This window comes from Streptomyces sp. NPDC045695 (assembly GCF_056432025.1).
In genome coordinates this window covers 110133-164961 of sequence record NZ_JBWKJU010000013.1, presented here as the reverse complement: position 1 = coordinate 164961, position 54829 = coordinate 110133, and the positions used below count along the sequence as shown (strand labels likewise).

53 protein-coding genes, 1 tRNA gene and 1 pseudogene (1 of these 55 running past the window's edge) are annotated in these 54829 nt (G+C 73.1%); 20 read left to right on the top strand and 35 right to left on the bottom strand.

Annotated elements, in window-relative coordinates:
* Positions 1-82 precede the first annotated feature (82 nt).
* Complete coding sequence (locus tag AC07DU_RS22785) at positions 83-2545, top strand: SpoIIE family protein phosphatase (RefSeq protein WP_479113194.1); 2463 nt, start codon at positions 83-85, stop codon at positions 2543-2545.
* A 168-nt stretch (positions 2546-2713) separates the two neighbouring features.
* Positions 2714-2968 (top strand): response regulator transcription factor, encoded by a 255-nt coding sequence (locus AC07DU_RS22780; RefSeq protein WP_479033998.1) that lies wholly within the window; start codon positions 2714-2716, stop codon positions 2966-2968.
* Positions 2969-3273: 305 nt separating this feature from the next.
* Here the strand turns inward: AC07DU_RS22780 and AC07DU_RS22775 are convergent, their stop codons facing one another.
* The 7 genes from AC07DU_RS22775 to AC07DU_RS22745 all read right to left on the bottom strand — a co-directional run bounded on the left by AC07DU_RS22775 (position 3274) and on the right by AC07DU_RS22745 (position 8630).
* Entirely contained in the window at positions 3274-3855 is a 582-nt protein-coding gene (locus AC07DU_RS22775) for a hypothetical protein (protein WP_479113192.1), read from the bottom strand.
* A 181-nt stretch (positions 3856-4036) separates the two neighbouring features.
* Positions 4037-4513: a hypothetical protein gene (locus AC07DU_RS22770; RefSeq protein WP_453375117.1), complete on the bottom strand. Its 477-nt coding sequence runs from the start codon at positions 4511-4513 to the stop codon at positions 4037-4039.
* Positions 4514-4663: 150 nt separating this feature from the next.
* On the bottom strand, positions 4664-5260 hold the full coding sequence (locus AC07DU_RS22765; protein WP_360903289.1) for a hypothetical protein: 597 nt from the start codon (positions 5258-5260) through the stop codon (positions 4664-4666).
* Between the two features lie 298 nt (positions 5261-5558).
* The gene (locus AC07DU_RS22760) at positions 5559-6413 is read right to left on the bottom strand and encodes an SDR family oxidoreductase (protein WP_479113190.1); all 855 of its coding nucleotides are present in this window, start codon (positions 6411-6413) and stop codon (positions 5559-5561) included.
* Positions 6414-6421: 8 nt separating this feature from the next.
* Complete coding sequence (locus AC07DU_RS22755) at positions 6422-6919, bottom strand: hypothetical protein (protein WP_479033991.1); 498 nt, start codon at positions 6917-6919, stop codon at positions 6422-6424.
* A 90-nt stretch (positions 6920-7009) separates the two neighbouring features.
* On the bottom strand, positions 7010-7528 hold the full coding sequence (locus AC07DU_RS22750; protein ID WP_479113188.1) for a MarR family winged helix-turn-helix transcriptional regulator: 519 nt from the start codon (positions 7526-7528) through the stop codon (positions 7010-7012).
* Between the two features lie 109 nt (positions 7529-7637).
* Positions 7638-8630, bottom strand: a complete 993-nt coding sequence (locus tag AC07DU_RS22745; protein ID WP_479113186.1) for a 3-oxoacyl-ACP synthase III family protein — start codon at positions 8628-8630, stop codon at positions 7638-7640.
* 265 nt (positions 8631-8895) lie between these two features.
* On the opposite strand from AC07DU_RS22745, the gene AC07DU_RS22740 reads away from it, so the two are divergent.
* Positions 8896-9363: a HEAT repeat domain-containing protein gene (locus AC07DU_RS22740; RefSeq protein ID WP_479113184.1), complete on the top strand. Its 468-nt coding sequence runs from the start codon at positions 8896-8898 to the stop codon at positions 9361-9363.
* 69 nt (positions 9364-9432) lie between these two features.
* On the opposite strand, the gene AC07DU_RS22735 is transcribed toward AC07DU_RS22740, so the two are convergent.
* Both AC07DU_RS22735 and AC07DU_RS22730 read right to left on the bottom strand, forming a co-directional pair.
* Positions 9433-10368, bottom strand: coding sequence for an ATP-grasp domain-containing protein (locus tag AC07DU_RS22735; protein ID WP_479113182.1), 936 nt, complete (start codon positions 10366-10368; stop codon positions 9433-9435).
* On the bottom strand, positions 10368-10712 hold the full coding sequence (locus AC07DU_RS22730; RefSeq protein WP_453375123.1) for a hypothetical protein: 345 nt from the start codon (positions 10710-10712) through the stop codon (positions 10368-10370). The genes AC07DU_RS22735 and AC07DU_RS22730 overlap by 1 nt, the downstream gene beginning before the upstream one ends.
* A gap of 136 nt (positions 10713-10848) precedes the next feature.
* On the opposite strand from AC07DU_RS22730, the gene AC07DU_RS22725 reads away from it, so the two are divergent.
* The 3 genes from AC07DU_RS22725 (at position 10849) to AC07DU_RS22715 (ending at position 13128) form a co-directional block, all read left to right on the top strand.
* A complete protein-coding gene (locus AC07DU_RS22725) occupies positions 10849-11349 on the top strand; it encodes a GNAT family N-acetyltransferase (protein ID WP_479113180.1) in 501 nt (166 codons plus the stop codon).
* A 180-nt stretch (positions 11350-11529) separates the two neighbouring features.
* The gene (locus AC07DU_RS22720; protein WP_360905290.1) at positions 11530-11913 is read left to right on the top strand and encodes a VOC family protein; all 384 of its coding nucleotides are present in this window, start codon (positions 11530-11532) and stop codon (positions 11911-11913) included.
* A gap of 135 nt (positions 11914-12048) precedes the next feature.
* Positions 12049-13128 carry a phytase gene (locus AC07DU_RS22715; RefSeq protein ID WP_479113178.1) on the top strand — a complete coding sequence of 360 codons (1080 nt, stop codon included), beginning with the start codon at positions 12049-12051 and terminating at the stop codon, positions 13126-13128.
* Between the two features lie 53 nt (positions 13129-13181).
* On the opposite strand, the gene AC07DU_RS22710 is transcribed toward AC07DU_RS22715, so the two are convergent.
* Together AC07DU_RS22710 and AC07DU_RS22705 are read right to left on the bottom strand one after the other, a co-directional pair.
* A complete protein-coding gene (locus tag AC07DU_RS22710) occupies positions 13182-14966 on the bottom strand; it encodes a VanW family protein (RefSeq protein WP_479113176.1) in 1785 nt (594 codons plus the stop codon).
* A gap of 202 nt (positions 14967-15168) precedes the next feature.
* Positions 15169-16508: pseudogene (locus AC07DU_RS22705) on the bottom strand (phytase).
* A 292-nt stretch (positions 16509-16800) separates the two neighbouring features.
* On the opposite strand from AC07DU_RS22705, the gene AC07DU_RS22700 reads away from it, so the two are divergent.
* Genes AC07DU_RS22700 through AC07DU_RS22690 form a run of 3 tightly spaced genes read left to right on the top strand, consistent with a single transcriptional unit; the run spans position 16801 to position 20424 of the window.
* Positions 16801-18201 (top strand): MFS transporter, encoded by a 1401-nt coding sequence (locus AC07DU_RS22700; RefSeq protein ID WP_479113174.1) that lies wholly within the window; start codon positions 16801-16803, stop codon positions 18199-18201.
* A gap of 40 nt (positions 18202-18241) precedes the next feature.
* Entirely contained in the window at positions 18242-19060 is an 819-nt protein-coding gene (locus tag AC07DU_RS22695; protein ID WP_479113172.1) for a response regulator transcription factor, read from the top strand.
* Positions 19057-20424, top strand: coding sequence for a sensor histidine kinase (locus AC07DU_RS22690; protein WP_479113170.1), 1368 nt, complete (start codon positions 19057-19059; stop codon positions 20422-20424). The genes AC07DU_RS22695 and AC07DU_RS22690 overlap by 4 nt, the downstream gene beginning before the upstream one ends.
* A gap of 51 nt (positions 20425-20475) precedes the next feature.
* Here AC07DU_RS22690 and AC07DU_RS22685 read toward each other — a convergent pair whose 3' ends face one another.
* Positions 20476-21444: a TAXI family TRAP transporter solute-binding subunit gene (locus AC07DU_RS22685; protein ID WP_479113168.1), complete on the bottom strand. Its 969-nt coding sequence runs from the start codon at positions 21442-21444 to the stop codon at positions 20476-20478.
* A 228-nt stretch (positions 21445-21672) separates the two neighbouring features.
* Between AC07DU_RS22685 and AC07DU_RS22680 the strand changes: the two genes are divergently transcribed.
* Entirely contained in the window at positions 21673-22413 is a 741-nt protein-coding gene (locus AC07DU_RS22680) for a cyclodityrosine synthase (protein WP_453375101.1), read from the top strand.
* Positions 22403-23587, top strand: a complete 1185-nt coding sequence (locus AC07DU_RS22675; RefSeq protein WP_479113166.1) for a cytochrome P450 — start codon at positions 22403-22405, stop codon at positions 23585-23587. The genes AC07DU_RS22680 and AC07DU_RS22675 overlap by 11 nt, the downstream gene beginning before the upstream one ends.
* An 80-nt stretch (positions 23588-23667) precedes the next feature.
* On the opposite strand, the gene AC07DU_RS22670 is transcribed toward AC07DU_RS22675, so the two are convergent.
* A complete protein-coding gene (locus tag AC07DU_RS22670; protein ID WP_479113164.1) occupies positions 23668-24495 on the bottom strand; it encodes an alpha/beta fold hydrolase in 828 nt (275 codons plus the stop codon).
* 77 nt (positions 24496-24572) lie between these two features.
* Between AC07DU_RS22670 and AC07DU_RS22665 the strand changes: the two genes are divergently transcribed.
* Positions 24573-25178: a sigma-70 family RNA polymerase sigma factor gene (locus AC07DU_RS22665; RefSeq protein WP_479113162.1), complete on the top strand. Its 606-nt coding sequence runs from the start codon at positions 24573-24575 to the stop codon at positions 25176-25178.
* A 129-nt stretch (positions 25179-25307) separates the two neighbouring features.
* A complete protein-coding gene (locus AC07DU_RS22660) occupies positions 25308-25838 on the top strand; it encodes a hypothetical protein (RefSeq protein ID WP_479113160.1) in 531 nt (176 codons plus the stop codon).
* 60 nt (positions 25839-25898) lie between these two features.
* Here AC07DU_RS22660 and AC07DU_RS22655 read toward each other — a convergent pair whose 3' ends face one another.
* The 3 genes from AC07DU_RS22655 to AC07DU_RS22645 all read right to left on the bottom strand — a co-directional run bounded on the left by AC07DU_RS22655 (position 25899) and on the right by AC07DU_RS22645 (position 28543).
* Positions 25899-26798 carry an aminoglycoside phosphotransferase family protein gene (locus tag AC07DU_RS22655; RefSeq protein WP_479113218.1) on the bottom strand — a complete coding sequence of 300 codons (900 nt, stop codon included), beginning with the start codon at positions 26796-26798 and terminating at the stop codon, positions 25899-25901.
* A gap of 79 nt (positions 26799-26877) precedes the next feature.
* Positions 26878-27276 carry a nuclear transport factor 2 family protein gene (locus AC07DU_RS22650; RefSeq protein WP_360904318.1) on the bottom strand — a complete coding sequence of 133 codons (399 nt, stop codon included), beginning with the start codon at positions 27274-27276 and terminating at the stop codon, positions 26878-26880.
* Between the two features lie 76 nt (positions 27277-27352).
* On the bottom strand, positions 27353-28543 hold the full coding sequence (locus tag AC07DU_RS22645) for a low temperature requirement protein A (RefSeq protein ID WP_479113158.1): 1191 nt from the start codon (positions 28541-28543) through the stop codon (positions 27353-27355).
* A 330-nt stretch (positions 28544-28873) separates the two neighbouring features.
* Between AC07DU_RS22645 and AC07DU_RS22640 the strand changes: the two genes are divergently transcribed.
* Positions 28874-29212, top strand: a complete 339-nt coding sequence (locus AC07DU_RS22640) for a putative quinol monooxygenase (RefSeq protein WP_453373586.1) — start codon at positions 28874-28876, stop codon at positions 29210-29212.
* Between the two features lie 22 nt (positions 29213-29234).
* Here AC07DU_RS22640 and AC07DU_RS22635 read toward each other — a convergent pair whose 3' ends face one another.
* On the bottom strand, positions 29235-29759 hold the full coding sequence (locus AC07DU_RS22635) for a GNAT family N-acetyltransferase (RefSeq protein WP_453373587.1): 525 nt from the start codon (positions 29757-29759) through the stop codon (positions 29235-29237).
* 70 nt (positions 29760-29829) lie between these two features.
* Positions 29830-31974 carry a SpoIIE family protein phosphatase gene (locus AC07DU_RS22630; protein WP_479033940.1) on the bottom strand — a complete coding sequence of 715 codons (2145 nt, stop codon included), beginning with the start codon at positions 31972-31974 and terminating at the stop codon, positions 29830-29832.
* A gap of 211 nt (positions 31975-32185) precedes the next feature.
* Between AC07DU_RS22630 and AC07DU_RS22625 the strand changes: the two genes are divergently transcribed.
* Positions 32186-32806 (top strand): L-threonylcarbamoyladenylate synthase, encoded by a 621-nt coding sequence (locus AC07DU_RS22625; protein ID WP_360904305.1) that lies wholly within the window; start codon positions 32186-32188, stop codon positions 32804-32806.
* A 48-nt stretch (positions 32807-32854) separates the two neighbouring features.
* Here AC07DU_RS22625 and AC07DU_RS22620 read toward each other — a convergent pair whose 3' ends face one another.
* The 3 genes from AC07DU_RS22620 to AC07DU_RS22610 are packed head-to-tail and all read right to left on the bottom strand — an operon-like array spanning position 32855 to position 37998.
* On the bottom strand, positions 32855-34990 hold the full coding sequence (locus tag AC07DU_RS22620) for a bifunctional serine/threonine-protein kinase/ABC transporter substrate-binding protein (protein ID WP_479113156.1): 2136 nt from the start codon (positions 34988-34990) through the stop codon (positions 32855-32857).
* Positions 34991-34996: 6 nt separating this feature from the next.
* A complete protein-coding gene (locus AC07DU_RS22615; protein ID WP_479113154.1) occupies positions 34997-37153 on the bottom strand; it encodes a bifunctional serine/threonine-protein kinase/ABC transporter substrate-binding protein in 2157 nt (718 codons plus the stop codon).
* A complete protein-coding gene (locus tag AC07DU_RS22610; RefSeq protein ID WP_479113152.1) occupies positions 37153-37998 on the bottom strand; it encodes a hypothetical protein in 846 nt (281 codons plus the stop codon). The genes AC07DU_RS22615 and AC07DU_RS22610 overlap by 1 nt, the downstream gene beginning before the upstream one ends.
* Before the next feature lie 276 nt (positions 37999-38274).
* Between AC07DU_RS22610 and AC07DU_RS22605 the strand changes: the two genes are divergently transcribed.
* Positions 38275-38937, top strand: a complete 663-nt coding sequence (locus tag AC07DU_RS22605) for a LamG domain-containing protein (RefSeq protein ID WP_479034243.1) — start codon at positions 38275-38277, stop codon at positions 38935-38937.
* A 489-nt stretch (positions 38938-39426) separates the two neighbouring features.
* Positions 39427-40509 (top strand): mechanosensitive ion channel family protein, encoded by a 1083-nt coding sequence (locus AC07DU_RS22600; protein WP_453287428.1) that lies wholly within the window; start codon positions 39427-39429, stop codon positions 40507-40509.
* Positions 40510-40586: 77 nt separating this feature from the next.
* On the opposite strand, the gene AC07DU_RS22595 is transcribed toward AC07DU_RS22600, so the two are convergent.
* The 3 genes from AC07DU_RS22595 to AC07DU_RS22585 all read right to left on the bottom strand — a co-directional run bounded on the left by AC07DU_RS22595 (position 40587) and on the right by AC07DU_RS22585 (position 42617).
* Positions 40587-41294: a ribonuclease H family protein gene (locus tag AC07DU_RS22595; protein WP_360905404.1), complete on the bottom strand. Its 708-nt coding sequence runs from the start codon at positions 41292-41294 to the stop codon at positions 40587-40589.
* Between the two features lie 63 nt (positions 41295-41357).
* Positions 41358-42164 (bottom strand): aquaporin, encoded by an 807-nt coding sequence (locus AC07DU_RS22590; protein WP_479113150.1) that lies wholly within the window; start codon positions 42162-42164, stop codon positions 41358-41360.
* A 138-nt stretch (positions 42165-42302) separates the two neighbouring features.
* The gene (locus tag AC07DU_RS22585) at positions 42303-42617 is read right to left on the bottom strand and encodes an ArsR/SmtB family transcription factor (RefSeq protein WP_468806491.1); all 315 of its coding nucleotides are present in this window, start codon (positions 42615-42617) and stop codon (positions 42303-42305) included.
* Positions 42618-42690: 73 nt separating this feature from the next.
* Here AC07DU_RS22585 and AC07DU_RS22580 point away from each other — a divergent pair, with 73 nt between their 5' ends.
* Complete coding sequence (locus AC07DU_RS22580) at positions 42691-43110, top strand: arsenate reductase ArsC (RefSeq protein WP_479033920.1); 420 nt, start codon at positions 42691-42693, stop codon at positions 43108-43110.
* A gap of 127 nt (positions 43111-43237) precedes the next feature.
* On the opposite strand, the gene AC07DU_RS22575 is transcribed toward AC07DU_RS22580, so the two are convergent.
* Positions 43238-43441, bottom strand: a complete 204-nt coding sequence (locus AC07DU_RS22575) for a cold-shock protein (protein ID WP_030384970.1) — start codon at positions 43439-43441, stop codon at positions 43238-43240.
* Positions 43442-43728: 287 nt separating this feature from the next.
* On the opposite strand from AC07DU_RS22575, the gene AC07DU_RS22570 reads away from it, so the two are divergent.
* A tRNA-Met gene (locus AC07DU_RS22570) sits at positions 43729-43802 on the top strand.
* Between the two features lie 112 nt (positions 43803-43914).
* Positions 43915-44148 (top strand): antitoxin MazE7, encoded by a 234-nt coding sequence (locus AC07DU_RS22565; protein WP_360905189.1) that lies wholly within the window; start codon positions 43915-43917, stop codon positions 44146-44148.
* 25 nt (positions 44149-44173) lie between these two features.
* On the opposite strand, the gene AC07DU_RS22560 is transcribed toward AC07DU_RS22565, so the two are convergent.
* The 10 genes in view from AC07DU_RS22560 to AC07DU_RS22515 are tightly spaced (each overlapping or abutting the next) and all read right to left on the bottom strand, a layout consistent with a single transcriptional unit that may run on beyond the window.
* The gene (locus tag AC07DU_RS22560) at positions 44174-45589 is read right to left on the bottom strand and encodes an ABC transporter ATP-binding protein (protein ID WP_479113148.1); all 1416 of its coding nucleotides are present in this window, start codon (positions 45587-45589) and stop codon (positions 44174-44176) included.
* Positions 45586-46395 (bottom strand): ABC transporter permease subunit, encoded by an 810-nt coding sequence (locus tag AC07DU_RS22555; protein ID WP_479033914.1) that lies wholly within the window; start codon positions 46393-46395, stop codon positions 45586-45588. Before AC07DU_RS22555 ends, AC07DU_RS22560 begins: the two co-directional genes overlap by 4 nt.
* The gene (locus AC07DU_RS22550; RefSeq protein WP_479113146.1) at positions 46392-47339 is read right to left on the bottom strand and encodes an ABC transporter permease; all 948 of its coding nucleotides are present in this window, start codon (positions 47337-47339) and stop codon (positions 46392-46394) included. Before AC07DU_RS22550 ends, AC07DU_RS22555 begins: the two co-directional genes overlap by 4 nt.
* Positions 47336-48901, bottom strand: a complete 1566-nt coding sequence (locus AC07DU_RS22545) for an ABC transporter substrate-binding protein (RefSeq protein WP_479113144.1) — start codon at positions 48899-48901, stop codon at positions 47336-47338. Before AC07DU_RS22545 ends, AC07DU_RS22550 begins: the two co-directional genes overlap by 4 nt.
* Positions 48898-49755 (bottom strand): class I SAM-dependent methyltransferase, encoded by an 858-nt coding sequence (locus AC07DU_RS22540; RefSeq protein WP_479113142.1) that lies wholly within the window; start codon positions 49753-49755, stop codon positions 48898-48900. Before AC07DU_RS22540 ends, AC07DU_RS22545 begins: the two co-directional genes overlap by 4 nt.
* Entirely contained in the window at positions 49739-51022 is a 1284-nt protein-coding gene (locus AC07DU_RS22535; protein ID WP_479113140.1) for an MFS transporter, read from the bottom strand. Before AC07DU_RS22535 ends, AC07DU_RS22540 begins: the two co-directional genes overlap by 17 nt.
* Positions 51019-52137, bottom strand: a complete 1119-nt coding sequence (locus tag AC07DU_RS22530) for an enolase C-terminal domain-like protein (RefSeq protein WP_479113138.1) — start codon at positions 52135-52137, stop codon at positions 51019-51021. Before AC07DU_RS22530 ends, AC07DU_RS22535 begins: the two co-directional genes overlap by 4 nt.
* Positions 52134-53222 carry a PLP-dependent cysteine synthase family protein gene (locus AC07DU_RS22525; RefSeq protein ID WP_479113136.1) on the bottom strand — a complete coding sequence of 363 codons (1089 nt, stop codon included), beginning with the start codon at positions 53220-53222 and terminating at the stop codon, positions 52134-52136. Before AC07DU_RS22525 ends, AC07DU_RS22530 begins: the two co-directional genes overlap by 4 nt.
* Entirely contained in the window at positions 53219-54058 is an 840-nt protein-coding gene (locus tag AC07DU_RS22520) for a Rossmann-like domain-containing protein (RefSeq protein ID WP_479033893.1), read from the bottom strand. The genes AC07DU_RS22525 and AC07DU_RS22520 overlap by 4 nt, the downstream gene beginning before the upstream one ends.
* Positions 54055-54829: the 3' portion of an ATP-grasp domain-containing protein gene (locus tag AC07DU_RS22515; protein ID WP_479113134.1), read on the bottom strand. Its footprint extends 506 nt past the window's final position; only the last 775 of its 1281 coding nucleotides appear in the window; the start codon falls outside the window, past its right edge; it ends in the stop codon at positions 54055-54057. Before AC07DU_RS22515 ends, AC07DU_RS22520 begins: the two co-directional genes overlap by 4 nt.

Genomic DNA, 54829 nt, shown 5'->3' with positions numbered 1-54829 from the left:
ATGCTTGTCAGTGGAGCCCCCGGCCGTGCAGGTTGCCGCAGGAGCGGCGGCAGAGGAACTAGCGAGGGTGAGATGAGCGGCGATGGAGCAACTTCCCACCTCTCCTGGTGAGCGGCCGGAGGAGACGAACCCCGTGCACGGGGCGGCGCACGACCAGCGGGCGTCCACGGCCACGGCGACGGCCACGGCCACCGTCAGCGATCAGGGGATCGTGACCGAATGGAGTGAGGACGCACGTCGACTCCTCGGCTACGCGGCCTCCGAGGTCGTGGGAGTTCCCGCTTCCCGCCTGCTCGCGGACGGCGGGAGCGAGACGGTGCGGCGGATCCCGGCGCCCGGGCAGGAGCGGTGGAACGGCACGGTGGCGCTGCGCCACCGCGACGGCCGACGGCTGGAGGTGCCGCTGCTCGCGCACCGCTGGACGTCCACCAGCGGTACCGACCAGTGGTTGGTGGTGTCCGCCGTGGCGGGCGAGCCCGGCACGCCCTGGGCCGAACCGTTGCCGGAGTGGACCTTCGCCCAGTCCCCCTGCCTGCTGGCGGTTTTCGACGCCGACCTGCGGCTCGTACGGGCGAACGCCGGTATGGAGAAGATGCTCGCCCTCACGGAGGCCGAGATGCGGGGGCTGCGTCTGCCGGACATCGCGCCGGATCCCGTGAGCGACGCGACCGAGCGGAGCATGCGCCGGGTGCTGGAGACCGGCGAACCGCAGCACGTGGATGCCTTCGTCCCCTCCCGGGGCGCGGGCGCGGAGCAGGGCTGGTCGACCTCGCTGGCCCCGTTGCGGGACCCCGAGGGCCGGGTGCGCGCCGTGTACCTGGCCGCGCACGGCAGGACGGCGCCACAGGTGGCCCCGCAGGAGATGCTGCTGCCGAACCTCGCCGGCGCCCCCGTGGGCACGACCTCGGACACCACCCGCACCGCGGAACAACTGGCCGCCGCCGCCGTCCCCGGGCTCGCCGACTTCGCGGTCATCGACCTGCTGGAGCCGCTCCCGCGCGAAGACGAGGCGTCCTTCGGTCCGGCCGCCGGGCCGGTCTCCGTGTGCCGCACCGCCGTACGGTCGGCCATGGAGGAAACACCGCAGTCACCCGTCGGGGTCGGGGAGACGACCCTCTATCCGCCACAGTCCCCTCCCGTCGCGTGTATGGCGACGGGCCGCGGCGCGGTGTTCGCGACCACGGACCCGGCCATCGCCCTGTGGACGGGCCAGGACCCCGGGGCCGCCTGGATCAACGAGTACGCGACCCACTCGCTGATGCTGGTGCCGCTGCGGGCCGGCGGTACCACGCTCGGCCTGGCCGTGTTCAGCCGCCAGCAGCACCGGGAGCCCTTCCGGCCGGAGGACCTGCGGCTGGCCGAGGAACTGGCGAGCAGGGCGGCCCTCAGCGTCCACAAGGCGAGCCGGCCCTCCCGGGAGCACACCAGCACCATGACGCTGCAGCGCAGCCTGCTGCCGCACACGCTCCCGAACCAGTCGGCGCTGGACATCGCCACCCGCTACCTGCCCGCCGCTACCGAGGCCGGGGTGGGCGGCGACTGGTTCGACGTGATCCCGCTGTCCGGCGCCCGCGTGGCCCTGGTCGTTGGCGATGTCGTCGGCCACGGCATCCGTGCCTCCGCCGCCATGGGCCGGCTGCGCACCGCCGTACGGACGCTGGCCGACGTCGACCTGCCGCCGGACGAGCTGCTCACCCATCTCGACGACCTCATCATCCACCTGTCCGCCGACGAGGCCGACCGGGAGGCCGCAGGGGAATCCGCCGGGGGGATCGGCACCACCTGTCTGTACGTGGTCTACGACCCGGTCACCAGCCGCTGCACCGTCGCCCGGGCCGGGCACCCCCCGCCCGCCGTGGTCTCCCCCGAGGGCTCCGTGTACCTCCTCGACGTCCCGGCGGGGCCGCCGCTGGGCCTGGGGGGCCTGCCCTTCGAGACGATCGAGGTCGAGCTTCCCGAGGGCAGCATCCTCGCCCTGTACACGAAAGGTCTGCTGCAAGCCCGCGACCACGACATCGACGAGGCCCTGGACACCATGTTCGCGGCCCTCGCCCGTCCGGCCGCCACGCTGGAGACGGTCTGCGACCGCGTACTGACCACCATGCTGAGCCACCGTCCCGATGACGACGTCGCCCTGCTGGTCGCCCGGACCAGGGCCCTGCACGCCGACAAGGTCGTCATGTGGGACCTGTCGTCCGATCCCTCCGTCGTCGGCGACGCCCGTCGCCAGGCCACCGACCAGCTGGCGGCCTGGGGGCTCGACGAGGCCGCCTTCGTCACCGAGCTCGTGGTCAGCGAGCTGGTCACCAATGCCATCCGCTACGGCCAGCCGCCCATCCAGCTGCGGCTCATCCACGAGGACACCACGCTGATCTGCGAGGTCTCGGACGCGAGCAACACCGCCCCGCACATGCGGCGTGCCCGCACCTTCGACGAGGGCGGGCGGGGCCTGATGCTGGTCGCCCAGCTCGCCCAGCGCTGGGGCACGCGGCACGCCCCCATCGGAAAGACCATCTGGGCGGAGCAGTCCCTCGTCGGATTTTGAGGGCGGGCGGACGGTCCCTGTGACACGCCTGTGACAGTCGGCGGACACGGTCATGAAGTCGGAGCGACAGGCTCTTTAACAAGGACATACAGCGACATTCGGCGATATGTCCCCTGCTTCCGAGGGCGTGAGCACTGATGACCGAACCGATTCGTCGGAGGAAATCCCATGAGCCTCACACTCATCGCGCCGCACACCGAAGTCCCCGCACCCGCGACCGCATCCGCGACCGCACCTGCGCTGGCCCCGCGTGAGCAGGAGGCACTGGGACACATCGCCGCCGGGTGCACCTACCTGCAGGCGGCCCGCAACATGGGGCTCTCCAAGCACACGGTCGACGCCTACCTGCGCCGCATCCGGGCCAAGCTGGGCATCCACAGCACGGCGGAACTGACCCGGCTGGCCATCTCCCTGGGACTCTGACCGAACGACCGGCGCCAAAACGACGCGGCGCCCGCCCCCGGCGGGCTACTGAGCGCGGGGATCCACCGTGAGGGTGGATCCCCGCGCTTCGTCGTGTCCACGCGACCAGCCCACTCCCGCAGACGCTACGGAAGCACACGCGCCCCGGCCGCCTCCCCCTCGACGGGGAGGCGGCCGGTCGTACGTACGAGGCGGCCGGGCTGCGGTACGGGTGGGCCGGCAACGGTACGGGTGGGCCGGGCAGCGGAGAGGCCGGCGGCGAGATCGCCGCCGGCCTTGGGCCGGGAGGTGGAGCCGGTGGCGGGTCAGTCGTTGCCGCCATTGCCGCCGCGGCCGCCCTGGCCGCTGGTCTGGCAGCCGACGCCGATGCAGATCCCGCCGTCGCCGCCCGCGCCGCCGTTGCCACCGTCGCCGCCGGGCAGCGCGTTGCCGCCGTTGCCGCCGTTGCCGCCGTTCGCGCTGCCGTTGCACACGCCCGCGCAGATACCGCCCTTGCCACCGTTCGTGCCGTTGCCTCCCGGCTGGCCGGTGGTGCCGTTGCCGCCGTTGGCGCTGCCGTTGCACAGCCCGGCACAGATCCCGCCCTTGCCGCTGTTCGTCCCGTTGACCGACCCGTTGCAGTTGCCCGCACAGACCCCGTCTCCGACGCGGACACTGCCGTTGCCCACCTTGACCCCGCCGAGCGCCGTGCCGCCGCCGAAGCGGCTTCCGCCGGGCCGGATGTCACCGCTGCCGAACCCGGAGCCGAGCTGCTGACCGGTGGGGGCCGCGGTCACGTGGCTCGGCTGCGCCGGCACGGCCGTCGCGGCGGGCACCATCGCACCGGCACCGATCAGAGTCGTCGAGAGGACGAGACCTGCACGGAACTTCCAAGAGCGCATACGCATGAGAATTCTCCCTTGCCGAGAATGTCTTTCGGGGTGTCGGTCAAAGCGGTGCAGAATGCGGGAACCGGTACGGAGGGGCGAGACGGGGCGGGATTATGGTGAGCGGAAAACCGCGGGCCCCGGCCCTCCGAGGGCCGGGGCACCACCTTTCCTTGCCCCTTTCCGTCCCACCCTGTCGACCTCAGGTGGAGGCGAGACTGCTTCCCATCAGGGCGAACCAGTCACCCTGCAGGTACTGCCGCTTCCAGGTGTCGAGCTCCTGGTTCGAGATCTTGTACTTCTTGGCGATCTTCTCCTTCGTCGCGTCCGAGTCGTCGGCCAGCAGGGTGATCACGATGCGCACCTTGTCCACCATCGAAAGTTCCGACCGGGGCTTGTCGGGCAGGTCCTCGAACCGGAGGCAACCCGCGCGGCCGGGCTGGCCGGGCTCGCCCGGCTGACCGGGCCGGCCGCCCTTGCCGCCTTCTCCGCCCTTGCCGCCTTCTCCACCCGCGCCTCCGCTGGGGATGCAGTGCGAGGGCTGCTCGGCGACGGCCGAGGAGCTGACGCCGACCGGAGCGTGTGACTGCGACGCTTGCGCGGCGCACGCCGTGCCCGTGACGAGAGCCAGTGAGGCGGCCGCCAGGACGATCGGACGCTGCCAGGTAGTCGTGAACATGGGGGGTTCTCCGTATCCGTATGCCAAGGACTGTGGGGGGGATGGTTCGGGAGGGTGGTTCGGGAATGTGGTGGGGCTGGGGGTGAGGGTGGGGTGGGGGTGGGGGGGTGGAGGCCAGGGAGGCCTCCACCCCGTCGGTCGGTCCGGGGATTAGAAGATGCTGCCGCCTCCGGCACCACCGCCGCCGCCGGTGCCTCCGAAGAGCCCGCCGAAGCCGCCCAGGCCGCCCTTGCCGCCGTTGCCGCCCTGGAAGACGCCGAAGCCGCCGTTGCCGCCCTTGCCTCCGTTGCCGCCCTTCAGGAGGCCGTCACCGCCGCCGCCGCCGTTGCCGGCGTTGCCGCCGAACAGGCCGGAGCCGCCGTTGCCGCCCTTGCCGCCGTCGCCGCCGATCACGCCTTCACCGCCGCCGCCGCCACCGCCGCCGCCGCCTCCGACGAGGACGCCGTTCCCGCCGGCCCCACCGTTACCGCCCTTGCCACCGGTGCCCAGGACGCTGCCGCCACCGGAGCCGCCGGAGCCACCACCGCCGCCGATGATCCCGCCACCGCCGGCGCCACCGTCGCCTCCGGCGCCGCCGGCGGCCGGGAGAGCGGTAGCCACGTGGGCGGGCATCGGAGCCGCGCTGGCCATGGAGGCCGGGAGGACGACCCCTCCTGCGATCACTGCGGCCGAAGCGGCCAGCGTCGCGAATCGGAAGCCCCGACGGTGCGGACGGACAACATTGTTGGTGCGAATCTTGCGGTTCATGATTTTCTCCTGCTGATTGAGATGAATTATTGAGTGCCCGGGAATTCGGGACGGTGCGGTGATGCCGGTGAGAGGAAGAACCCCTTGGGAGGATGTTCTGTCTCTCTCCTGCTGCCTCGTTTCGTTTCCGGTGAGGCCCGCATCACCAGTAAGCCGGACCGGCACACCAGGGTCACGTTCCGGAAAGTCGGGACTTGACAGCCCTGTCAACGCCGGATAAAAGGCCCGGGCTCCTCATGGGGCCGGGCCCCACCGCTGCGGCGGTGGGGCCCGGCGCACGGGCTGGGGGCACCCTGCTTCACCTATGGAAGGCGGCACGGTGTTCGTAGAGGAAGGCGTCCAGGGTGCGGGGCGGGCGGCCCAGGATGTCGGCGACGGTGCTGGTGGGGGTGTCGGGCCGGGTGAGGGCGAGGCGCTGGATCTCCGTCACGTGGTCGGCGAGCCAGGGGGGCATCTGGGCCTTGTCGATGAGGTGGGCCCGCAGTTCGTCCGGGGTGAGGTCGACGTACCGGATCTGATGGCCGGTCAGAGTGCTGAGCCGTCTGGCGAGTTCGGGGTAGGAGAGGCCGTCGGGGCCGGTCAGGGTGTAGGTGCCGCCGGCGAGGCCGGGCCTGGTGAGGGCGGCGGCTGCGACGTCGCCGATGTCGCGGCAGTCGATGTAGGTGCAGGCCGCGTCGCCCATGGTGCCGAGGATGACACCCTGCGCGACGGTGGGGGCCAGGCGCAGGAGGTTCTGCATGAAGGCGTAGGGGCGCAGGATCGTGTGGGTGAGTCCGCTGGCGCGCAGATGTTCCTCGACGGCGTGGTGTCCGCGGGAGACCGCGACCGGGGAGTCGGGTTCGGCGGCGGGTGCGGAGATCTTGACGAGGTGCCCGATGCCAGCCTGGGCGGCGATGTCGATGACACGGGTTTCGAGCTCGACCTGGGCCGGACTGTTGGCCATGGCGAGGAAGAGCTGGTCGGCGCCCTTGAGGGCCGAGCGCAGGGAGTGGGGGTCGGTGGCGTCCGCGTACTGGACCTCGACGGCCTGTGGCTGCGCTCCGGTGACGCCGGGGATCGGCCTGTGCGGGGTGCGCGTCAGGGCGCGGACGGGTGTGCCGCGTGTGAGGAGGCTGCGGAGCAGGGCGTTCCCGGTCGCTCCGGACGCTCCCATGACGACGATCATCGTGCGCTCATTTCGTGGTGACCGGCTGACGGCGGCGTGAGGGTGCCGCGCCAGCGCAGGGTGACGATGGTGGTGGCGAGGGCTGCGGAGACGGGCAGGTCGATACGCAGGCGCTCCAGCCACGGGGTGGCGGGGACGGGGGTGTGGGCGGGGAGCCACCCGGCGGTGAACCACCCCAGCAAGGCTGCCGCGCCGGCGGTGGTGATGACGAGCGTGAGGGCCAGGGCCAGGAGCGGCGCGGCGGTGGTCCACCGCCGGGGCCGGCCGCCGTGCCGGAGCCAGACTCCGACCAGGAGGGCCACCACGGCGGAGGTGCCGGCGATGGAGGTGCAGGCCGCCACGGCGAGGTCCTGCCGCCCGGTGACGACTCCCGCGGTACCGGCCGTGAGCGCGGGGGCGGCGTAGGCGGTCAGCACCTCGCGCCACAGCGTGAACGGCCGGGCCGGCCGGGAGACCGCATGGTTTCGTCTGGGTCTGTCCTCGGTGACAGGCATGCTGACCTCTTCCATTTGATTAGGGGGCTAACTATCGCCCCGAAAAAAGGGCCCTGCCCAAAGGGCGGGGCCAAGCCGAACGAGAACGGATCAGTCGGCGGGCAGGGCTTCACTGCCCCGCACGACGCGGGCGAGCAGATCCAGGAACACCGCACGTTCCTCAGCGGAGAGCCCGCCCACCATCGACTCGAGCCGCCCGAAATGTTCGGGCGCCATGTCGCGCAGGCGCTGCGCGCCGCGCGCGGTCAGGACGGCCACCGTGGCCCGGCCGTCCTCCGCAGAAGGGCGGCGGGCGATCAGGCCCTCGCGCTCCAGGCCATCCAGCAGGCCGGTCACGGTGGCCCTGGAGACACCGAGGTCGACGGCGAGGTGCGAGGGGGATTTCTCCCCGCCGTGGTCTTCGAGGTCGGCGAGCAGCCGGTAGCGGCCCGTCGACAGCCCGAACCGCGCGAAGTGCGCCTCGGCCGCCCGGCCGACCCTCGCACCCGCCGAGATCAGCCGCACCGCGACCAGCACCGCCTGCGGATCGACCTCCAGGCCGTAGCGCTCGACCTGCCGTGCGGCCTGGTCCAGCGTGGGCGTCTCGCCGTCGATACCGTCCCTCGTCATGCACATAATATGGCGGCTAACTACTTTGGCTGTCAAGGCATCGGTGCGGCTGCTCGGGCCCCAGCCGGCCGGCACTGCCGGCCCCCGCCGACACTCACCGGAACCCTGACTACCAGTCGATCAGCATGACTCCGCTGCTGGCACCGCTGGCCAGGCCGAAGACCGCCGTCCTCGTGCCCGGTTGCAGGCGGCCCTGCTCCCTGGCGAGGGCGAGCTGGAGCGGGAGGGAGCCCGCGCCCATGTTGCCGGTGGTGTGGAAGGCGGGCACGACGGCCTCCTCCCGGACTCCCAGGCGTTCGCAGATCAGGCGGACGAAGGGGACCGACGGCTGGTGGACGCAGACCAGGGGGAAGTCGCCGGGATCGGTCCGCTGCTCCTTCAGCCACTGCCTGGCGTGGGTGTCCAGCCCGAGGAAGGAGGCGCGCAGCCGCTCGGAGTCGATGTGGAGTCCGGCCGGTCGGCCGGGGGCCTGGTGCGGGTTGAACAGGGCCGCGGCGGGCCAGCCCGCGGAGTTCGCCGTGAAGGTGCTGGCGAGGATCCCCGGGGCCTCGCTGCCTTCGACGAGCAGGGCGGCGCCCATGTCTCCGCCGGTCAGGGAGGCGAGTCCGGTGACCAGCTCCTGGGGACCCAGCGACCAGCGGCTGAGCCGGCTCAAGACCTCCCCGCACGCGATGAGCACCCTGCGGTACCGGCCGCAGCGAATGAAGGCGTCGGCGACCTCCAGCGCGTTCAGGACGCCGTTGCAGGCGTTGGACACGTCGAACACCGGGCAGGTGAGGCCGGTTTTCGCCGCGACGACGTGCGCGTTGGCCGGTTCTTGGAGGTCGGCGCTGATGGCGGCGAACAGCAGCAGGTCGATGTCCCCCGCCTCCACCTCCGCTTGCCGCAGCACCTGTTCGACGGCGCGTGCGGCCAGGTCCGACGGCAGGTCCCCGTCCTGAGCGACGACCCGCTCCTCAAGGCCGTACAGCCGCCGCAGGAGCCGGGGCGGGATCCGGGAGCCCGCACTGTGCTCGCGCAGCCGGTCCTCGATGGCCGCGGAGGTCTGCCGTCCGGAGGGCAGGTGGACGGCGACCTCCGTGATACGGCTGAAGGCACTCATGCCGCCACCCGGCCCTTCACCCGACCGCGCTCCGGCCGGTGCTCCGCCAAGGTGCCCAGTGACCCCATCGGTAACGCCATCAGTTCCCCTCGTGCTCCCCGGACGGCCGGGGCACCCTGCGCGCCACCGGCATCCAGTGATCAACGACCGAGGCCGCGTGCAGGTGCGGCACCATGCGCACCGACGCGGACACCGACGCGGAGCGGGAGGGTGACGGGGTGCGGCGCGGGCCGGCGGGCGCCGGACCGTCTCCTATGCTCTGGGCGTGGAGGGATATCAGGCGCTGACGGCATTGATCGAATCGGCCTGGAGGGAGCTGAACAGCTCCGATGTGGGCCACCGGGCCCTCTGCCTCGATGCGGTAAGCGACCTCCTGGAGACGGGCCGTCTGACGCAGGACGACGCCGACCGGATTGTGGAGCGTCTTGTGACCGTCGCACTCTCTGATGAGGGCTACCAGGTGCGGGAGTCCGCACTGCACGCGGTCTGCACAGCCTCCACGCACTACACGCTTCCCTATCGGGTGGTGGAGCCGCTCGCAGTCGGCGCTGATGGCTTTGAACCGATACTCCTGGAGTACGTCCTGGGCGTCCTGGGCTCGACTCACGACCTGGCGGTGCTCCCCATCGTTGAGAGGTTCCTCCAGCACCCCCAGTCCGGTGTCCGCAGAGAGGCGGCGGATGCAATGCGGGAGCTGCAATGGAGCCGGGCATCCCAGGGAGATGCGGGCTAGTGCTGTGGCCGGAAGTCAGCGGCTCGGTCGCTAGGGCAACTGCATGGGGCGGGGCGGACCGCCGACCGGTCAGGGGGCGGCCTCTGCGATGAGGAAGTCCAGGAAGCGGTCGGCCAGCGGTTCGCCCAGGAGCGGCTCAAGGAAGAGGAACTGTCCTTGCGGGTTGACTTCCAGCCATACCGGTTCGCCGTCGGGCGTCAGCTTGATGTCGATGATCCCCATGCGCAGCCCGAGCCGCCGCAGGACGGCCGTGACCCGCCGGGCCAGTGGTTCCGCGACCTCCCACCTGGAGATGGGGACGTTCAGGTCGGGGCGCCAGTCGAGGCTGTCCGTCTCGATCAGCGCCGCGCACATGTCCTCGCCGAAGCAGTTGAGTCTGACGTGACGCCGGCCGGGAATGTACTCCTGGTAGACGGCCGGGCACGCCTGGAAGGACGCTTCGGGGATCGACGAGGGGTCGTCGAGGTACTGGGTGAACATCAGCGGCCCGCTGGCCCCCAGCACCGGCTTGACGATGACCCGCCCGGTGCGGCGGACGAACTCGATCACCTCTTGGCGCGACTGCGACACCAGGGTGCGGGGCACCCGGAAGCCTTCCTCGCGCGCCACGGCGAGCTGGTACAGCTTGTCCGCCGCGCGGTCGGTGGCCTCCGGGGACGACACCCACCGGCCGGTGAAGGCGGCCGCCAGCATGCCCCCGAGTGCTCCACGGCAGTCGTTGTTGACCAGCCGTCGCTCGTGGTCGCTCGCCGCACCGGCGGAGGCTTGCTGGTTCGCCCTCATCCTCCGCCACCACAGCACCGAGACGTCCTCCAGCGCGACCGTGGTCCCGTCGGAGGTCAGCACCGTGGCGAGCGAGTCCCCGTGAGAGCTCCAGCTGAGGCTGCGCTGCCCGCCGATCCGGTCGCATTCGACGACGTGGAACGGTCGGTAGCCGCGGCGGGCAGCGGCCTCGCGGATGGCGAGTGTGTGCAGATCGTCCTTGATCGATACCGTGAGGATCATTACTCGGGACAGTCCACGCAGCAGTCGTCGCTGCACCCGCACGAGCAGGATTCGGATGCCGAGCCCGCCATCTCGCTGGCATCGATCTTCAGACCCGTCGTGGCCCGGACCCCTTCCTCCCACGCCCGCAGGTCTTCAGGGGTCTGCAGGCTGATGTAGGACTCGGGCTGGACGCGCAGGACGACGGGGGGCGCCGCCGCGGCGGACGCGGAAGAGAACTTCGTCAGTCCCTTCCGTTCTTTTTCAACGGGTTCTCCGAGCTTGAAGGAAGCCATCGCGACCATCTCCGCCAGTGCCTGGGTGCCTTGGTGCCTTGCCTTGTTGGTCCATCGCTTTCCCTTCATCACAGCACCGTGAGCCCGTGGCCGCATCCTGAACTAAGCCCGGATTCAACTTCTTTGGCAGGAAGCCGCGGGGTCGGACCGGCCCCTCCCCCGCGCTGCCGTCTGGTACCGCCGGTCGTGATGCGATGCTGGCGGCATGACTGATCAGTGTCAGGTTGTCATCAGCCGCTGGCCACGCCAAAGCCCTTCCGCCGGAACGGGGTTGGCCGAGCTGTTGGCGGCCTACCACCTGCGGACGGAGGCCGAGAAGGGCGCGGCCGTGGCCGACGTGGACGGTTTGCCCGACCGCTACCGGGCGGAGATCTCGGATCCGCGGTCCGCTTTCGCCGACGACGTCGTGATGGTGGCCGCGAGCGGGGGCGCCCTGGTGGGGTGCCTGGTGTTGACCGCCCCCGTGGACGGGCGGTCAGAGGTCAAGAGGATCTGGACCGACCCGGCCTTCCGGGGCCGCGGGATCGCCTCCCGTCTCATCGACGCCGCGCTCGCGCGGTCCGTGGCGAACGGTGTCCGTACGGTGCGGCTGTCGGTGTGGAAGTGGCGGGTGGGGGCCATCGCCCTCTACGAGCGGCTCGGTTTCACCGTCACCGCGTCATGGGACGCGCGCGATCAGCTGGTCTGCATGGAACGCGCCGTGTGAGGCCTACGGCCGCTGCGCCCGCCGCCGGCCCGCGACCGCAGCCCCTCCACTCCCGGGCTGCGCGGCGGCCGTGCGGGTGGCCGGGATCGGGGGGACGATGGAGCGTGTGGGACAGCCCGCGGCCGGATCCGGGCGGGTGGTGGAGGCGGGGTGGAAGGCCGGGGGCGGAAGGGAGCGATCATGCTGGGCGACAGCAAGGCTTTCAGTGGTTTTTCGGTCGACTCGATCGACCACGTGAAGGGTTTCTACGGCTCGACCCTCGGCCTCCGGGTCTCCGAGGAACACGGGATGCTGTTCCTGCACCTCGGCGGTGGCCATGACGTCCTGCTGTACCCCAAGGACAACCACGTCCCCGCGACGTTCACCGTGCTGAACTTCCCGGTGCCCGACATCGAGCAGGCCGTCGACGACCTGGTCGCGCGCGGTGTGGCCTTCGAGCGCTACGAGGATTTCGGCCAGGATGCGAAAGGCATCGCCCGCAACCAGGAAGAGGGCCCGTCGATCGCCTGGTTCAAGGACCCCGCCGGCAATATTCTGTCCGTGCTCCAGGAGGCCGGGACGTAGGCGAACCGTCTGCTGGCCGGCGGCCGGGCCGGCCGGGTCGCAGCAGTTCAACTGCCGTTCACGCCACGCTCGCCGGGCCTGCCGGGTAACCGCCTAGCCTCCCTCTGTCCGTCACCGACCGAGGGGAAGCACCCGGTGTCCTTCACCGACTCCGCCCGCACAGCCGCCCTGCCGTCCGCCGTCACGGCCGCCGCTCTCCTGGCGGCCCTGACCCTCCCGGCCGCACCCGCGCACGCCACCTCACCCTCGCCCTCGGCCTCGGCCTCGGCCTCGGCCACCGTCACCGCGACCGTGGAGACCGCGCCGGTCTCGCACAGCGGGGACGCGGCCGACGACCCGGCGATCTGGGTGCACCCGACCGACCCCGCCCGGAGCGTCGTCATCGGCACCGACAAGAAGGGCGCACTGGAGGTCTACGACCTGGCCGGGGCCCGGATACAGCGGATCAGCGGCGACTTCGGCAACAACGTCGACCTGCGCGGCGACATCGTCGTCTCGGCGGACGACGAGGCCGCCGACGGCAACGGCGCCCTGCACGTCTACCGCATCGACCCCGCGACCCGGAAGCTCACCTGGCTGAAGGACGTTCCCACCGAGGTCACCGCACACGGCATCTGTCTCTACACCTCGCCGGTCTCGGGCAAGCTGTACGCCTTCCCCAACTCCACCTCCGGCCGCGTCGAGCAGTGGGAACTCGCGGTCAGCGGCAACTCGGTGAGCGCGACCTCCGTCCGGCTGTGGGACGCGGGCTCCACCGTCGAGGGCTGCTACGCGGACGACAGCACGGGCAAGCTCTACCTCGGCGAGGAGGACGTCGGCGTGTGGATCTACGGCGCCGAGCCCGCGGCCGGCACCAGCCGCACCCGGCTCGACTCCACCAGCTCCCCCGGCTCCGGCGGACACATCAACGCCGACACCGAGGGCATCACCGCGGCCGGCAACCGGATCTACGTCTCCTCGCAGGGCAGCGACGACTTCACGGTCTACGACCGCACCACCCGCGCCTACCTCGGCCGGTTCTCCGTCGCGGACGGCACCTCGGCCGACGACTGCGAGGACACCGACGGCATCGACGCCACCGCCGCCGACCTCGGCCCGGCCTTCCCGCAGGGCGTCTTCATCTGTCAGGACGGCTCGAACGGAACTCCCGGCGCCAGCGGCAACCAGAACTTCAAGCTCGTTCCGCTCCAGCGCATCACCGCCCAGTTCGGCTGACCCTCCCCCGTGGCAGGGACCTGGGCAGGGGCCTGGACGGCCGGGGCAGGAGCCTAGGCCGCCGGGGCAGGGCCCTGGGCCGTCGCCGTGCCGGTCGGGGCCGGCGTCGGCTCCGGCGTGCAGGTGACCTCGTCGCGCGGCGTGTAGTGGGTCTTGAACTCCTCTCTCTTCACCTCCAGGCCACCCTGCACGAAGACGCGGCCGACGGTCACGTCGAAGCCTTCGAGCGGGGTCTGGACCTCGCAGAGCGGTCCGCTGCCGGTGCGCTGGGCGGGCGGCGTGATGTTCGTGCGCGGCCCCTTGGTCGCGCGTATCTCGTCGTACTTCTTCGTGCCGAGGAGCGTGATGGTCAACGACGTGTCGTTGGATTCGGCCTGGATGTAGAGCGGGTGGCCGGAGTCGTTGATCCAGCGCAGGTCGAGGGTGCCCCAGGCGACCGTCGCCTCGCGGCCTTCGGGGTAGCGCTCGATGTAGAAGGAGTGCGCGCCGTGCTCGACTGGCTTCAGGCCCGCGAAGAACACGGCGTTGTACATGGTGGTGGCCACCGCCGAGACGCCGCCGCCCGGTGATTTCACGTACTGGCCGTTGTTGATCATGAGGCCGTCGACGAAGCCGTTCTCCACGGTGCGTTCACCGACCGTGCGGTTGAAGCTCCACTCCTCCCCGGGCTGGACCACGGAGCCGTTGATGAGCTCGACGGCGCGGCCGATGTTGGTGCTGCGGTACGGGGCGGCCGGGAAGGCGACCGTGAAGGAGGAGACCTTCTCCTTGATGCCCAGGCGCCGCGCTTCGTCGCTCGTGAGGTCCAGCCGGGCCGCCACGGTGGCCACCTCGCCACTGCGGGCCGCGCCGGTGCGGGTCAGCAGGGGCATCACGGCCCGGCCGAGCGCGTTCTCGGTGACCTGGCGTCCCGTGCCGGGGCGGGCGCCACGGGGCCGGGTGGCCGCCGCGATCGGGCGGGCCACGGCCGGGTCGGCGAGCAGGCCCTTGGAATCCAGGGCGGGGGCGAGACGGCCCTCGTCGTCGGACGTCATCGTGAGGTGCTCGCCGAGGACGGCGGGGCTGATGGATATGCGTTCCCCCGCCACGGTGAGCGCGACGGGCCCCGACATCGCCGGCTCCGCGAACTGGCGCATGGCCCGTCCGGTCTCGTCGGCGCCTATCCGCGGCTGGGTGCGCTCGACCGGCATCTCGACCGGGGCGGCGGCCTGCGCCCGCAGGTAGGCGTCACGCAGAGCGGCGATCGCCCCGTCCTCGGCCAAGGCGACGCCCGGGCGGGGGGCGACGGCCTTCGCCGTGCCCTTCTCGAACTCGATCAGTCCGTCGCGGGCGTGCTGCCGGGTGGCCGCCGCGATCCGGTCGACCGCGGCCCGGCCGGTCCGCTCGTCCATGCTGATCGCGGGCTCGACGTCCCGCTCGCCCGAGGTGAAGAGCCTTCCGATGACGGCGACCGGACCGGATCCCGTGTGCACGGCGCGGTCGACGGTCCCGGCGATGTCCAGGGACAGCCCCAGCGCGGCGGGATCGGCCTTCTCGACGTGGTCGCCGATCTTCAGGGCGACCGGCGTCGCGGCGGCGGGTCCCAGCTCCCGGGCCAGCGTCTGCCGGGCCTCGGCCCGGCTCATCCCACCGATGTCCACGCCGCGCACCCGCGTCCCCCGGTCGATGTCGCCACCGGTCACGAGGCCGGTGACGTAGAGACCGCCCAGCCCCAGGACGAGGGCTCCGCCCGCCAACGGCAGAGCCATCCGCCAGCTGGCCGCCTTGCGTGCCCTGCCCGCCTTGTCCGCCGTGCCTGCCCTGCCTGCCTTGCCCGTCAAGCTGCCCACGCGTTCCATGCCTCTCACCGTGGCGCCGACCCCGGTCCAGCAGGTGGCGCTGGCCGCCACAGCAGCCTGAATACGACGATTACGGGAAATAATCATTGCCCGTAATCGGGCGATTCAGGGGCAACTGAGACGGTTCTCACGGTGGGAGCCGATGCGCCCCGCCCCGGTCCGATCCGTTACGGAATGTGACGACGGGGCGCATCGGCCCGGGTCACAGGCGCGCGGCGCGCTGGAGCCGGCCCAGGTCCACGAACTTGAAGTCCGTGTCGGTACGGGCCTCCCCGTCGGGCGCGGTGGTGCCCGGCGTGTTGGAGCCGTCCTGGACGACCAGCAGACCGTTCGGGAACTTGGTACCCAGCGGGGCGCTCATGACGGCGGCCCCGTCGCACACCTCCGAGCCGTCGGGCGCGCCGGGCCGGGTGCCCGCGGCGATGCGGAAGCTGCGCACGTAGGCGTCGCCCCGCTCGCGGTCGAAGACGGCGAAGGTGTCGTCGCCCTGGCTGGAGGCGAGCAGGTAGCCCCCGTGCCCGGGGTGCTGGGGGTCGCGCCAGAGGGTGAGGCCTTCCACGTCGGCGGAGACGTGCCGTCCTCCGAAGCCGGGGTCGGCGCCCGCTTCGCATTCCTCGGTCTGCGGGTTCCAGGTGCCGGGCACCCCGAAGGAGCGGACCTTCTCGATCAGGCGGGCGGGGGAACGCAGGTCGGCGTCGAGCTTCCAGATGCCGACGTCCTCCTGCCCGGCGTAGAGGTCGCCGGTGTCGGGGTCGACGACCATGCCCTCGACCTGGGGCAGCTCGCCCGGTTCGGCGCACGGCGCCCAGGTCGAGCCGTCGGGCAGCGTGAAGGACGAGGGCAGCGAGGTGGTGCGCACCGTGCGGTAGCCGACCTTCCCTCCCGCGGTCGGCAGCAGTTCGGCCAGCGCGAGGGAGGTCGCGTGGCGCCGGCTGGTGAGCGCGAACGAGCGGCCGCTGCGGCGGTCGGTGTAGGCGGCCAGGCCGTAGGCGGTCCGCTGGTCGTTGACCTCGTCCTGACCGGCGGAGAAGACCGGCGGGGCGGCCGCCTCGTCGGTGACGTCGACGAGGGGCGCCGCTCGCCGCTCGGGGTCGATCCGGTAGACGCGCAGCTGGTCGCGGCCTCGGTCGGAGACCACGGCCACGTCGTGGCGACCGTCGGGGAAGCGCAGGCCGGTGATCAGGTCGACGTTGTTGAAGCGTCCGGGCCTGTCTCCGTCCCTCGGCGGGGGCGGGGCAGGCAGGGACTGCACCTGGCGCCCGTCCAGGTCGTACACGCGCAGGCCCCCTCCTTGGCCGTCGCGATCACCAGGCTGCGGTCGGGGTCCTTCGGGTTGCGCCAGATCGCCGGGTCGTCGGCGTTCGCGTGGCCGCCGGCCTCGTCGTCGAAGAGGGAGGGCGTCTCGACGGAGGCCGACACCCGGGGCAGCCACGGCGCCGCGGCGCCGTCCCCGCCGGCGTGCGCCGGTACGGCGATCACGCCCAGGACCACGACCGTCGCAGCGGCCACGACCGGCGTTCGCCTTCTTGCGATCACGCTCATCTTGTCTCCTGCTCCTGCTCCTGAGGTTCCGGGGTGTCCCCCACCGTGGTCCACCGCCGGGTGGCCCCCGTGGAGCAGGCATGACGTGATCATGACCGCGCGGTGAAATCCCGTCCTCCTCCGGGTCACTCCCCCCACCGGCCCCCCGAGCGAGCCGGTGTGTCCCTTGCGGGTCGTGCTCCCGGCGCGGGCTTTCTTAGCGGAACGTTAGATCTGCGTGGCGGACCTTGTCCGGGTGCCACGGCGGACGCATGCTCTGGGCACTCATCAGGGACTTCCGTCTGGAGCCGCCATGTCCTCGTCCGCCGTCATGCCCGAATCACCCGGATCCCCCGGATCGCCGCCGCCCGGGGACGAGCGCAAGAAGCGCCGTCTCGCCCTCGTCGGCGGGTCGCTGGGCAATCTCGTCGAGTGGTACGACTGGTTCGTCTACGCCAGCTTCGCCATCTACTTCGCCGACTCCTTCTTCCCCGGCGACAACCCGACTACGCAGCTGATGAACACGGCCGGCATCTTCGCGGTCGGCTTCCTGATGCGTCCGGTCGGCGGGTGGATCCTCGGCCGCGCCGCCGACCGGCACGGACGCAAGAGCGCGCTCACGCTCACCGTCAGCATGATGTCGGTGGCCGCCCTGCTGATCGCGGTCGCCCCGACCTACGGACAGGCCGGCTACTTCGGCGCGCTGGTGCTGCTGCTGGCCCGCCTGCTCCAGGGGATGAGCATTGGCGGCGAGTACGCGGCCAGCGCCACCTACCTCACCGAGGCGTCGGCCCGCAACCGGCGCGGCCTGGGCTCCTCCTTCCAGTACGTGTCGATGACCTGCGGCCAGCTGCTCGGCCTCGGCATCCTGATCACGCTGCAGCACACGCTCACCACGGCCGAGCTGGAGAGCTGGGGCTGGCGGATCCCGTTCGTCCTCGGGGCGCTGTTCGCGGTGGTCGTCTTCTGGCTGCGGCGCCGGCTCCAGGAGACCGACGCGTTCAAGGAGGAGTCGGCGGGCGAGGACGCGCACGACGACGGCGCGCGCGGCACGCTGAAGGCGCTGTGGCAGTACCGGCGCCAGGCGGGGCTGGTCATGGCGCTCACGCTCGGCGGCACCGTGGCGTACTACACGTACACCACCTACCTCACCAAGTACCTCGTCGGCAGCGCGGGCATGGAGAAGACGACCGCCACGTTGGTCAGCTTCACCGCGCTGACCCTCTTCGCCGTGCTCCAGCCCTTCGCCGGGATGCTGTCCGACCGGATCGGCCGCCGTCCCCTGCTGATCACCTTCGCCGTGGGCTGCACCGTCGGCACCTACCCGATCATGACCGCCCTGGGTTCGGCGTCCTCGTACTGGTCCGCGCTGGGGCTGTCCCTGCTGGCGCTGGTGATCGTCACCGGCTACACCTCGATCAACGCGGCGGTCAAGGCCGAGCTGTTCCCCACCCGGGTGCGCGCCCTGGGCGTGGCGCTGCCGTACGCGATCGCCAACGCGCTCTTCGGCGGTACGGCGGAGTACGTGGCGCTGTGGTTCAAGAGCAGCGGCCACGAGAAGATGTTCTTCTGGTACGTCTCCGGGTGCGCGCTGATCTCCCTCGTGACGTACGTCCTGATGCCGGACACCCGCAACGCGGCGCTCAGCCGCGCCGAGGCGGACGCCGGGCAGGGCAGTGACCAGGACCGGCCGGCCGTGGCTCGCGTAAACTGACCGGCCAGGTCACGGGTCGCGAGTCGCGAGGAAACTGCCCATGCACGCGCTTCTCGTCGAGGACGACGACCGCATGGCCCAGGCCCTCGGCACCGCCCTCGCCCAACGCGGGCACACCGTGCGCCGGGTCGGCCGCGCCCTGGACGCCCTGCGGCACGTGCACGAGGCCGAGTTCGTGCTGCTCGACCTGGGTCTGCCGGACCTGGACGGGCTGGAGTTGCTGCGGCGGCTGCGTACGGTCTGCGACGCGCCCCTGATCGTGGTGACGGCGCGCTGCGAGGAGCGCGACATCGTGCAGGGGCTGCGGGCGGGGGCCGACGACTACGTCGTCAAGCCGTTCCGGATGGCCGAGCTGATGGCCCGCATCGACACCGTACGCCGCCGGACCGGCGTGAACGCGGGCCGTACGGGCGCGGGCCGTACCGGCACGGGTTCCCCGGCCACGGCCCCGGCCACGGGTGGCGGCCCCCGCGTGCGTACCGGGGACGTCGAGGTCGACCTGGCGGGGCGCACGGTGACGGTGGCGGGGGCGCAGGTCAGGCTGACCCGGCGCGAGTTCGACGTCCTGGCGTTCCTCGCCGCCCGCCCGGACCAGGTGCATTCCCGTGAGGAGATCCTGGACCGGATCTGGGGTGACGCCTTCCTCGGCACCTCCCGTTCCCTGGACGTCCATGTGGCGGGCATCCGCGCGAAGACCGGCCGCTCCGGCCTGGTGCGCACCGTCCGCGGCTTCGGCTACCAGCTCGGCTCGCCGGCCGCGGGCGAGCGGTGGGACGGCGAGCGGGACGCTGAGCGGGACGGCGAGCGCGGGCACGGGCGGGGCGGCGAGCGCGAGCGCGGGCGGGGCGGCGAGCGATGAGACGCAGGCTGCTCGCCGTGCTGATGGTGCTCATGGGGGTGGCGGCGCTGCTCCTGTGCCTCCCGCTGGCCGATGCCTACGCGCGGGGGCGCACGGAGCACCTGCTCCTCCAACGGCGGTCGGAGGCCGTGCGGTTCGCCGATCTGGCCGACCGGATGCGCACCGAGGCGGACCGGGCGGAACTGTCCGCCGAGATCGGACGGTACGCCCAGCTGTACGGAGCCGGGGTGGTCGTGGTGGACACCGCCGGAGCGACGCTCGCGCGGGCCGGAGCCTGCGCGGAGCCCTCCGGGGACGCCCTCGGCCGCGCCCTCACCGGCCGTTCGACCGACCGGCTGCCCGCCCTGCACCCCTGGGGCCCGAGGACCGTCGTGCTCGCGGAGCCGGTGGGCCGGGACGAACGGGTCAGCGGGGCGGTCCTGTTGACCGTACCCACCGGTGCCGCCCGCCGGGACGTGACGGTCCGCTGGTCGCTCATCGCCGCGGGGGCACTCGCCGCCTTCGCGGCGGCCGCCCTGGTCGCGGCGGGGATCACGCGCTGGCTGATGCGCCCGGTCCTGGACCTGGACCGGGCGGTGGAAGGGCTCACCGCGGGCAGCCTCCAGGCACGGGCCGTCTCCGACACCGGGCCGCCCGAACTGCGCCGTCTGCGGCAGCACTTCAACACCATGGCGGAGGCCGTGGCCGACTCCCTCGTCCGCCAGCGGGACTTCGTCGCCGACGCCTCGCACCAGCTCCGCAATCCCCTGGCCACCCTGGTCCTCCAGCTGGAGAACGTCGAACCGCACCTCGCTCCCGGGCCGGGCCGCACCGAGCACACCCGTGCGCTGGACGAGGCGGAGCGCCTGGAGGAGCTGCTCGACGGCCTGTTGGCCCTCGCGCGGGTCGAGTCCGGTACGGACGGGCTGAGCGAACTGGACGTGTCCCGGACGGTACGGGAGCGGGTGAGTGCCTGGAGTCCCGTCTTCCGCGGCGCGGGACTGGAGCTGACGGCCGTCGTCGCAGAGGACGTGCGCGCGTGCGGCCTGCCCGACGCGGCGGGCCGGATCCTGGACGCGCTCCTCGACAACGCCGTGAAGTTCGTACCGCCCTCGGGCCACGTCGAGGTGCGCGCCACGCGCGCGGCGGACGGCAGCGCCGCCGTACGGGTCGCCGACGACGGCCCGGGCGTGCCGCCGGAGCAGTGGGCGCTGCTGCTCCGGCGTTTCGCACGGTCGCCCGAGCACCAGAACGTCCGTGGCAGCGGCCTGGGACTGGCCATCGCCGACGAGATCGCCCGCGTCAGCGGCGGTCGGCTCGGCGTCAGCGGCAACGCCCCGCACGGGCTGGTCTTCGAGCTCCGGCTCCCTTCTCCCCCGCCGTGACTGGCCGGCGATTGCGAGAACCTGCCGTTCAGCCGGTACGGAGCCTTCCGTTCAGCCGTACACCGACCGGTAGTGGGCGACCGCGCCCGGGTGGAGCGGTACCGTGCCGGTCGAGATGGCGAACCGAGGCTCCAGCCGCGCCCCGGCGGTCACTTCCCCCAGCAGGTCCCGCCACCGCGCGAACACCACCCGCAGCAGTTCGCGTACGGCGCTCCCCGGTACGTCCTCCCGTGCCAGGAGGTAGTTGCCGACCCCGAGGGTTCCCACCGGCTCCGCCAGCCCGTACACCCCCGCCGGAAGTGTGACCGCCGTGTACACCGGGGCGTAGCGCTCGCGCAGCGGTCCCACGTAGTCGTCCAACGGCAGGAACCGCAGGGGCAGTTCGCGTGCCAGCTCCGACAGTGCCGGCGTGGGCACGCCCCCGGACCAGAACAGCGCGTCGACCGTGCCCTCGCGCAGGGCCCTCACCGAGGGGGCCAGACCCAACCACCGCTCGTGCGCCGGCGCGGCTCCGCCCCTGAGCCCGGCCGCCTCCAGGACACGCTGCGCCACCACCTGCACGCCTGACCCGGCCGCGCCCGCCGCGACCGGACGTCCGGCGAGGTCCCGCACCGACCGCACGGGCCCGCCCGCCGGGACGACGAGGTGCGTGTAGTTCACGTAGACCCGGGCCAGCGCCGTCACGGCGGCCGGACGGGAGAACGACTCGCGCCCCAGCACCGCGTCCTCGGCCGCGTCCGCCATGGCCAGCGCCAGCTCCACCGACCCCTCGTCCAGCTTGCGCAGGTTGTTCACGCTGGCCGCGGTGCTCACCGGCACGATCTCCAGCCCGCGGCCGCTCGCGGAGGCCGCCTGCGCCAGTGCTTTCCCGAACGCGTAGTACGGACCGCCCTGCGGCCCCGTGGCGAGCCGCAGCCGCCGCACCGGGCCGGGGCTCCCGGCGCATCCGGCCAGGGCCGCCGCGCAGGCTCCGAGCCCGGCGCCCATCACATCCCGGCGGCTCACCCCTGCGCTGGTCACGACGCAAGACTAGCCGGGCCCGCGCGGGCCGTGACCTGGAAGACGCCTTTCGTTCACCTGGGCGCCATCTCCTCGTCACCGGGACGGCCGCTCCCCTGACGGTCCGAAAGATGCCCCCGGCAACTGTCCTGTCCGAGGGGTGAGTTACTGCCGGGAACTAATGGAACGTCGCGCACCGGTCATGTAGCTTTCCGTCACGTCGCCGCCACACCCGGGGCACAGGGCCCCATGGGACTTGCGGCGCAAAGGACCCGACACCTGTTGACGACAGCAACCGAAGTCTTCACAGTCCGGCCGTACACCCCGCATTGCGAAGTGATTCACACCGAGGGTGACCATGCGGTCATCGGCATCTCGCCGGGGAACAGCTACTTCTCCGCCCAGCGCGTCATCGACCTCGCCCAATGGGGCATGCGCAACTTCGCGCAGGTCGACCTGATCTACACCGACCTGCACGTGGCAGAGATGTACGAGGCCCTCGGATACGGCGAGGACGAGGCGCGACGCAAAGCGGTGAAGAACCTGCGCGGCGTCCGCGCCAAGGTCAACAACGCCGCCGCCGAGGCCGACCCCACCGGCGTCCGCCTCCGCGCCCGCCCGATGTCGGCCCTCACCGACATCCCCGCCTACCGGGCGCTGCACAGCCACCTGCTCAACCTGATCGACACCGACCCGGAGTTCCGCACCACCTGCAACTCCCTGGTCGACGCGTTCCTCTCCTCAAAGGTCCTGGACGGGAAGACCGCCACCACACGACAGCGCGACGTCTGCCTCCAGTACGTCTGCGCCGAAGCACCGCTCTTCCTCGACACGCCGGCCATCCTCGGCGTGCCCTCGTCCCTCAACTGCTACCACCAGCTCCTGCCGATGGCGGAACTGCTCTACTCGCGCGGATCGGGTCTGCGCGCCTCGCGCAACCAGGGCCACGCGATCATCACCCCCGCCGAAGGAGACTTTGATGCCCACTGACACCCTGCTCGACTTCCCCTTCTCCGCACGCGGCGACCGGCTTCCCCCCGAGGTCGAAGAGCTCCGCACCGAGCCGGTCAAGCGGGTCCGCACGATCGCGGGCGACGAAGCCTGGCTCGTCTCCTCCTATGACCTGTGCAAGCAGGTCCTGGAAGACCCCAGGTTCAGCCTGAAGGACACATCGGCCCCCGGGGTGCCCCGCCAGTACGCGCTGACGATCCCGCCCGAGGTCGTCAACAACATGGGCAACATCACCGGCGCCGGACTGCGCAAGGCCGTCCTGAAGGCGATCAACCCCAAGACCGACGGCCTCACCGGCTGGATGCGCGACCACGCCGCCGCCCTCGTCGACGGCCTCCTGGCCCAGGGTGCGCCCGTCGACCTGCGCGGTCAGTTCACCAACCCCTACGCCGAGAACCTCCACTGCCGGATCCTCGGCGTACCGCAGGCCGACGCCCCGCGCCTTGCCGCGAGCCTCGACATCGCGTTCATGAACTCCGCCTGCCCCGTCACCGGCGCGAAGCTCAACTGGGACCGGGACATCGCGTACATGATCGAGCGCCTCGACGACCCGACCACGACCGGGCTCATCGCCGAACTCGCCGCCCTGCGCGAGGACCCCGACTACGCCCACCTGACGGACGAGATGCTCGCCACGGTCGGCGTCACACTGTTCGGCGCCGGCGTCATCTCCACCATGGGCTTCCTCACCATGGCGATCTTCTCGCTCCTGCAGAACCCCGACGTGTGGGAGCAGCTGCGCAAGGCGCCGGAGAAGATCCCCGCAGCCGTGGACGAGCTCCTGCGGGTCAACCTGTCCATCGCCGACGGGCTGCCCCGCCTCGCCCTTGAGGACCTCACCCTGGGCGATGTCGAGGTGAAGAAGGGCGAGCTCCTCCTGGTCCTGGTCGAGGGCGCCAACACCGACGCGGCCGTGTACCCGGACCCGCACGTCGTCGACATCGACCGGGAGAACGCCGGGACGCACCTGTCCTTCGGCGGCGGACAGCACTACTGCCCCGCCACCGCCCTCGGCAAGAGGCACGCGGAGATCGCCATCGAGGTGCTGCTGGAGAAGATGCCCCAGCTGCGGCTCGCCGTGCCGGTCGACCAGCTGGTCTGGCGCACCCGCTTCATGAAGCGCCTGCCCGAGCGCCTGCCCGTGCTCTGGTAGTCGCGCCGGCGCGGACCGCGACGGCCCCGGCCGGATGCCCCGGCCGGAGCCGTCGCCCCTCCCGCTCGGCCGGGGGCCCGTCACTCCAGGAAGGCCGCCACGGCCGCCGCGAACCGTTCGGCGTCGTCGACCCACGGGTAGTGGGCCGCCCCCGGCTGTACGACGAGCGTGGCAGCGGGGAAGAGCGCGGCGCACTCGGCCACCGTCTCGGGCGGGCTGTTCAGGTCGAACTCCCCTGCGAGCAGCAGTACGGGCGCCCCGCAGGCGGCGAGCGCCGCGCGCGTGGCCCGCGGATCGAAGGCGCCCTCGGCCCCGAAGAGGGCGACGGCCTCCATGTTGCGCGGCCGGCCGGCTGCCTGGTGCTGCCACGCCGCGGCGTCCCAACGGCCGTAGAAGAAGGGGTTGATGGCGTCCCAGTCGCTGCCCGCGCCCTCGGTGATGGCCTCCAGCGCGGCGAACGCCGCCGGGTACCAGGGCTCGCCGCTGCGCAGCCGGGCGAGCTTGCGCCGGGTCTCCCCGGAGATGTCCAGGCCCACCGCCCGCATCCCCGGGGTGATCAGGGCGAGCTTGCGGACGTTTCGCGGGTGGCGGGCGGCGTACTGCGTCGCGAGGTTCGCGCCCGCGCTGTGGCCGAGCAGGTCGGTCCGGGCCAGGCCGAGATGCGCGCGCAGCGCCTCGACGTCGTCGACGAGGCGGTCACAGCGGTAGGAGGAGGTGTCCTCGGGCACCGCGGAGCGGCCGGTCCCGCGCAGGTCCAGAGTGATCAGCCGACGGTGGGCGGACAGCCCGCCGAGGTCGCCGAGGTAGGCGGAGTCGGCAGGACCTCCCGGGATGCACAGGACCGGGCCGCCGTCCCCCTGGACGCGGTAGGCGAGACGGGTTCCGTCGGATGCGGTGAAAGTGGGCACGGGCACGGATCCTGCCAGCCATAACCGAGTTGTACAACCAGGTTATGAAGGGGGTCCCGCTGGTGTATAACCGAGTCATGGCAGGCGAAGAGCGCGCGCACCCCCGGCCCGGCACGCTGACCGAGCAGCAGGCCGAGCGGATGCTCGCCGACATGAACGAGGTCATCCGCGCGGGCGAGGAGATGCGCCGGCTGCGCTCCGAGATGATCAGGATGTTCGTCGGCTTCGGCTGGACCCAGGACAAGATCGCCCGGATCACCGACATGAGCCAGCCCGCCGTGTCGAAGCAGGTCACGAAGTACCGGAGCGAGGACCCGCTCCCCGCGCCGGTGCTCTCGCTCGACCAGCACGACGCCCCCTGGCTCGAAGGCCGCCTCTGGGCTCTCGCGGAGGAGGTCGCCGATGCCTTCGACGGTGCCCGCTGCGCCCGCTGCGTCCATGCCCTCGCCCGGGGGCGCAGGCGCTTCACGCCCCGGAACGTCGACGAGCTGCGGCGCCTGCTCGAAGAGGACCTGAGGATCCACCGGGCCGAGATGCCCGACCGGTACCGGGACGTCTACGACGAGATCAGCCGCGGCCTCGACGTCCCCTCGAAGGCGAGCGCCACGGCGGCGGCTCCCGCCTCCGTACGCCGAGCCCTCGCCCACCAGATCCAGCGCGATGTGCTCGGGGACGGCGGGTAGGCGGTCTCTTCCGGCCAGGCGCGCTCTCCCCCTTCCGGCGACGGATCGCCCCGTCCATCATCGGTGGCGACATCGCGCTGAAGGTGGTGTCACGCGCACCACCCCGATTCGACCAAGGGGAAGAGCCACATGCGAAGCCGTGTCCGCGCCACCCTCGCCACCAGCCTCGTCGGCGCCACCGCCGCTCTCGTCGCCCTGGTGGCGCCCGGGACCGCCAACGCCGCCCCGGTGAAGCTCAGTCACGCGACGGCCGTAAGCCAGCTGAGCGCGGCGGGCGGGATCAGCCTGTACTCGAGCGGCGGGTGCAGCAACCGGTACGTCAGTACGTGTACCTCCCTGGAGCAGGTCAACGCCGCCAGCATCAACGACACCATCACCCTGCGCCGGGCGAGCGGCTGCACCCTGACGATCACGGGCGGGACCGAGGTGGGACACGCCTCCGGCACCTACAGCCACTGGAACGGCTACAAGATCGACTTCAGCCCGACGACGTGTGTCAGCAGCTACGTCACGAGCAGTTTCACGCGGATCACCAACCGCAGTGACGGCGCCGCCCGTTACCGGTCCGCCGCGGGCAACGTCTACGCCCGGGAGAGCAGTCACTGGGACGTCACCTTCTGCGGGGGCAGCTCGGCCTGCACCGCGGCGGCCAGCTCCTGACCGCTGACGCGCCCACGACGGTGGGGGCGTCAGCGGCGCCCCCACCCCCGGCGCACGGCCTCAACGCTCTTCCAGCACCGCCCGGATCACGTGCCGGGCGTTGCGCGCCATCGCCTCGTTCGTGCCGCGGTAGTACGGCAGCGCGATCAGCGCCTGCGAGAGCGTCCTGACGCGGCCGCGCGCCCAGGTCGCGTCGTCGACGCCCAGCCGCTCGCGGAAGACCTCCCTGGCACCGGCGGGCAGCAGGTTCCACGCCGGGAACAGGTCACAGGCCGGATCGCCCAGCCCCGTGCAGCCGAAATCGATGACCGCGGTCAGCCGGCCGCCGTCCACCAGGAGGTTGCCCGGCATCAGATCGGCGTGCAGCCACACCGGCGGTCCCTCCCAGGCCGGGGCACGCAGCGCGTCCTCCCACGCGGCGGCCGCGGCGTCGCAGTCGACGCCCTCCTGCGGGATCCCGCGCAGCTCCGCGATCGCCGCCCGGGTGGCCCCGTCGAGGGAGGCGAGCGGCCCGCCGCGATGGGCCCGGGGCGCCCCCGGCAGGGTGACGCCGCGCATGGCCGTCACGAACCCGGCCAGATCCCCGGCCAGCAGCGCGGGTTCGCGCAAAGCGCCCGCCTGCGGGTTCTCCCCCGCCAGCCACCGGCAGACCGACCACGGCCACGGATACCCCTCACCCGGCTCCCCGGCGCCGAGCACCTCGGGGATCGCCGTGGGCAGCCGGGATGCCAGACGCGGCAGCCACTCCTGCTCCATCGCCACGTCCGGGGCGCCACCCTTGACGAGCGGCAGCCGGACGACCATGTCCCCGCCCAGCCGGTACATGCCGTTGACCGTGCCACCGGACGCGATCCGCGTCACCGGCAGCGCGGCCCACTGGGGGAACTGCCCGGCGATCAGACGGCGTACGAGGTCCTCGTCGACGGGGTGCGTGCCGCGATGCATCGGTCCGGTGCTCATGCCGGTGCTGTCGGTGCTCATCTCCTCGCTCATGCCCGTGCTCATGGGCGCCGAGCGGCGGGGCCGGGCCGCCGGTCGGTCACGGCCGGTCATGCCAGGCGAAGGCCGCGATCCGCCAGCCCTCCGGCGTGCGGACGAACTGGATGGTCTTGGTGCCCGCCCCCTCGAAGGGCTCCCCGTCCAGGATCCCGGACTTGCGGTATTCGCCGAACCGCGAGGCGACGTCGCCCGCGATCTCGGTCCGCTCGGAGGTCTCCCACTCGCAGAACTCGGCCAGCCGTCCACCGGCCAGCAACAGCTCGCGAGGCGCGATGAACTCGTCGACCGTGTAGACGGTGAACTCCGGGCCGGTCTTGACGATCACGCCGCCCGGGACCATCAGCCGGCGGATCCGGGCCACGTCGGCGCTCGCGCCGCCCCGGTTGTCGAAGGCGCCGAAGAACTCGGCGGTCAGCGCATCGATCTCGACCTTGGACATGGCGCGACGGTAACACCCGCGCGAACGCGGGGTCTTGGCGGCCCAACCGGTACGGGCCTGCGGTACGGGCCTGCGCTCACCCGGGGCGGCCCCCGGCTGCCTCCCCGCGCCGGCGCCGCGCGACCGCCGTGGCGTACAGCAGGTGGACGATGGCCTCGGCGGCGAGGATCAGGACCACCAGCCAGGGTGCGAGGTGGTCGGCGCCGAGCACGACGAGCAGCGGGACGGCGATGCCGGGCACGGCCCACAGCGCGACGCTGCCCACGGGCCGGCCGAAGCGCAGCGCGATGCCGGCGTGGGCCGCGTGGTAGAGGGCGAGCCCGCCGGCGAGCGCCCAGACGGCGCCCCGCGGGAGATGCGCGTGGCCGGCCTCCTCCACGGCGGTGGCCAGCCCGGCGGCCATGCAGATGACCGCGGCGGTGACGAAGAAGTGCAGGAAGCCGGCCACGTCGCGGGCCAGCAGATAGGCCCGGTTCCCCGCGGCGGAACCGAGCATCAGCTCCGCGGAGGTCGCCCCGAAGTCGAAGTACGACCACCACAGCGCGGCGAGCAGCACGAAGCCCAGCGCGGCCACCACCCCGGCGCGCGCCGTCCACGCGTGGTCGGTCGAGGTCACCAGCGCGATCACCGACTCGCCGAGCACGATGATGACGAACAGCCCGACCCGCTCGACCAGATGACCGGTGTGCAGCCGGCCGGGGATCCCGCGGCCCCGTGCGCTCAGCAGCAGCACCATCTCGGCGGCGAGCAGCGCGGCCCAGACCGGGTACCGCCAGGGTGTGGGCACGGCCGCCGATCCGGCCCAGAGCACGGCGGAGAACAGGCAGTAGCTGAGCGGCCGCCATCGCGGGATGCGAAGGGGATCCGGAAAGCGGGTGGCGGGCCACCACAGCCCGAGCAGCACGAGCCGGGTTCCCCCGTAGCCCAGTGCGTACGCCGCCGCGCGGGCGCCGTCGCTGTCGGCCTGCGGCACGGCGGCGGCCATGACGGCCAGGCAGAGCATGGCCGCCAGCATGAGCAGGCGGCGGCGCGGGCTGTCGGCCGGGAAGAGGTTCGCGGAAACCGTGAGGTTGATCCACATCCACCAGGGCGGGAAGTACAGGGCCAGGAAGACGGCGAAGTCACGCAGCCCGGGGTCGCCGTGCAGCGAGTGGGAGAGCTGCGAGGCGAACGCGACGAAGACGAGGTCGAAGAACAGTTCCAGCCAGCCGGCGTGCCGGCCCTCGTGCACAGCGCCGGGCACCGCCGGTGTGACCGGCGTACTCATCGGGCCGCGATGACGTCGCCGGAGCCGGTCCGGGCGCCGCCGGCCTGCTGGGATCCCTGCGACCAGTCGTTCACAGCCCCACTATCGGCCTCCCACCACCGCACCGGAGCGTTACGACACGACGCTGCGAGCCCGCACCCGAACCGGCTGGTGCGCGCGCGGGGCGGCGGGCGGCGCGGTACGGCTCCCGGCAGGGGCACGGCGTAACGTGATCGTCATGTCAGAAACGTATAAGGAAGCGGCGGGTCTGGCACTGGTGGGTGCCGTCCGGTGGGCCATACCTTGATCACATCGAACGGCGCGGCCGCGCCCCGACGAAGGAGAACCACCATGGTCAACGACCCGAGCCCCGATTCCGCCCGGCTCGGCCTGCACATTCGGCTCGAAGCCAAGCCGGAGCACGCCAAGGCCGTCGAGGAGCTGCTCACCGGAGCCCTCGCGCTGGCCCAGGAGGAGGAGTTCACCACCGCGTGGTTCGCCCTGCGGCTCGGACCGACGACCTTCGGCGTCTTCGACGTCTTCGGCAACGAGGAGGACCGCACCGCGCACCTCCGGGGCAAGATCGCGGCCGCCCTGCTGCAGCAGGCCCCGCACCTGCTGGCCGCGGCGCCCGAGATCCTCCCGGTGGACGTCCTGGCGGCCAAGCTGGCCTGGAGTCCGCGGCCGTAGGGCTCCCGTGGAACCGTCCGGGTCAGAGGTCGATCCAGTAGCGCCGTTTGGGACCGATCAGGGTCTCGCGGACGTCTTCCAGGACTCCGCCGTTGCGCTCGATCGTGCGGATCGACGGTTCGTTGCCGGGGTCGCAGGTCAGCAGGACCCGGTCCATGCCCAGCAGGCGCGCCTCGTGGAGGGCGGCCGCGAGGGCCCAGGTGGCGAGGCCGCGGCGGCGCGCGGAGGGCCGGACGCTGTAGCCGATGTGGCCGCCCGCGTCGAGGAGAAAGCCGTTCAGGTAGTGCCGCAGGTCGATGGCGCCGAGGTAGGTGTCGCCCTCGGCGATCCACCAGTACGTCGCGTGGACCCGGCCGTGTTCGACCGGCAGCCTGCGGTCCCCGTAGCCGTGCAGTCGCTCCACCCAGGCCGCGAAGCCCTCCGGACTGTCCACGTCGTCCTCGGAGCCGAGCCCCGCGCCGTCCATGGGGGCGTCGGCGCCCCATTCCTCCTGCGCGCCCAGCCAGGAGCCGTGCAGGCGGGACGTGGGTGCGATGAGCTCGGGCATACCTCGGACCCTAACAGTCCGATCATCGGACCCACCGGCTCGTCCCCGGGCGGGGCCCCCGCGCACCGGGTCATCCCCGAGGCGGACCGTCCTCGGCCGTCGCCTCCGGTAGGGCCGTCGCGCGGGCGATGACCAGCGCGACGTCGTCGTGGTCGTCGGGGCGGCGCAGGGAGTCCAGGAGCCGGTCGCAGGTCTCCTCCAGCGGGCGTGCGGTGTCGGCGAGCAGATCCAGCAGCAGGTCGAGCCGTTCGTCGATGGGCTGGTCCCGGGTTTCGACCAGGCCGTCGGTGTACAGGACCAGCTGGTCGCCGGGCTCCATGCGCACGGTGGTCGCCTCGAAGGGGATGCCGCCCACGCCCAGCGGGGCCCCGGTGGGCAGGTCGAGCAGCTCAGGGGTGTGGCCGGGGCGGATCAGGACGGGCGGCAGGTGTCCGGCCACGGCCACCCGGCACTGTGCGCGGTGCGGGTCGTGGACCACGTAGACGCACGTGGCGATGGTCTCCTCCAGGGCGGCGGTGGTGCGGTCCAGCTGCTGGAGGACCTGGGTCGGGTCGATCGCGAGTTCGGCGAGGGTGCGGGTCGCGGTGCGCAGTTGTCCCATGCTGGCGGCGGCGTTGATGCCGCTTCCCATGACGTCGCCGACGACGAGCACGGTGGTGTCGTCCGGCCCGGCGATGGCGTCGAACCAGTCGCCGCCGATCTCGCTGCTGGCCGCGGCGGGCCGGTAGCGGTAGGCGACTTCCAGGCCGGGCGTGGGCGGCGGGTGGTGCGGCAGGAGGTGGTGCTGGAGGGCGAGGGCGGTGTGGTGCGCGTTGCGGTACCAGCGGGCGTTGTCGATGCACACGGCGGCGCGGGCGGCCAGCTCGCCCGCCAGCACGATGTCGTCGTCGTTGAAGGGCAGCGGGTTGCGGGTGCGCTTGAGGTCGAGCGCGCCGAGCACCTCCCCGCGGGCGATGAGCGGCACGGCCAGGTACGAGCGCAGGCCGGCGCGGCTCAGGAGGTCGGCGGCGGTGCTGTCGCGGGCGATGCGGGAGATGTCCCGGGCCTGCACGTGGGCCACCATGACCGGATGGCCGGTCGTCACGGACTGGGTGACCAGCCGGTCCGCGGCGTACCGGGCGATGTCGCCCGGGGGGTCCGCGGCGCGGACGGCCTCGCTGGGGAACGCGGCCGCGACGGCCAGGGCGCGGAACACCGCGGGCTCGTGGGCGGACGACCTGAGGGTCGGGCGGCCTTCGAGGACGGAGTCGAGGATGTCCACGGCGGCGATGTCCGCCAGCTCGGGCACGACGACGTCGGCGAGCTCCCGGGCGGTCTGGTCCAGGTCGAGGGTGGTGCCGATGCGGACCGTGGCGTCCGCGATCAGGGCGAGGCGCCTGCGGCTGCGGGCGATCTCGATGGCCGCCTGGTGACTCTGGGTGACGTCGACCACGGAGGTGGCCAGTCCGAGCACCCGCCCGGTGGCGTCCTCCAGCCTGTAGTACGACACCGACCAGGCGTGTTCGGCGCGGTCCCCCCGCTGGGTGCGGCCGGCCGTGAACTGTTCGAGCAGCGGCGTACCGGTGGCCAGGACCTGGCGCATCGCCGACTCGGCGGCCTCGGCCTCGGCGTCGTCGAGGAAGGACAGGGCCTCGCGGACCCCGCGGCCGATGTGCTGGGAGGCCGGCAGCCCGTTGATCCGTTCCAGCGTCGGGTTGACCAGGACGTACCGCAGGTCCGTGTCCAGGACGGCGAGGCCGATCGGGGACTGGGCCACCAGGCGCGCGGACAGCGCCAGGTCCCGCTCCAGTTGCCGCAGCCTGGTGCGGTCGGTCGCGATGCCCAGCGCGTACAGCTGCCCGCGCTCGTCGAGCAGCCGCATGTTGCGGAATTCCACCAGGCGCGTCGAGCCGTCCTTGTGCCGGACCGGGAAGGCTCCCGCCCAGTCCCCCGCGCCTCCCATGACCCGGGCGAACAGCTCCGTGAGCAGGCCGACGTGCTCCTTGGAGGCCAGCAGCCCGGCGGCGGGCCGGCCCAGTGCCTCCCGTGCCGTCCAGCCGAACAGCTGCTCGGCCTGCGGGCTCCACAGCGCCACGCGCCCTTCGGCGTCGAGGACGACAGCGGCGACGTTCAGCACGTCGAGCAGCCCGCTCGGCGGCGAGACCTCGGCGTCGGCGGGCGGCCGGCTCAAGGCGGGCCAGGCCCCACCGGCCCCCACGCCGTCGATCGCACCCATCGAGGAGGCTCCCTTCCGTCGCCTTCACCGTCGCCGTCGCATCGCCGTCGCCACCGCGGTCGGCCCGGCGCCGCGCCGCCCGCACGGGCCCTGTGGGGGGTCCGAGACGGCCGGCTATCTCTCATGGTCCCTCCGAACCCGCCCGGGAGCGTCCGGAGCAGCTCCGGCCCGCTCCGGCCGGGGCGGGCGCCCGACCCCGTAGTCTCGGCGGATGGCGAAATACTTCGATGTGCACCCCGAGAATCCTCAGCGTCGCACCATCGGCAACGTGGCCGACATCATCCGCTCCGGCGCGCTCGTCGCGTACCCCACCGACTCCTGTTTCGCGCTGGGGTGCCAGCTGGGCAACCGGGACGGCCTCAGCCGGATCCGGTCGATCCGCAACCTCGACGACCGTCACCACTTCACCCTGGTGTGCCAGAACTTCGCCCAACTGGGTCAGTTCGTACACATCGACAACAAGGTGTTCCGGGCGATCAAGGCGGCGACGCCGGGAAGCTACACCTTCATCCTCCCCGCGACGTCGGAGGTGCCGCGCCAGCTGCTGCACCCCAAGAAGAAGACGGTCGGTGTCCGGATTCCCGACCACGTCGTCACTCAGGCCCTGCTCGCCGAGCTCGGTGAGCCGCTGCTCTCCACCACCCTGCTGCTGCCCGACGAGGAAGAGCCGATGACCCAGGGCTGGGAGATCAAGGAACGGCTGGAGCACGAGGTGGACGCCGTGCTGGACTCGGGTGACTGCGGCACCGAGCCGACCACGGTCATCGACTTCTCCGGCGGCGAGGCCGAGATCGTCCGCCGCGGGGCGGGCGACACCAGCCGCTTCGAGTAGCCGCTCGGAGCCGTCCCGGGCCGTTCCCCGGCCGCTGTCGGGCCGCTCTCACGTTCCCACGGGCACGTCCGGGTGGAGGCCCAGGTACCGGTACGCGCCGCTCTCGGCCCGGTAGAGGTGGCCGAGGCGGTTTCCGGTCAGGACGTGGGTGCCGGTGTCGAAGGCCAGCGGTTTGGCCAGGCCCTGATGGGCCGTACGGAAGACCCGGCGGGTCAGGGCCGCGCGGTCGCGACCCTCGTCCGCCAGGCCGGTCAGGGCCGCGGCCAGCAGGCCCACCGCGTCGTACGCCTCGGTGGCCCAGCGGGCGGGCGGCTCCCCGTATGCGGCCCGGTGCGCGGCGACGAACGCGGCGGCTTCCGGTACGGCCAGCGGGTCGGTGAACAGCGCGCTGAACACCCAGCCCTCGGCGGAGGGGCCGGCGTCCGCGAGGAAGGCCGGTTCCATCGCGTACTGGGTGGCGACGCGCGGCCCCTGGAACCCGGCTCCGGTCAGCTCGCGGGCCAGCCGGGCCGCGCGCTGCGGCGAGGTGCCCGCGTAGACGACGGCCTCGGCGCGGGCCCCGGTCAGCTCGCGTACGGCGCCGGCGAAGTCGGAGCTGCCCGCCGGCATCCGGTGGACGCTGAGGGTGCCCATGGAGGGCGGGGTCTGCTGGAGGGAGCGCACGAGCGGCCAGGTGGGTTCGCCGCCCTCCACGTCCTCGACCAGGGCGGTGCGGCGGACGGGCCGTACGCGGCTGAGGTAGTCGAGCACCGGGAGGGCGAGCTTCTCCCCCGACGGGCGGGTGGCGCACAGCGTCCGCCACTGCGACTGGGCGGTCTCGGTGCTGTCGACCGACACCAGCAGCAGGGCGAGGTCCGCCGCGGCGCAGGCGGCGGCCAGCGCGGGCACGGCGGCGTCCGTGGTGGGACCGGTGAGGGCGAGCACCGCGGGGTCGGCGAGCAGCTCCTTGGCCACCTGCGCGGCGCGCGCGGTGTCGCCGCCGTCGTCGGCGACGCGCAGGGCCAGCCGGAACGGGGCGTCCTTCCGGTGGTTGTGCTGGTCCACGGCCAGCTTCATGCCGCGCTCGTGCGCCTGGCCGGCCGCCTTGCCGGGCCCGGTCAGGTCGGCTTGCAGGGCCAGGGTGAGCGTGGCGGGATCGCGGGCCGGCGGCGGCGCGGCGCCGTCCTTCCCGCCGGTGGCGAACCGGGCGAGCGGTGCGCCGACGGCGACCAGGCCCGCGGCGGCGAGGAGCAGCCGTCTGCGCGTCGGACCCCGGCCGGCGGGCGGCCCGTCGATCCGGGTGGGCTCCGGGGCGGGCAGGTCCAGGGCCCTGGTGGAGCGTTCGGCGATGAGCCGGGGCAGCGGGGGCGGCAGCCAGTCCTCGGCGTCCGCGCCGGGCCCGTCGCCTCCCAGCAGGGCGCGCAGCCGCGCCGGTGTCGGCCGCGCGGCCGGGTCCTTGGCCAGGCAGGCCAGCACCACGTCGAGCAACTCGCCGGGGAGCCCGCCGAGTTCGGGTTCGTCGTGCACCGTACGGTAGACCACCGCGGCCGCGTGTCCGCCGCCGAAGGGGCCGTGTCCGGTCGCGGCGTAGGCGAGGACGCAGCCGAGGGAGAACACATCGCTCGCCGCGCCCGCCGGGGGCCCGCCCAGCCGGGCCTGCTCGGGGGCCATGTATCCCGGGGTCCCGAGGACGGCGTCGACGGACGTCAGCGTGGCCGCGCCCTCGGCGCGGGCGATCCCGAAGTCGATGAGCCGGGGCCCGTCCGGTGCGAGCAGGATGTTGCCCGGTTTCACATCGCGGTGGACCAGCCCGGCGCCGTGCACCTGCTCCAGTGCTTCGGCGAGCCGTGCCCCCAGCGTCCGTACGGAGCGGGCGGGCAGGGGACCGTAGCCTCCCACCGCCTCGGCCAGCGAGGGCCCGGGGACGAACGGGGTGGCCAGCCAGGGCTCGCGCGCCTCCGGGTCGGCGGCGACCACCGGGACCACCCAGCGTCCGGCGAGCTGCCCGGCGGCCTCCACCTCGCGTCGGAAGCGGATGCGGAAGTCGGGCTTCTCGGCGTGGTCGGCGCGGATGACCTTGACCGCCACCAGCGTGCCCGTGGCGGAGCGGGCGAGGTACACCGTGCCCATGCCGCCCGAACCGAGGCGGCCCAGCAGCCGGTTGCCGCCGATCGCGGCAGGATCGGCGCGGGTGAGGGGGCGCACGGGCGGCTATCCGGCCGGGGGCTCTGTGGCCGGGCCCGCGTAACGGATGCGGCCGCCCTCCACCCGGTGCAGGTAGAAGAAGTTGCCCTTGAGCTGCCGGAGCTCGTCGAAGGCGTACTCCTTGGTCAGGCCGCGGAAGGTGCCCTGGGCGAGCGCGGTCAGCAGGTCGGCCCGGGAGGGGCGGCCGCCGCCCTGCGCGCCGGTGACCAGCCGGTCGATGACCAGCCGGGTCGCGTCGAAGGACTCGGCGGTCCAGACCTCGGGGTCCGACCCGTACGTGGCCCGGTGCGCGCGGGCCACCTCCGCGACCTCGGGGGCCTCCGGGCCGGTGTACGGCGCGCAGAACTGCCAGCCGTCGGCGGCCGGGCCGGCGGCCTTGAGGAACTCCGGTCCGGCGAGGCCGTAGTCGGCCGCTCGCGGTCCCTTGAAGCCGGCGGCGGCCAGGAGTCCGGCGACCTCGGCCGCTCCGGCCGGACTGCCGGTGTAGAAGAGGCCGTCGACGCCGTGCGCGAGGATGTCGGTGACGACCGGGGCCAGGTCCTCGGTACCGCGCGGGACGACGCGGGCGTAGAAGGTGGCCTCGGGCGCGAAGTAGGCGAGGGTGCGGCCGGCCAGTTGGGCCGTCTGCCAGCTGTCCGTGTCGCCGTCGCGGTCGCTGAGGATGCCCAGCCGCCGCACGCCCTGTTTCCCGGCGAGTTGGAAGTTGACCGCGGCGGCCTGCGCCGAGGTGATCGGGCAGCTCTGGAAGAAGCTGCGCCGGTCGGTGACGCTGTAGGTGGTCGCCAGGGCGGAGACGCTGACCAGGGGGACGGAGGCCTCGCCGTACAGTTCGAGGCACGGGATGACGGAGTCGTTGCCGGTCGGGCCGATCACGGCGAACAGGTCCCGCTGGGAGATGAGTTGGGTGGCGGCGGCCGCCGAACGGTCGGCCCTGCCCGCGTCGTCGGCGGTGGCGACGGCCAGCGTGAAGGGCTTGTCCTTACGGGCGTTGAAGGCGTCGACGGCCAGACGCACCCCGCGTTCCTGCGCCTGCCCGATGGCCTGCTGGGGGCCGGACAGGTCGCCGTGCACGCCGATGACCCACTGGCGGGTGCCGGGTGCGGCCGCGGCCCTGGGCTTCCCGTCCCGGCGCAGCGCCAGCCAGGCGGCCAGGCCACCGCCGGCCGCGAGCACGGCGCCGCCGGAGGCGAGGGCGAGGAAGCGCCTGCGGGAGGGCGCGGCCGCACCGGGGGCGGGGGCGGCGTCCGGGTCGGCGGCGGTCTCGTCGATGCCCGGCAGGGCGAGCAGCGCGGCCGCGCGTTCGGCGATGGTGGCGACGACCGGGTCGGGCAGCCAGTCGGTTCCCTCGCCCGGGGTGTCCTCGGTCAGCGCGCTGTCCAGCTCGGCCGCGGTGGGGCGGATGTCGGGGTGCTTGGCGAGGCAGGTCCGCAGGAGCGCGGCGAGTTCGGGGTCGGCGAGGACCTCGGGGCCGAAGTCCGGCTCGTCGTGGACGGTGCGGTAGAGCACCGCCTCGACGGTGCCGCTGCCGTAGGGCAGGCGGCCGGTGGCGGCGTACGCGAGGAGGCAGCCCAGCGAGAACACGTCGCCGGCCGGTTCCGCGGGGCGGCCCTCGGCCTGCTCGGGCGGGAGGAAGCCGGGGGTGCCGAGCACCGCGTCGGCGGAGGTCAGGGCGGTGTGTTCGCCGCCGCGGGCGATCCCGAAGTCGATGAGCCGGGGGCGGTCCATGCCGAGCAGCACGTTCCCCGGTTTGACGTCCCGGTGGACGAGGCCCCGCTCGTGCATCACCCCGAGGGCCTTGGCCATCGCCTTGCCGAGGATCCGTACGGCGCGCAGCGGGAGCGGGCCGTGGGCCGCGACGGCCTCGGCGAGGGAGGGGCCGGCGACGAAGGCGGTGGCCAGCCACGGCTCGGGGGCGTCGGGGTCGGCGCCGGTGATCCGTACGGCCCAGGGACTGTCGACCTCCGCGGCGATCTCGGCCTCGCGGCGGAAGCGTGCGCGGAAGTCCGCCTCGTCGGCGTACTCCGCGCGGATCACCTTGACGGCGGCGAGCGCACCGTCGTCGGTGCGGCCGAGGTAGACCACGCCCATGCCGCCGGCGCCGAGGCGTCCCAGGAGCCGGTAGCCGGCGATCCGGGAGGGGTCCGAGGGGTGGAGCCGCTCCATCAGCCCGCCGCCTTTCCGAGCTCCTGCTTGGCCTGCAGCAGCATCCGGCTGGTGCCCTGGGCGACGAGCGCGTTCATGGCCTCCTCGGTGAAGCCGGCGGCGCCCTTCGCGGCGATGGCCACGGTGACCGGCCCGAACTGGGCCTGGGACCAGGTGTAGCGGTAGGGCCCACCGTCCTCGGCGCTGACGTACTCGCCGGTCTCGTTGAAGGCGTCCTCGGTCCAGCCGTTCAGCTGCTCCCCGAGGTAGAAGGAGCCGCCCCACAGGTTCTTCAGCTCCTCGCCCTCCCGCAGCTTCTGGCCCGGGCAGCGCAGGACCTCTTCCATGGCGCGGGCGGTCTCCCAGCCGGATTCCCGGCGGTCGTGGTGGATGGTGACCGTGGCATTGAGCCGCAGACGGCCGCGGCCGTCCTTGGCCGGGACGTGGAAGTACCGGGTGTTCGTGGCGAGTACGTCGTCCGGCAGGCCGGTGGTCTGCCAGACGCAGGCCTCGTCGAGGACGGGCCAGCGTCCGGGAGCGCTCTCGAACGGGGTGCTGCGCACCACCTCGGGGCCGAAGGCCTCCTGGCCGATGACGATGCGGCCGAGCAGCCTGCGGGCCTCGGCGACCGTCTTGGGCTGCTTGGACTCGTCCAGCGGGGGCACCAGGGGGGCGGCCGGGCTGCTTGCCGTGCCGGGGCTTGCCGTGCCGGGGCTTGCCGTGCCGGACGGCGACGGCGCGGCGGCCGGGGTGCGGCTGGGTCCCGCAGCCTTCGTCGCGTCCCCGCCCGAGCACCCCGCGAGCAGGAACAGGCTCGCCAGCACGCACCCGCGGGCGCGCAGCGCGAAGCCGCGTTTGTATGTCATTGATCCCCCCACGGCACGGATCGTACTCCGATGTGCGGCGATTAACTGCCCTTTGGAAAAGGGATGTTGTGGCCATCGCCCAGGTCGACACCGTGGGCGACGACCAGCAGTTCGAGTCCGAAGAATGCCGCTGAGCCGGTATGGCTGCCGCGTATGCGGGGCATGCTGCACGTGCGTCCGTTTTCTACTGGAAGGTGCGACTTGCTCACTCTGTTTCTCACGCGGCTCCGCCAACAGCTGGGACGCTTCACCAGCACCGCGGAGCGTGACCCCCACCTGACGCACACCGCCCAGGCCCCGGTCTTCACCGCGGACTTCACCTCAACCACCCAATGGGTCGCCGGCCGCTCCTGGGCCTATCCGGACGGCGGCCCCACCAACCCCGGCGACAACAAACTCGACTACCTGGTGGAGGACCCCTCCTTCAGCCGCACCGGTACCTTCCGGGCCGTCCGCCGCCCGGACGGCAAGTGGAACGCGGGCCTGCTGACCACGGAGGGCAGCGACGAGGGCTTCATGGTGCGGACCGGGGACGTGCTGGAGGCCCGGGTGCGGCTGCCCGCCGAGGTCGGGGCCTGGCCCGCGATCTGGACCTGGCGGGACGGCGGCAACGAGATCGACGTCTTCGAGTACCACCCCGACAATCCCCACCTGCTCGAACTCTCCAACCACGTCAAGGGCGGCTCGCGCTACCACGAGGACCCGGCCGTCGGCCCCGGCGGCTGGGTGGACCTGAAGGTCGAGTTCGGGGCGCGCTCGGTCGTCTGGTGGGTCAACGGCGCGCGGGTGTTCGCCGACCGGCGCGGGGTCGGCCGCCGCTGGCGGGCGTACCTCATCGTCAACCTCTCCGTGTGCGCCGGGCGCTACCACCCGGCGCCCGACGCGGACGTGTCGGAGATGTCGTACGAGGTGGCGTACCTGCGCGTCCACCGGCCGTAGGCCGGCCGGCTGCTGGGTGACCAGGGCTCCGTCCGCACCGGAGCCCGTGGTCAGCACGAGTCCGCTCTTCTTTTTGGTCACCGAGTGGGCTCCCGCGCCGAGTTCCGTGATCTTCCAGGCCGCGAGCTTCGGGGAACCCCAGGTCTGCTGGGCGAGGGCGCAGCGGGTAGATGATGCCAGCGGCTATCTGCTCCTCGGTCTCGGCCCTCGGAACGGCGCCGCATCACGCAGGAACGCGCAAGGTCCCGGCGGTGCGGGCCTCCACTCGGGCGCCTGAGCGTGTGGGCGGCCGGATCGCGCCCATGCCGGCCGGGTCCACGTCGGGCCGCCTTGCAGCACCCCTTCGTCCATGCGGCAGGATGGCAGCCCCGTTCGGTGCGCACGCACGTCCGAACGGGCCCCCGCACAGCACGATCTGACAGGTGACGACACAGTGACGACACAGCACATACGCCGCTCGGCGATGCCCTTCGCACCGGAGGGGGTCCGTTGAGCCGGGATCTCGTCCTGCACGACTGGGTGGTGGCCGCCATCGCGCTCGCGGCGGGTGTCGCGGCCGGGCTGCTGTTGCGCGCCGTCCTGCGCTGGCTGGGCAATCACGCCAGCAGGACGGCCTGGAGCGGGGACGACATCATCGTCGCCGCGCTGCGCACCGTCGCACCCTGGGCGGCCGTCATCGGCGGCGCCGCCGCGGCGGCGTCGGCGCTGCCGCTGACCACGCGGGTCACGGGCATCGTGAACCAGTCCCTGACCGCCCTGCTCGTCCTCGTCGCCACGGTCACGGCGGCCAGGATCATCGCCGGGCTCGTGCAGTCCCTGGCACAGGCCCGCACGGGAGTGGCCGGATCGGCCTCCATCTTCGTCAACATCACGCGTGTCGTCGTGCTGGCCATGGGCGCGCTCGTCGCGCTCGAAACCATGGGCGTGTCCATCGCTCCGCTGCTGACCGCTCTCGGCGTGGGCGGACTCGCGGTCGCCCTGGCCCTGCAGGACACCCTGGCCAACCTCTTCGCGGGCGTCCACATCCTCGCCTCGAAGACGGTGCAGCCCGGGGACTACATCAGGCTCAGCGGTGGCGAGGAGGGGTACGTCGTCGACATCAACTGGCGCAACACCGTGGTGCGCAACCTGTCGAACAACCTGGTGATCATCCCCAACGGCCGCCTCGCGCGGACGAACATGACCAACTTCACGCAGCCGGAACAGCGGCTGTCCCTCCTGGTCCAGGTGGGCGTCGGATACGACAGCGACCTGGAGCACGTCGAGCGGGTCACCCTGGACGTCGTCGACAGCGTGATGGCCGACATCTCCGGAGGGGTCGCCGACCACGAGGCCGCCGTCCGCTTCCACACCTTCGCCGACTCCCGGATCAACTTCACCGTGATCCTGGGCGTGGGCGAGTTCAGCGACCAGTACCGGATCAAGCACGAGTTCATCAAGCGCCTGCACCGGCGCTACCGGGCGGAGGGCATCTCCATCCCCGCTCCCACCCGCACGGTCTCCGTCCAGCCGTGGGGGTCGACGGTCCCGCACCAGCGCGACGCGACGGACTCGGTGCTGACCGAGCGCTGAGCGCCGACCGCCGAAGCCCACCGCACCGCTCAGGAGGTGCGGGTGTCCCATGAGGGTCGGCGGGCCCCTCACCGCTCCTACGCCGTGGCGCCGTCGGGGACGGCGGCGCCGCAGGCCTGGTGGCCCCAGCGGCTCCCGTTCTTGGTGATCATGTCGCCGACGGCGTACGGCTTCCCGCACGCGCAGCTGCCCGGGAACTTCGCCTTGATCGCCCGCGGTCCGCGGCCCGCCTCTGCCCCCGGGGACGTACGCGCCTTGGCGGGGGCGGCCTTGCGGCGCGAGGGCGCGGCCGGCTCCGGCACCGGCATGTCCGCGTGTCCGAGGGCCGTACCGGCGGCTTCCTGCGTACGGGCGGCGTCGCTGGCGGCCTGGTCGGCGATCGCGTTCAGGTGGTCCCCGTCCTCGCGGTGCGCCGGAACGTACAAGAAGGTCACGTCACGGTCGGCCAGCAGCCGGTCGATCCGCTCCACCAGTTCGCGGTTGGCGACCGGCTGGCCGGAGGAGGTCTTCCAGCCATTGCGCTTCCAGCCCGCGAGCCACTGCGTCACGGCCTTCATCGCGTACTGGGAGTCCATCCGGACCTCGACGGACGTCCCGGGGGCGAGGGCTTCGAGCAGTCGCTGGAGGGCGGTCAGCTCCCCGATGTTGTTGGTGGCCCGCCCGAGCGGGCCCGCCTCCCAACGCTCGGGACGTCCCTCGGAGTCGGCGATGACCCAGCCCCATCCGGCGGGCCCGGGATTACCCTTCGCCGCTCCGTCACAGGCGGCAATGATGCGATCAGACATCCCCCGATCATGCCTCATCCCGAGAGACCGGCGCGTCGCCCGTGACCGCCGCCAAGGCAGCGCTCAGGCCCCGGGCGCCTCGCCCTGCGTCCCTGCGCCGGTCTTCCCGCGCTGGAAGACGACCGCCACCAGCGCGAGGCCGAGGACGACACCGATCAGCTGCATGCCGACGAAGCCCGGCACGGAGGCCGGGGCGATGCCGGCGAAGGTGTCCGTGAACGCGCGGCCGAGGGTCACGGCCGGGTTCGCGAAGGAGGTGGAGGAGGTGAACCAGTACGCGGCGCCGATGTACGAGGCGACCGCCGCGGGCGCGAAACGCAGCCGGTCGGTGCGGGCCAGCCCGAAGATCAACAGGATCAGGCCGGCCGTGGCGACCACCTCGCCCAGCAGCAGGTTCCCGGCGGAACGGTCGTGGGTGGACCACCGCACGAGCGGTTCGCCGAACATGGCGTCCGCCAGGATCGCGCCCGCGATCGCGCCGACGACCTGCGAGGGCACGTAGACGGCCAGCTCCCGTGCGGTGACCCCGCCGCCGCCCCGGCGGGCGGTCCACCATTCGGCGAGGGTGACCGCCGGGTTGAAGTGCGCTCCCGAGACGGGTCCGAGGAGCACGATGAGCACGCCGAGGCCGAAGACGGTGGCGGTGGAGTTGGCCAGCAGCTGCAGCGCCACGTCCCGGGTGAGCTCGGTCGCCTGGATGCCGGAGCCGACCACGACCGCGACCAGGGCCGCGGTGCCGACCAGCTCGGCGGCGGCCCGGGCGATCAGGGGGGTGCGGGGCGGGGTGGCGCCGGGCGCGGGCCGGGGCGCGTCGGTGGCTATGACGGGATCCGGCGCGGGGGCGGCGGCGACAGGCTCGGTGGCGGTCACGACGGGTTCTCCTCGGGCGGGCAAGCCAGGTCGGGACGAGGCAAGGCAGACGGGTCGGCGGAGACCGGGCAGGGGGACGAACGGGCTGGGTCGTCTCTTTCGGATCTTGTCGGCCCGGCAAGATCCGAGAGAGACGGCCTACGGGCAGGACCGTTTGACGTTCGCTTCGGCGGTGGCACGCGCGGTCCGTGCCAGGCCGGCGAACTGACCGGCCAGGCCCTCGATGACGTCCGGACGGAGCCTGTAGTAGGTGAAGCGGCCGCACGGTTCGGTCTCCACGACCCCGGCCTCGCGCAGGACCCTCAGGTGGTTGGAGAGGTTGGTCTGCTTGGCGCCGGTCTCTTCCACGAGGTGCGTGGTGCACAGCGTCTCGCGGGAGAGCAGGGTCACGATCTGAAGCCTGAGGGGGTCCGCCAGGACTCGGATCAGTTCAGTGTCGACTGACGTCATCATGCGCTGATACTGTCACATCAGCCGGGCCTGACACGAGCCCGAGGCGCACCGATCCGACTCCGAGGAAGACCACATGCCCGCCGCTCCCGCCGCCTCCGTCCTGTTCGTCTGCGTCCACAACGCGGGCCGTTCCCAGATGGCGGCCGGTTTCCTGCGCCACCTCGCCGGAGACCGCGTGGAGGTCCGCTCGGCCGGCTCGGTTCCCGGGGACCGGGTCAACCCGTCCGCCGTCGCCGCGATGGCCGAGCTGGGGATCGACATCTCCGGTCAGCAGCCGAAGGTCCTCACCCCCGAGGCCGTCCAGGCGTCCGACTACGTGATCACCATGGGCTGCGGCGACGCCTGCCCGTACTTCCCGGGCAAGACGTATCTCGACTGGCAGCTGGAGGACCCGGCCGGCCAGGGCGTCGAGGCGGTCCGCCCCATCCGTGACGAGATCAAGGGCCTGATCGAGGGCCTGATCGCCGAGATCGACGCCAAGCGGCAGGTCTGACCGCCCGAAGTCTCCCCCCTCACGGCACCAGGGCCGTGCGGCAGTCGCCGCACGGCCCTGGTGGGGGTGTGTTCACGTCGGCCGTTCCGGCGCGCCAGCGCCGAACCGGTTCTCCGTCGCTCCGAGATCAGGCGGGGGTGATGTTCTCCGCCTGGGGGCCCTTCTGGCCCTGCGTGATGTCGAAGGTCACGGCCTGACCCTCCTGGAGCTCGCGGTAGCCGGAGGCGTTGATCGCCGAGTAGTGGGCGAAGACGTCCGGGCCGCCGCCGTCCTGGGCGATGAAGCCGAAGCCCTTTTCAGAGTTGAACCACTTCACGGTTCCCGTAGCCATGTTCATGCCTTCCCGTTGACGTACGTCTTCCACACGGCGTGGAAGACGGAGGTGATCGCCCTGGTCCTACGGCACAACACAGCAAAACTGCCCACACCGAAAGGCACGGGCAAGGCACTTGGAACCACGACAGCTACCCGTGAAGGTACACGCCTGCACGCACGGTCACCAGGGGGAATGATCTCGCGTTTCGGGGCGAAAACCGGCCTTGCCCGCACCTCCGGAGCCGGTCGTCCCGAAATGTGGCGAGTGGGGCGCCCGTGATGCCGTAGGGTGAGGTCTACCGACGCGGGGTGGAGCAGCTCGGTAGCTCGCTGGGCTCATAACCCAGAGGTCGCAGGTTCAAATCCTGTCCCCGCTACTGCTCGGAAGTGCCCGGATCCTGATGGATCCGGGCATTTCTGTCATGTGGCGACGTGCCCGGGGCGCGCGAACGCGCCCCCGAGGGGTCCTCGGGCGCGCATACTCGGAGCATGGCCGACACCACCCCAGTCGAGGTCGACACCGATGTGTACGACCGGCTCGCCGCGCTGGCCGCGGACCGCGGACTGAGCCTGCGCGCGTACCTGGCCGAGCTCACCGCCGCCCAGGAGGACGGGGCCGCGCTCGCCCGCGCCGCCCGCGCATTCGAGGGGGCCGTGGCGCGGCCCGGCTTCCGCGAGGGGTTCGCCCGCGACTTCGGCGGGCCGACGGCTCCCACCAGGTGATCAGCCGGGACTTTGACGACAGGGCCTAGCGCCCGCCGCCCGGCTCCACGATCGCTCCCGCGTCCAGGACGGCGCTGCGGTCGGCCAGCGCATCGGCGGCCGCGAGGTCGTGGGTGATGAACACCAGGGCGAGTTCCGCCCGTTCCCGCAGCCCGGCGAGCAGCGCGAGCAGGGCTGCGCGGGTGGCGGGGTCGAGGCCGGAGGTGATCTCGTCGCAGACGAGGACCCGCGGCCGCGCCAGCAGGGCGCGGGCCAGTGCGGCGCGCTGGAGTTCCCCGCCGGACAGGGCCCCGGGACGGCGTCCGGCCGCCACCTCGCCCAGGCCCAGCGCCTCCATCGTCCGTACGGCCTCCTCCCGGGCGGCCCGCGCAGCGGCGCCGCGCAGCCGGACGGCCGTGCGGGCCACCTGGTCGAGGACCGGCCGGTGCTCGTCGAAGGCCGCCTTCGCGTCCTGGAACACGTACTGCACGGCGGCCAGTTGGCTGCTGCTGCGGGCGCGCACGCTGCGCGGCAGGGGCTCGGCGTCGAGCAGGATCACGCCCTCGTGGTCGGCGTGCAGCCCCGCCAGACATCTCCCGAGGGTGGTCTTGCCGCTGCCGGAGCGGCCGACCAGCGCCAGGCACTCCCCCGCCGCCACCGAGAGCGTGACGTCGTGCAGGACGTCGACGGCGCCGCGCGCCGTGCGGTGCCGGGCGGTGAGGCCGCGGGCCTCCAGCACCACGGGCCCGGCCGGGCGGCGCGGCCCGCGCCCGGCGGGGGCGCGCTGCGCCACCGGATCGCCGAGCACGGCGCGGGCCGGCCCGCGCTCCACGATCCGGCCCGCCCGCATCACCACGACCTCGTCGGCGAGCTGCCGCACCACGTCCATGTCGTGGCTGAGCAGGACGACGGCGACGCCCCGCGCGGCGAGGGCCGCCAGCTCCGTCACGATGCCCTGTTTGGTGAGCGGGTCCTGCCCCGTCGTCGGTTCGTCGGCGACGATGACCTCGGCGCCCAGGAGCAGGGCCTGCGCCAGCACCACGCGCTGCTGCTGGCCGCCGGACAGCTGGTGGGGGAAGCGGCGCACGATCTCCGCGGGGTCCGGGAGCTGCGCCAGCCCCAGGGCCTCGTGCACCCGCCGGCGGATCTCCCGGCGGCCGCCTCCCCGGCGGGCCGCGATGTCGCGCAGCAGGGCGCCGACGCGCCGGGCCGGGTGGAGCACGGCGGCCGGGTGCTGCGGTATATATCCCACCGCGCCCGGCCGTGTCCGCACCGTGCCCTCTACACGGGCGCCCGGCGGGTACTCGCCGAGGAGGGCGAGGCCCGTGGTGGTCTTGCCGCTGCCGGAGGGGCCGATGACGGCGGTGACCCGGCCGGCGCGTGCGGTGAGGCTCACGCCGTCGACCAGGGCCCGGCCGCCGATCTCGACCCGAAGGCCCCGTACCTCTGCGACGGCGGTCATGTCCGCGCTCCCTTCCGGCGGCCGCCTTGTTGCAGGGCCGCGTCGAACAGCAGGTTGACGCCCATCGACAGGGCGGCGATGAGCAGGGCGGGCACGACCACGGCCCACGGCTGAAGGAACAGCCCGGTGCGGTTGCGGTCGACCATCACCGCCCAGTCGGCGGCGTCCGGTGCGACGCCGACGCCGAGGAACGCGGCGGTGGCCACCAGGTACAGGGCCCCGGTCAGGCGGATACCGGCGTCCGCGGCGAGCGTGCGCCGCAGGGAGCGGGCCACGTAGCCCAGCGCCGTGCGCCACCAGGACTCGCCCTGCATGCGGAGCGCTTCGACGGCCGGCCGGGAGGACACCTCGACCGCCGCCGCGTACACGACGCGCGCCGCGTCGGGTACGGCGGCCAGTCCGACCAGGGCGGTCAGCCCGGCGGGCCCCGGGGTGAAGGTGGCCGCGACGAGCAGCACGAGGAGCAGTGAGGGTACGGCGATCAGCACGTCCAGCGGTCTCATCAAGGCCTCCTGAAGCCAGGTCCGGCGGGTGAGCGCGGCGGCGAGCCCGACCGGCAGGGCCAGGAGGTAGGCCAGCAGGGTCGCACCGAGTGCCACGAGCACCACGGACCCGCCGCCGAGCAGGACCTGGCGCCAGACGTCCCGGCCGGCGAAGTCGGTTCCGAGCCAGTGGCCGGGGCCCGCGGAGAAGGAGACGGACCTCGGGCCGGCGGGGCCCGCGGCCAGTGGTCCGAGGAGGGCGAGCAGCAGGGGTACGCACACGAGCGCGATGCCGAGGGCGTACCGCGCCGGGGGGAGTTTCACGCGGCCGCCTCCGAGCGGGGTGCGAAACGGCGTGCGACGAGGTCGGCGCCGAGGTTGGCCAGGACGGTGACGACGCCGAAGACCACCGCCATGCCCTGGACGACCGGTACGTCGCGGGCGGCGACGGCCTCGATGAGCACGGTGCCGAGGCCGGGCACGACGAACAGGGCCTCGACGACGATCACCCCGCTCAGGAGCCAGTCGCAGGTGCGCGCCAGTTGCTGGGCGGCGGGTGCCAGGGCGCCGGGCAGGGCGTGGGCCCAGCGGATGCGGGCGGCGGACAGTCCGTACCGGCGGGCCTGGGCGACGTACGGCGAGGCCATCGCCTCGATCATCCCGGCGCGCACCAGACGGCTGAGGGTGCACACCGGCCGGGCCGTCAGAACCAGGACGGGCAGGACCACGGCCGCGGGCCGCGCCGCGAGGTCGGTGGCGACCGCGGTGGCCGGGAGCCAGCCCAAGTGCAGGGCGAACAGCGCGGCCAGCAGCACGCCGAGGGCGAATTCCGGTACTGCGTGCACGGCCAGGGTCAGGGCGCTGACGGTGCGGTCGACGAGGCCGCCCTCGCGCCGGGCGGCGAGCACGCCCAGGCCGACGGAGAGCGGGACCAGCACGGTGAGCGTGGCGGCGGCGAGGAGGAGAGTGGGGCCGAGGCCCGCCGCGAGATGGCCGGTGACGGGCCGTCCCGTCACCAGGGAGGTGCCGAGGTCGCCGTGGAGCAGGCCGGTGAGCCACTCCATGAGCCGCTCGGCGGCCGGCCGATCCAGCCGCATGGCCGCGCGGATGCGGGCGATGCGCTCGGGGTCGGGCTGCTCCCCGGCCAGCGCGACGGCCGCGTCGCCGGGCAGCGCCTCGGTGAGGGCGAAGACGAGCAGGACGACGGCCGCCGTCTGCCCCAGGCCCAGGAGCAGACGGCGGCCGATCCAAGGAAGGCCGCCCGTCACGCGAGCCAGATCTTGTCGAAGCGCGCCCAGTCGAGGGTGTTGGCGGGGGCCGTCTTGGACACCCCGCGCACCCGGGGAGCGGTGGCGACGATCCAGTCGGCGAACCCCCAGATCAGGAAGCCCCCTTCGTCGTGGAGCCGGCGCTGCATGCGCTCGTAGAGGGCGGTGCGTTCCTTCCCGTCGCGGGTGGACTGGGCCTGCTGGTACAGGTCGTCGAAGTCCTTGTGCTGCCACTTGGTGGCGTTGGTGGTGGAGCCGGTGAGCAGCCGCTGGGAGACGTGGGACTCGATGGGCATGGCGCCCGAACGGTAGGAGGCGAAGGTTCCGGAGGACAGGATGTCCTTCCAGTAGGTGTCCTTGTTGCCGACCTTGACCTCGACGGCGACCCCGGCCCTGGCCGCCTGCTCCTTGAAGATGCCGGCGGACTCGATGAAGCCCGTGGCGGCGGGTGCGGTGTCGAGGGTGACCTTGAGCCCTTCGGCGCCGGCCTCCTTGAGGAGGGCCCGGGCCCGCTCCAGGTCCTGGGCGCGCTGGGGAAGGCCGCCGGCGTAGTACTGACAGCCCTTGCCGAAGAGGTCGTTGCCGATCTCCCCGGCTCCCGAGAGCGCGCCGTCGACGAGTTCCCTGCGGTCGGCGATCAGGAAGAAGGCCTGGCGGACGCGCTTGTCGTCGAAGGGCGGCCGGTCGGTCTTCATGACGAAGCCCTGCATGGCGCTGCCGGGCAGCCGGACGACGTCGATCCGGCCCTTGCCCTCGTGGGCGCGGGCCGTGGCCGGGTTCAGTTCGTGGGCGTACTCGACCTGGCCGCCCAGCAGGGCGCCCACGCGGGCGGACTCCTCGCCCGCGATGACGAATTCGAGTTCTTCCAGGTGCGGCGCGCCCTCCCAGTAGGCCGGGTTGCGCTTGAGGAGGAGGCTGCTGCCGGGCTTGAAGGAGACGAAGGCGAAGGGGCCGGATCCGACGGGCAGGTCGAAGGCGGTGGTGTCCTTGGGGACGATGTACGCGCCGAACGCCGCGATGGTGTTGGGGAATTCGGCGTACGGGCGCTTGAGCGTGAACTCGACGGTGGAGGCGTCCACGGCGCGGCTCGCGGCGAGGTCGATGGGATCCAGCGACGCCTTGGCCCGGAAGGTTCCCTTCGGGTCGGCGATCCTGCGGTAGCTGTAGAGCACGTCCTCGGCGGTGACGGGCCGGCCGTCGTGGAAGGCGGCCGTGCGCAGGGTGATCCGCCAGGTGTCGAGGGTGTCGTTCGGTTCCCAGTGGGCGGCGAGGCGGGGTACGGGCGCGAGGTCGGCGCCGAAGTCGGCGAGCTTGTCGAAGAGGGCCTTGGCGCGGGCGGCGTCGACGAACAGGTTGGCCGCGTGCGGGTCGAGGGTCTCGGCCGCGCCGCCGCCCGCGAAGGCGGCGCGCAGCCGGCCGCCCGGCTCGGGGGCGCCGTCGGCGGGGTTCTCGGCGTCCGGGGCGGTGGCGCCCGTGCCGCAGGCCGTGGTGAGGGCGAGGGCGGTGGCGCCCGTGGCGAGGAGGAAGCCCCGGCGGGCGAGGCGGGAGCGGGCGTCGTTCATGGGGTGGTGTCTCCGTTGGCGGGGTGGCGGGGCGTGAGCCGGGCGATGAGGTGGAGGCGGTCGGAACGCGCGGTCCCGTGCGGGGCGGCGCCCTCGCTCCACGGCGGTTCGGTGCGGGGACCGGGTCCGTCGTGCAGGGCGAGGACGTCGAAGCCGGCGGTGGTGAGGAAGTACCGCAGCTCCTGCGGGAAGAGGAGCCTCCAGGCGGAGTGCTGCTCCTGCGGCGGGGAGCCGTCGTCGGCGGTCCAGGTCCTGCGGCGGCGCAGGAGTTGTGTGCCGTGGTCGATCCACAGGGTGGTGTGGGAGGTGTACGTGGTGCCGCGCCAGGTGAAGGCGTCGCTGCGCGGGCCGTCGAGGAGCTCGGTGCTGCCGAGGAAGAAGGCCCCGTTGCGCATCTCGGCGACGAGCAGCCCGCCGGGGGCGAGGTGGGCGCGGCAGCGGGCCAGGAAGGCGGTGAGGTCCTCGTTGGTGTGGCAGTACAGCAGGGCGCTGTCCAGGCACAGGACGGCGTCGAATCGGGCCCCGAGGTCGAAGTCGCGCATGTCGGCCCGGTGGTGGGCGGGGCCGGGGTGGTGGTGGCGGGCGTGGGCCAGCATCGTCGGGGAGGTGTCGAGGGCGGTGACCTCGCGGCCGGCCTCATGGTGCAGCCAGGCGGCGTCGCGGCCGGTGCCGCAGCCGACGTCGAGGACGCGGGGTCCGGCGCCGTGGCGCGCGAGCACGTCCTCGGCCCAGCGGGCCGCCAGGTGGTCCGGGTCGGGGAAGCGCTCCTCGTACAGCGCGGGGTGGTCGGTCAGGAGGTTGCCGGTGCTCGTCAGGGTCTCGCTCATCGGGTCTCGCTCATCGCTCTCGCTCATCGGGTCTCGCTTCTCGGCGGGTGGCGTGGGGCGGCGGACCGGGCGCCCCGGGTTCCGCGGGCAGCGCCCGTCTTCGGTGCAGCCGGGCGACGGCCGCCGCGGAGACCAGGCCGAGGGCGAGGCAGCAGGCGAAGGGCAGCCAGGCCAGGCCGGTGTGGCCGGCGGTGTCCATCGCCCAGCCGACCGCCGCGCTGCCGAGGGCGGCCGCGATGCCGGACACCGCGTAGAAGAGGCCGTAGAACGTGCCGGTGAGGCCCTCGCGGCCGAAGGCGGGTATCAGCTCCATCACGAAGGGCTGGGCGATCATCACGCCGAGGTGCAGGAGCAGGGCGCCGGCCAGGACCGGCAGCAGGTACGCCGGGTGCGGGGCGCGGGCACCCGACACGAGCATCGGCGGCACGAAGCCCAGGCCCATGACGGCCAGGCCGGTGGCGATCCAGCGGGCGCGGCTGCCCGCGGCTTTCAGCCGGCGGGTGATGCGGAGCTGGAAGAGGAGGTGGGCGACGGTTCCGGCGAGGAAGAGCAGGCCGATCGAGCCGTCCCAGCCGCAGGCCCGCAGCGCCGCGTGGGGCAGCAGCAGGTACAGCTGGTTCTCCAGTCCGTACATGCCGATCATGGCCAGGGAGAAGGGGAGGAACCCGCGGCTGCCCGCCGCCTCCCGCCAGTCGCCCGTCAGCCGGGTCCGCGGGGCCGGAACCTGCCGGGCGGGCAGCACCAGGAGCTGGGCGAGGGTGAGCGCTGCGAAGACGGCGGCCGCGGTCAGGGCGGCTGCCCGGAAGTCCACGAGGAGCAGCAGGGTGCCCAGCAGCGGGCCGAGCAGCGCTCCGGTGGCGGCGAAGACGTTGAAGAGCGCGAAGGCCTCGGCCTTGCGGTCGCCCGCCTCCTGGGCGACGTAGGTCCGCACGGCGGGGTTGAACAGGGCCCCCGCGAGCCCGCTGAGTATGGACGCGGCGAGCAGGAGCGGCAGGGCGTCGCCGAGGGCGAACAGGGCGAAGCCGACGGTCCGCAGCGCGCACCCGGCGATGATCACCCCGCGGGCGCCGAGCCGGTCGGCGGCCGAACCGCCGAGCAGGAACAGGCCCTGCTGGCTGAGGTTGCGCAGGCCCAGGACCACGCCGACGACGGCCGCCGAGAGGCCGAGGTCCTCGGACAGGTGGGTGGCGAGGTAGGGCACGAGGAGGTAGAAGCCGGTGTTGACGCCGAGCTGGTTGACGAGGAGCAGGCGTACGGCGAGCGGGAACTCCCGGACGCAGGCGAGGGCCTTCACCGGGCCGCGCCCGCGCCGTGCGGTCTGCCGGAGCCGTCCGGTCCGCCGGCGCCCCCTGCCGCCCCGGCGGGTCTGACGCCGAGGCCGGCCCGGTCCGCGGCGCGTACGGTGCCGTCGGTTCCGCCGATGCCGCTCCACGGGTCCGCGGCGAGCAGCAGGTGCCCGTCGAGGTCCACCCAGCGGGCCCGGTCGGCGAGGTGCACGGCGGGGGCGATGCCCAGGGAGCTCGCGGTGAGGCAGCCGAGCATCAGTTCGGTGCCCGTGCCGCGAAGGACCTCGTGGACGCACAGGGCGGCCCGCACCCCGCCGCACTTGGCCAGTTTGACGTTGACGCCCTGGACCCGTCCCGCCAGGGCCACGGCGTCCTCGTAGGAGACCACGTCCTCGTCGGCGATGACCGGGACCGGGGACCGCTCGGCCACGCGGGCGAGGGAGTCCGGACGGCCGGGCGCGATCGGCTGCTCCACCGCGGTGACGCCCAGGGCGGCGAAGCGCGGGAGCAGCTCCAGGGCCTGGCGTTCGGTCCACGCCCCGTTGGGGTCGAGCAGCAGGTCCGCGCCCGGGGCCGCGGTGCGTACGGCGTCCACGCGCGCGAGGTCCTCGGCCGGATCGGGCGACCCCGCCTTCACCTTGAGGGTGGTGAAGCCGCCGAGGGCGAGCCGGGCCGCCTGCGCCGCGGCCGGTACCGGCGCGATGATGCCGATCGTACGGGCGGTGGCGGCGGCGGGCGCCTCGGGCGTGCCCAGCAGGCGGTGGGCGGGATCGCCCGCCCGCTTGCCCACCAGGTCCAGGACGGCGGCCTCGATCGCGGCCAGGACCCCGGGCGGCAGACCCGTCCAGGCGGTGCGGCCCGGGCCGGTCTCGGGGCGGGCGGTCTCGGCCCAGGCGGTCTCGGGGTCGGGGAAGCGCTCGGTGGCGGCGCGCACCGATTCCAGGTGCTTCAGGATCCGCTCGGTCGGCAGCCCGAGGTACGCGCTGCTGACGGCCTCGCCCCAGCCGCGCAGTCCGCCGTGTTCGACGGTGACCCAGACGGCGTCGCGCCGCGTCATCACCGAGCGGGAGATCCGCAGGGGCTCGGCGAGCCGCAGGTCCGCGGTGCGCCAGGTCAGCTTCACGCCGCGCCTCCTCGGCTCGGGGCCAGCACGGTCCGGCAGCGGGCCCAGCCCGCCGCCTCGACGGCCTGGGGGTGCGGGATCTCCAGGGGGCGGACGGCGAGGGTGGCGGTGTCCAGGCCGTGGGCGCGGCAGAAGTCGTCGTCGTAGACGGTGCCGAGGTAGCGGTGCGGTCCGTCGGGGAAGACCGTGGCGACGACGGCGCCCGGCTCGACGCGGGCCGCCCAGGCGGCGACGAGGGCAACGGCCCCGGTGCTCCAGCCGCCGCTGACGAAGGCGGAGCGGGCGAGCCGGCGGCAGGCGTCGACTGCTTCGGCGGGCCCCACCCAGTGCACTTCGTCGAAGGCCTCGTGGGCGACGTTGGCGGGGTGGATGCTGCTGCCGAGCCCGCGCATCAGGCGGGGGCGGGCGGGCTGTCCGAAGATGGCCGAGCCGACGGAGTCGACCCCGATGACTTTCAGCCGGGGCCAGCGGCGGCGCAGCGGGCCGGCCAGGCCGCCGCTGTGGCCGCCGGTGCCCACGCTGCACACCAGGACGTCGAGGTGGTCGAGCTGGCCGGTCAGTTCGGCGGCCAGGGTGAGGTAACCGGCGGCGTTGTCGGGGTTGTTGTACTGGTCGGGCCAGTAGGCCCGCGGCGTCCGGCGCAGCACCTCGCGCAGCCGGGCGATCCGGGCGGCCTGCCAGCCGCCCACCGCCGCGGGGCGGTCGACGAGTTCGAGCCGGGCTCCGTACGCACGCAGCAACTGCCGCATGGAGGGTTCGAGTTCGGTGTCGCCGACGAGGACGACGGGGTGGCCGAGGGCCTGCCCGGCGAAGGCGAGCCCGACGCCCAGGGTGCCGGAGGTGGATTCCACGACGGGGTCGCCGGGCAGGAGTTCGCCGCGGGCGCGGGCGCCGGTCAGCATGGAGACGGCGGCGCGGGCCTTCATCCCGCCCGCGCCGAGGCATTCGAGCTTCGCCCAGAAGCCGGGGTGCCGGTGAGGCAGGTCCGTGCGGATCCTGGCGAGGGGCGTACGGCCCAGGAGCGGCAGGAGATCGGGGTTGGAGGTCCGGGCCGCCTGGCGCGGCAGGATCGGGGTGGTGGTCATCGGGTGCCCCCGTAGCGGTGGACGAGGCCGGGGCCGCCGTCGAGCCAGAAGAAGGGGTACGGCTCGGCGGACACGGCGCTCACCCCGGCGCCGAGGAAGTGCGGCAGCACGGCGCTGCCGGTCTGGGCGAACATGACGAGGGGCTTGCCGGTGGCGGCGGCGTGGTCCAGCAGCGGCTGGAAGGTGCCGTTGCCCAGGGTCATGCCGGAGGCGAGGATCGCGTCGCAGCGCTCCAGCTCCGCGAGGGTGTCGGTCAGGACCGGCTCGCCCCATTCGGTGGCGCCGCCCTTGAGGTCGCAGGGCGCGTACGCGGTCCCGCGCTCGCGGAGCCGTTCCAGCAGGGAGTTGACGACGCCGACGACCAGGACCCGCTCCAGCCCGGTCTCGGGGAGCAGGTCGGCCACGGCGCGGGCGCGGGCCCGGGAGCGCTGGAGCGTGCCGCCGCCCGGGACCGGGTAGGGGCGGGCGCCGTTCTCGGGCGTGTGCGGGCGTACGTGCATCAGGTACGCGTCGAGCGCGGCGATCCGTACGGGCAGCAGCGGGTGGTCGAGCAGGTCGGCGACGGTGGAGCCCGCGCAGTCGTCGAGCGCGGCCGGGGACAGGGCGCCCGGTTCCACCGCGCAGGAGCCGACGGCCGCGTCGAGGCGCAGGCTGAGCACCTCGTTGCGGTAGCCGACGGAGCGGCCTTCGTGGCGCACGGCCTGGACGGTGGTGAAGGCGAGTGCGACGCGCTGCCCGGCGGGGTCGGGTCCGTAGGCCCCGGCGCGGACCCGTCCGAGGAGGTCGTCCACACTGCGCACCGACGGTTCGGGGAGGGTGGGGGCGAGCGTGATCACGCGTGCACCGCCGCGGGCAGGTCGGGGCACTCGTATGAGGGGCGCAGGGCGGCGAGCAGCCGTTCGGCCGCCCGGCGGGCTCCGGGGCCTTGCGTGTCGGCGGTCATGACGTGGCCGAGGTACTCGTTGTTGCTGGTCGCGGCGCGCACGGTGCGGCCCGGTTCGGCCAGGGTGAGCTCCAGGACGCCGGGCCGGCCGCGTACCTGGTCGGCGCCGTCGATGCCGGTGAGGGTGCCGGCTGCTTCGGGCAGCAGGAAGGCGATGGCGGCGCTGCGCACGCCGGTGGGGCGGACGGCGAGGTCGGGCGTGCGGCCGAGCGCGACGTCCACGCAGGCGGCGGCGAGGTCGACGCCGGTCACGTGGCGGACCAGCTCGGTGATGCGGTTGCCGGCGGGGCGGGGGTTGACCTCGATGAGGCGCGGCCCGGCCGGGGTCAGCTTGAGCTCGGTGTGGCAGACGACGTGGTCCAGGCCGAGTGCCTCGACGGCTCGTACGGCGCTGTCGGCGGCCTCGGCCGCCAGGGCCGGGGCCAGGTCGGCGGGGAACATGTGGCCGGTCTCGATGAAGGCGGGGGATCCGCCGATGCTCTTGTCGGTGATGCCGACGACGTGCGTGGCGCCGTCGTGGGTGACGGTCTCGACGCTGATCTCCGGGCCGGTGAGCAGCTCTTCGAGGAGCAGGACGGGGGCGCGTCGCTGTCCGCGGGCGTTGACGGGGAAGCCGTCCAGCTCCCGGCAGGCCCGGTCGAGCTCGCGTTCGTCGTCGACGCGG

Excerpts from the sequence above, each read along its gene's own strand:
- AC07DU_RS22635 (WP_453373587.1), bottom strand. The coding sequence starts at position 29,759 with ATGCCCGAGCTCATCGCACCCACGTCCCGCCTGCACGGCTCCTGGCTG.
- AC07DU_RS22765 (WP_360903289.1), bottom strand. The coding sequence starts at position 5,260 with ATGAACCGCAAGATTCGCACCAACAATGTTGTCCGTCCGCACCGTCGG.
- AC07DU_RS22665 (WP_479113162.1), top strand. The coding sequence starts at position 24,573 with ATGGCAGGCGAAGAGCGCGCGCACCCCCGGCCCGGCACGCTGACCGAG.
- AC07DU_RS22585 (WP_468806491.1), bottom strand. The coding sequence starts at position 42,617 with ATGATGACGTCAGTCGACACTGAACTGATCCGAGTCCTGGCGGACCCC.
- AC07DU_RS22575 (WP_030384970.1), bottom strand. The coding sequence starts at position 43,441 with ATGGCTACGGGAACCGTGAAGTGGTTCAACTCTGAAAAGGGCTTCGGC.
- AC07DU_RS22720 (WP_360905290.1), top strand. The coding sequence starts at position 11,530 with ATGCTGGGCGACAGCAAGGCTTTCAGTGGTTTTTCGGTCGACTCGATC.
- AC07DU_RS22775 (WP_479113192.1), bottom strand. The coding sequence starts at position 3,855 with ATGCGTATGCGCTCTTGGAAGTTCCGTGCAGGTCTCGTCCTCTCGACG.
- AC07DU_RS22560 (WP_479113148.1), bottom strand. The coding sequence starts at position 45,589 with ATGACCGCCGTCGCAGAGGTACGGGGCCTTCGGGTCGAGATCGGCGGC.
- AC07DU_RS22630 (WP_479033940.1), bottom strand. The coding sequence starts at position 31,974 with ATGGGTGCGATCGACGGCGTGGGGGCCGGTGGGGCCTGGCCCGCCTTG.
- AC07DU_RS22725 (WP_479113180.1), top strand. The coding sequence starts at position 10,849 with ATGACTGATCAGTGTCAGGTTGTCATCAGCCGCTGGCCACGCCAAAGC.
- AC07DU_RS22700 (WP_479113174.1), top strand. The coding sequence starts at position 16,801 with ATGTCCTCGTCCGCCGTCATGCCCGAATCACCCGGATCCCCCGGATCG.
- AC07DU_RS22640 (WP_453373586.1), top strand. The coding sequence starts at position 28,874 with ATGGTCAACGACCCGAGCCCCGATTCCGCCCGGCTCGGCCTGCACATT.
- AC07DU_RS22785 (WP_479113194.1), top strand. The coding sequence starts at position 83 with ATGGAGCAACTTCCCACCTCTCCTGGTGAGCGGCCGGAGGAGACGAAC.
- AC07DU_RS22750 (WP_479113188.1), bottom strand. The coding sequence starts at position 7,528 with ATGACGAGGGACGGTATCGACGGCGAGACGCCCACGCTGGACCAGGCC.
- AC07DU_RS22580 (WP_479033920.1), top strand. The coding sequence starts at position 42,691 with ATGCCCGCCGCTCCCGCCGCCTCCGTCCTGTTCGTCTGCGTCCACAAC.
- AC07DU_RS22615 (WP_479113154.1), bottom strand. The coding sequence starts at position 37,153 with ATGGAGCGGCTCCACCCCTCGGACCCCTCCCGGATCGCCGGCTACCGG.
- AC07DU_RS22660 (WP_479113160.1), top strand. The coding sequence starts at position 25,308 with ATGCGAAGCCGTGTCCGCGCCACCCTCGCCACCAGCCTCGTCGGCGCC.
- AC07DU_RS22770 (WP_453375117.1), bottom strand. The coding sequence starts at position 4,513 with ATGTTCACGACTACCTGGCAGCGTCCGATCGTCCTGGCGGCCGCCTCA.
- AC07DU_RS22645 (WP_479113158.1), bottom strand. The coding sequence starts at position 28,543 with ATGAGTACGCCGGTCACACCGGCGGTGCCCGGCGCTGTGCACGAGGGC.
- AC07DU_RS22760 (WP_479113190.1), bottom strand. The coding sequence starts at position 6,413 with ATGGGAGCGTCCGGAGCGACCGGGAACGCCCTGCTCCGCAGCCTCCTC.
- AC07DU_RS22650 (WP_360904318.1), bottom strand. The coding sequence starts at position 27,276 with ATGTCCAAGGTCGAGATCGATGCGCTGACCGCCGAGTTCTTCGGCGCC.
- AC07DU_RS22625 (WP_360904305.1), top strand. The coding sequence starts at position 32,186 with ATGGCGAAATACTTCGATGTGCACCCCGAGAATCCTCAGCGTCGCACC.
- AC07DU_RS22730 (WP_453375123.1), bottom strand. The coding sequence starts at position 10,712 with ATGAAGGGAAAGCGATGGACCAACAAGGCAAGGCACCAAGGCACCCAG.
- AC07DU_RS22745 (WP_479113186.1), bottom strand. The coding sequence starts at position 8,630 with ATGAGTGCCTTCAGCCGTATCACGGAGGTCGCCGTCCACCTGCCCTCC.
- AC07DU_RS22610 (WP_479113152.1), bottom strand. The coding sequence starts at position 37,998 with ATGACATACAAACGCGGCTTCGCGCTGCGCGCCCGCGGGTGCGTGCTG.
- AC07DU_RS22525 (WP_479113136.1), bottom strand. The coding sequence starts at position 53,222 with ATGACCACCACCCCGATCCTGCCGCGCCAGGCGGCCCGGACCTCCAAC.
- AC07DU_RS22680 (WP_453375101.1), top strand. The coding sequence starts at position 21,673 with ATGGGACTTGCGGCGCAAAGGACCCGACACCTGTTGACGACAGCAACC.
- AC07DU_RS22780 (WP_479033998.1), top strand. The coding sequence starts at position 2,714 with ATGAGCCTCACACTCATCGCGCCGCACACCGAAGTCCCCGCACCCGCG.
- AC07DU_RS22690 (WP_479113170.1), top strand. The coding sequence starts at position 19,057 with ATGAGACGCAGGCTGCTCGCCGTGCTGATGGTGCTCATGGGGGTGGCG.
- AC07DU_RS22545 (WP_479113144.1), bottom strand. The coding sequence starts at position 48,901 with ATGAACGACGCCCGCTCCCGCCTCGCCCGCCGGGGCTTCCTCCTCGCC.
- AC07DU_RS22595 (WP_360905404.1), bottom strand. The coding sequence starts at position 41,294 with ATGTCTGATCGCATCATTGCCGCCTGTGACGGAGCGGCGAAGGGTAAT.
- AC07DU_RS22675 (WP_479113166.1), top strand. The coding sequence starts at position 22,403 with ATGCCCACTGACACCCTGCTCGACTTCCCCTTCTCCGCACGCGGCGAC.
- AC07DU_RS22565 (WP_360905189.1), top strand. The coding sequence starts at position 43,915 with ATGGCCGACACCACCCCAGTCGAGGTCGACACCGATGTGTACGACCGG.
- AC07DU_RS22755 (WP_479033991.1), bottom strand. The coding sequence starts at position 6,919 with ATGCCTGTCACCGAGGACAGACCCAGACGAAACCATGCGGTCTCCCGG.
- AC07DU_RS22710 (WP_479113176.1), bottom strand. The coding sequence starts at position 14,966 with ATGGAACGCGTGGGCAGCTTGACGGGCAAGGCAGGCAGGGCAGGCACG.
- AC07DU_RS22655 (WP_479113218.1), bottom strand. The coding sequence starts at position 26,798 with ATGAGCACCGGACCGATGCATCGCGGCACGCACCCCGTCGACGAGGAC.
- AC07DU_RS22735 (WP_479113182.1), bottom strand. The coding sequence starts at position 10,368 with ATGATCCTCACGGTATCGATCAAGGACGATCTGCACACACTCGCCATC.
- AC07DU_RS22540 (WP_479113142.1), bottom strand. The coding sequence starts at position 49,755 with ATGAGCGAGAGCGATGAGCGAGACCCGATGAGCGAGACCCTGACGAGC.
- AC07DU_RS22695 (WP_479113172.1), top strand. The coding sequence starts at position 18,242 with ATGCACGCGCTTCTCGTCGAGGACGACGACCGCATGGCCCAGGCCCTC.